Raw genomic sequence first — 56259 nt, 5'->3', positions numbered from 1 at the left:
GCTCTAGCACAGTACGGTGGCCGCAGCGTCGTGTTGGCCCCGGCGTGTCCTTCGCGTGGGCATTTGTTTTGACCGGAGCCGACGCTGTGGGTACGCTCTGACCTTGTGCCTGGGGTATCCCCTGCGCTCCCGCAAGTGTTCTGACACTCGGGAAGCGGAGATGGCGACACCGAAATCTGCATGCTTCCCGGAAGCTCCTTGCCTCCGCCCAGGGGTCTGCAGTCTTCGACACACCCGACCTCGTGGGTCGGTGGCGTGGCCCAGGTTAGCTTTACCGAGACGGCACACAGAAACCGGAGAAACGGTGCCAACGATCCAGCAGCTGGTCCGGAAGGGCCGGCAGGACAAGGTCGAGAAGAACAAGACGCCCGCACTCGAGGGTTCCCCTCAGCGTCGCGGCGTCTGCACGCGTGTGTTCACGACCACCCCGAAGAAGCCGAACTCGGCACTGCGTAAGGTCGCACGTGTGCGCCTCACCAGCGGCATCGAGGTCACCGCTTACATTCCGGGTGAGGGCCACAACCTCCAGGAGCACTCCATCGTGCTCGTGCGTGGTGGCCGTGTGAAGGACCTGCCGGGTGTTCGATACAAGATCATCCGCGGCTCCCTCGACACGCAGGGCGTCAAGAACCGCAAGCAGGCTCGCAGCCGCTACGGCGCCAAGAAGGAGAAGTAAAGATGCCTCGTAAGGGCCCCGCCCCGAAGCGCCCGGTCATCATCGACCCGGTCTACAACTCTCCTCTGGTGACGTCCCTCATCAACAAGGTGCTGCTGAACGGCAAGCGCTCCACCGCCGAGCGCATCGTCTACGGCGCCATGGAGGGCCTGCGCGAGAAGACCGGCAACGACCCGGTCATCACGCTGAAGCGCGCGCTCGAGAACATCAAGCCGACCCTCGAGGTCAAGTCCCGCCGCGTCGGCGGTGCGACGTACCAGGTTCCGATCGAGGTCAAGCCGGGCCGCGCCTCCACACTGGCGCTGCGCTGGCTCGTGGGTTACTCCCGCGCCCGCCGCGAGAAGACCATGACCGAACGCCTTATGAACGAGCTGCTGGACGCTTCGAACGGTCTCGGCGCCTCCGTGAAGAAGCGTGAGGACACCCACAAGATGGCCGAGTCCAACAAGGCCTTCGCGCACTACCGCTGGTAGTCGCAGACCCCATCGAGAGACCGAGAGAAGACTGAAGCCTTATGGCTACCACTTCACTTGACCTGGCCAAGGTCCGCAACATCGGGATCATGGCTCACATCGACGCGGGCAAGACGACGACCACCGAGCGGATCCTGTACTACACCGGTGTCAGCTACAAGATCGGTGAGGTCCACGACGGCGCTGCCACGATGGACTGGATGGAGCAGGAGCAGGAGCGCGGCATCACCATCACGTCTGCCGCGACGACCTGCCACTGGCCGCTCAACGACGTCGATCACACGATCAACATCATCGACACTCCGGGCCACGTCGACTTCACCGTCGAGGTGGAGCGTTCGCTGCGTGTCCTCGATGGTGCCGTGACCGTGTTCGACGGTGTGGCCGGCGTCGAGCCCCAGTCCGAGACCGTATGGCGGCAGGCGGACCGCTACGGCGTGCCGCGCATCTGCTTCGTCAACAAGCTGGACCGTACGGGCGCCGAGTTCCACCGCTGCGTTGACATGATCGAGGACCGCCTGGGCGCGGTGCCGCTGGTCATGCAGCTGCCGATCGGCACCGAGATGGACTTCAGGGGCGTGGTCGACCTCGTCCGTATGAAGGCGCTGGTCTGGTCCGCCGAGGCCAAGCTGGGCGAGATGTACGACACCGTCGACATCCCGGACACCCACGCCGAGGCCGCCGACGAGTGGCGCGGCAAGCTGCTCGAGGCCGTGGCGGAGAACGACGAGGAGATGATGGAGCTGTACCTCGAGGGCCAGGAGCCCACCGAGGACCAGCTCATGGCGGCGATCCGCCGTATCACCCTCGCCTCCACGGGCGTTGAGGGCACCACCACCGTCACCCCGGTGTTCTGTGGCACCGCGTTCAAGAACAAGGGCGTGCAGCCGCTGCTCGACGCCGTCGTGCGGTACCTTCCGTCGCCGCTCGACGTCGAGGCCGTCGAGGGCCACTCCGTGAAGGACTCCGAGGAGATCCTGAAGCGGAAGCCCTCGGAGGACGAGCCGCTGGCCGCCCTGGCGTTCAAGATCGCGAGCGACCCGCACCTCGGCAAGCTCACCTTCATCCGGGTCTACTCGGGCAAGCTCCTCACCGGCACCCAGGTGCTGAACTCGGTGAAGGGCAAGAAGGAGCGCATCGGCAAGATCTACCGCATGCACTCGAACAAGCGTGAGGAGATCGAGTCGGTGGGTGCCGGCGACATCGTCGCCGTCATGGGTCTCAAGCAGACCACCACCGGCGAGACGCTCTGCGACGCGTCGAACCCGGTGATCCTCGAGTCCATGGAGTTCCCGGCCCCGGTGATCGAGGTCGCCATCGAGCCGAAGTCCAAGGGCGACCAGGAGAAGCTGGGTGTCGCGATCCAGCGGCTGGCCGAGGAGGACCCGTCCTTCCAGGTCAAGACGAACGAGGAGACCGGCCAGACCATCATCGCGGGTATGGGCGAGCTGCACCTCGACGTGCTGGTCGACCGTATGAAGCGCGAGTTCAAGGTCGAGGCGAACGTCGGCAAGCCGCAGGTGGCTTACCGCGAGACGCTGCGCAAGAAGGTCGACAAGGTCGACTACACGCACAAGAAGCAGACCGGCGGTTCGGGTCAGTTCGCGAAGGTGCAGATCGAGGTCGAGCCGCTCGAAGGCGACGGCTACGAGTTCGTCAACAAGGTCACGGGTGGCCGCATCCCGCGGGAGTACATCCCGTCCGTGGACGCGGGCTGCCAGGACGCCATGGAGTTCGGCGTGCTGGCGGGCTACCCGCTCACCGGCGTACGGGTGACGCTGCTGGACGGCGCTTTCCACGACGTGGACTCGTCCGAGATGGCGTTCAAGATCGCCGGTTCGATGGCCTTCAAGGAGGCCGCGCGGAGGGCCAGTCCGGCACTCCTCGAGCCGATGATGGCCGTCGACGTCACCACGCCCGAGGACTACATGGGCGAAGTGATCGGCGACATCAACTCCCGTCGTGGCCAGGTACAGGCCATGGAGGACCGGGGAGCCGCCAAGCTCGTCAAGGGTCTGGTGCCGCTCTCGGAGATGTTCGGTTACGTCGGTGACCTGCGCAGCAAGACCTCTGGTCGCGCAAGCTACTCGATGCAGTTCGACTCCTACGCCGAGGTTCCCCGGAGCGTCGCCGAGGAGATCATCGCGAAGGCCAAGGGCGAGTAACACCGGATTCACGGGCGTTGCGCACCCATTAGGCTGGAGCAACGGCATTCGGGGCATCCGGCACAGATCACCCAGCGATCTGTGCCGGTGCCCTGGCCGCCGCCCCACAAGACGAAACGGTCAAGGGAGTCCCCTCGGGGTCCTGACCGGTTCTACGACCATCTGAACACCCCCCGCAGTCAGCGGCGGGCGTACAGCACCAGTCCACAGGAGGACCCCAGTGGCGAAGGCGAAGTTCGAGCGGACTAAGCCGCACGTCAACATCGGCACCATCGGTCACATCGACCACGGTAAGACCACTCTTACCGCGGCGATCACCAAGGTGCTGCACGACGCGTACCCCGACCTGAACGAGGCTTCGGCCTTCGAGAACATCGACAAGGCGCCGGAAGAGCGCCAGCGCGGTATCACCATCTCCATCGCGCACGTCGAGTACCAGACGGAGAACCGTCACTACGCCCACGTCGACTGCCCGGGTCACGCGGACTACATCAAGAACATGATCACCGGTGCTGCCCAGATGGACGGCGCCATCCTCGTGGTCGCCGCCACCGACGGCCCGATGCCGCAGACCAAGGAGCACGTGCTCCTGGCCCGCCAGGTCGGCGTCCCGTACATCGTCGTCGCGCTGAACAAGGCCGACATGGTGGACGACGAGGAGATCATGGAGCTCGTCGAGCTCGAGGTCCGTGAGCTTCTCTCGGAGTACGAGTTCCCGGGCGACGATGTCCCCGTCGTGAAGGTCTCCGCGCTCAAGGCGCTGGAGGGCGACAAGGAGTGGGGCGACCAGATCGTCAAGCTCATGTCCGCCGTCGACGAGGCCATCCCGCAGCCGGAGCGCGACGTCGAGAAGCCGTTCCTGATGCCGATCGAGGACGTCTTCACGATCACCGGTCGCGGTACGGTCGTCACCGGCCGTATCGAGCGCGGCGTGCTCAAGGTCAACGAGAACGTCGACATCATCGGGATCAAGGACACCAAGACGTCCACCACGGTCACCGGTATCGAGATGTTCCGGAAGCTGCTGGACGAGGGCCAGGCCGGTGAGAACGTCGGTCTGCTGCTCCGCGGCATCAAGCGCGAGGACGTCGAGCGCGGCCAGGTCATCATCAAGCCGGGCTCGGTCACCCCGCACACGGAGTTCGAGGCGCAGGCGTACATCCTGTCGAAGGACGAGGGTGGCCGTCACACCCCCTTCTTCAACAACTACCGCCCGCAGTTCTACTTCCGTACGACGGACGTGACCGGCGTCGTGACCCTCCCCGAGGGCACCGAGATGGTCATGCCGGGCGACAACACCGAGATGAGCGTGCAGCTCATCCAGCCCGTCGCGATGGAAGAGGGCCTGAAGTTCGCCATCCGCGAGGGTGGCCGGACCGTGGGCGCCGGCCAGGTCACCAAGATCAACAAGTGACTGGCGGTACCTGACGAGCGCACTCCGCTCAGCTGTCCGGAAGGGCCCGTACGACCTCGGTCGTACGGGCCCTTCCGCGCGCCGCGGGCGGGCCCGTACGGGGTCTGTGCGGGGCTCGTGCTCCGGTGCCGTGCGGTGCCCGTGGCGGGGCCGTCAGAGCGCGGGACGGATGCGCCTGCCGACGTACGAGCGGATCTCCCGCGCCAGCGGCTCCGGCTGGTCCAGCGGCACGAGGGCGTAGCTGTCCGCGATCGGCCGTACGCGCGCGTCCGGCATGGCGGCGGCGAGCCGGTGCGCGTGCGCGACCGGGAAGATCCGGGTCGTGTCGGCCCACGGGAAGAGCGTGGGCTGCTTGAACTCGCGCAGCTCGCGGGCCGTCTGCCGGGTGTAGCGCTTGGACACCCCGCGCAGGAACTTCCCCAGGTCGCGGCGGACCCCGGCGTCGCCGCGGGCGGGCTCCAGGAACGACTGCCGCAGCTCGGGCGCCAGCGGGTGCTTCGTCAGCCAGCCGCAGGCGAGGGGCAGTCGGCGCAGGGCGCGCAGCCGGAGCGCCTGCACCATGAGCCACACGCCGCCCGGTACGCGCGCCGCGAGCTGCGCGTGGCGCAGGGCACGGGGGAGGTAGTTGTCGTACGTCTCGCAGGAGGTCAGTACGAGGCCCCGGAGCAGGTCGGGCGAGCTGGTGGCGACCAGCTGCGCGAACACCCCGCCGGCGTCGTTCCCGACCAGTACGCAGCCCTCGGGGGCGCGGTCCCGCAGGGCCTCCGTCACGGCGGCCGCTATGCCGTCCGGCGTCAGATCGGCCTCAGGCGGCGCGGGCGTGGTGTGCGCGCCCAGCGGGAGTTCCAGCGTGACGCAGCGGTGCGTGTCGGCGAGCAGGGGCACGGTCCTGGTCCACAGGTCCGCGTTGACGAGGACTCCGTGCAGGAAGACGAGGGTCGGCCCCGCCCCGCGCTCGTAGCAGCCCAGCTCGCCGATCGACGTCTGGACGGTACGGCGTGCTCCCAGCAAGTCCTCGGTGTTGGTCCCGGTGTTCGGCTGCGCATTGGTCACGTTGCGGCACATCTCTCCACTGGGGGGCGGCAGTTGGCAGCGAGCGCCGGGCGCGCGAGACGCGCGCGCGACGGCGGGCCGTCCGCCAACATAGGGAGAAATACGGGGTGGTGCGAGCGTCCCGGCGGATTTCTGCCGTGGCGCCGCGGCAAAAAGACCGAGATGCGCGGTCATTCGGTGGGAGCGCCGCAGCTTCCGCCCCGCTGTCGGCTCTTCAGTCGAACGTCGTTGGCGCTGGTCCGCCAGTTCAAGACAGGAACGCACTGAGGTCGCCCGCGATGGTCGGGACGAGCAGTGCTCGGTCCAGGAAGTGATTCCCCCGTTCGCACGAAGTCTCGGCAGCGAACAGACAGGCATGGCAGGCCGCGCCGTGCAGACGCCCGTGGACGCGTGGCTCATGCTCGGCGCACATCGGATCAGAGCTGCACAACCGGGCCTCGTCGACCGCTTGAGTGACAGCAGGGCCCAGCCGGGCCTTACGACCGAGCGAAACCAGGCCACCGAGGGTGCCTTCGCTGTCCGGCGCCGCAGTGTAGAGAAGCACGCCTGCCATGGGCTCCTTTCCGGAGCGGGCATAGATGCGTTCCGCAATACCAGAGGCGCCGTACCCGCATTCCAGAGCGAACTGGCGGATGAGCGCGTGGGCGAACGTGTGGAGCAGCACGTACCGAATGCCGGGCCACTGCGGATCGGTGCCGCGTGCCTGACACCAGCGTCGGTGTGCCTGATTCAACACCCGCTCGCGGCTCACCACGTCGGTGCGTTTCTCCCACTCCGCGATCTTGTCCTCCCGGAAGGCGAGGAAGACGCCCTCCCCGCGCAGTTCGGCACACGGCACCCAGGCGGGTGGTTCTCTGGTCAGAGATGCTGCTTGGACAGCCGGGTCTTCCTCCTGTGGCATCCATTCCGGTGCATCAATGCGAGTGAACCCCGTGAGTGCGGACACTTCGCGGAGCCGGTGGACCAGCACCACCCGCTCCAGCCAGCTCGAAGCCGTCCCGGGGACCCCTCCGTGCTCTGTGGTGAAGTCGGGCAGCTCGTACCTGCGCGGTGCGGTGAAAGCCCGCCACTCGGGCGTCGCCAGGTCGAACTCTTCATCTTCCGTGGCCTGGTCGTCGGGGCTTGCCGCGTTCGCCGGCAGTTGGGCAGCGGCTTCGTCGGCGATCGCTTCCCACACCGGGTCGACGCCGAACTGCTCCAGGTCCGGCCAGCAGGCCTGCGTCGGCAGCAGCATCTTTGCAGCTTCGGCGGGGACGGCGGCAAGCGGCTCCAGCGAGCGCCAGTGCTCCCGTACGGCCTGACTGAGCGGCTCCTCGGCGCGGGGGAGACTGAAGACGCGCAGTTGTGAGGCGAACCAACTGTTGGTGGCGCCGAGAGCGATCGTACGGACCTGTTGGTCGCAGCGCGCGAAGGTGCCCAGGTGCGGATGGTGACCCCGGCACGCGGGCAACTCCTCCTCACCGCGTTTCCCCATGGCCTCGACCATGGAACGCGCGCTGACGTTGTCGCAGGAGCACCGTACGAACACGTTGGCGGCCTCGCCGGTGGTGCCTCGTTCAGCCAGCGTGAGGGTGCAATCGTCCTGCGGCTGGGCGCCGCGGTGGACGAAGTACTGCCAGGGAAAGTCGTCCATGTGCCCATCGCGGCAGGCGAGGAGAAAACGGGCGGGGACGGCAGTGGGCCTGCGGCGTCCCACTCCGAAACAGTTGTGTACGTAGCGGATCCGTTCGGGCCGGAAGAAGTGCTCCTCCAGCTCGAACAAGCCCGAAGAGGCGGGAGCGAGCTGGTTGCACTGCTCGCGCGAGCAGCGAAGCCAGCGGGGGAAGAGTGCGACCGGCACGCCGACCCGCGACCAGTCCCCGAACGGGTCCGTGGTCTCCAGCAGATACGGCGGCGTGCGCAAGGTGCTGACTTGACTACCGAGCCGCCTGCGAACAGCTGCCAGCAACCGGTCCTCGGCCAGCGGAGTCGCCCGTTCCAGCTCCCAGTGATCGAGGCCGAGAACCATGGTGGAGAGATTCGGCAGGTCGATGACGGACCCGACACCATAGGTGTGCAGAAGCTGGCTCGGGCGGAGTTCGCCCACGCGCAGTGGTCCATTGGCCGGGGTGGTCACGACTGCTCCTGAGCGGCATCGTCGGGAGAGTCGGACTGCGGGCGGGGCACGAACGACGGCTCATCGGACACGTCTTGTCCGTTGTCACCGACGAACATCAAGCGGACGGGCGGCTCGACTTCACGGAGCGAAGTGGGACAGGTCATGAGTTGCCAGCGGGTACCGTCCGGGTCCTTCAGCAAGGGAGTGACGTCTCCCTGTCGCCGGGCAGTCCGGTAGCCGAGGATCGTTCCCGGAGCCTTGCGCCGCTGCTCCCAGTAATCGAGACGTTGCCCGAGCAATCTGCCGATCTCCTGACTGACCTTGGAGTCTTCGGTGACGGACCCCGCACGACGCTGGAGATATCGCACGACGTGGTCGGCGAGCTCTCCACGGGTGTCGAAGAACTGGGCCCCTCGGTTGGCGTTGAACTCCTGTTTGAGGTCGCGGACGAGCGCTGCCAGCACGCCCGTCAGCCCTCGGTCGACGGCTCGTTCAGCGAACGGAGTGACGGACAGGGCTTCCACATGCTGGTAAATCGTGGCGTGGAACGACTCGAACGTCTCGTAGTGCGAGAGGTCGCGGGGGCGAGCCCAGTTGAGCACGGTGAAGACCAGCCCCGGAGCCTGCCGGCCGACCCGGCTCGTGGCCTGGATGTACTCGGCGGTGGACTTGGGCTGGTTGCTGACGACCATCGCCCCGAGCCGAGAGACGTCCACTCCCACGGCGATCATGTTCGTGGCCAGCAGTACGTCGATCGGTCGAGGTGATCCCTTCTTCCGCCCGGCGAACTTCAGGTCGAGTTTCTCCAGGATGTCAGGGATGGCATCCGAGGACATACGGGAGGTCAGCTCGGCGGGCTCCCCCAGGAACCGGGTGGCCAGTCCCCGCCGGTCCACCCGGGCAAGCCTGGTGGAGACGTCGTCCTCCACCAGCCTGCGCATGCCGCCCAGGTCCCGCAGGCTATTGAAGTAGCCGACGAGGGTCATGTACGGATCGGTGAGCTCACCCTGTCCGTACCGCTCGTGGAGGAGTTTGGCGGCGGCGAGCTGCGCCACGTAGACCCGGATGGCCACCGACTTGGTGCGCACCCCCTGGGCGCAGATGCCCACGTACCGGCGGCCTGGCTTGACACCCGTACTTCTGCGCCGCGCGAAGAAGTTGTCGTCCATGGTCAGACCAGGTGGTGGAAACACGGCAGTCCGGCGGCCGAACAGGTCCTTGATCTGCCGCTCCGCACGGCGCACCGTGGCGGTGGACGCGATGACCTTTGGCCGGACGGCCTGGCCGGGCTGGATGTCCCACGTCGAGAGCCGGTCGACAGCCGCTTCGTACAGCCCGGTGAGAGAGCCGAGCGGCCCTGAGATGAGATGCAGCTCGTCCTGCACGATGAGGTCCGGTGGCCGTACCCTCTGCACGTCGAGTGTGCGGGCCGCAGGGTGGCCGTGCTGTGCGGGGTGGCTCGGCCGTTCCCACTCGCTGTCCACAGCATCCGCCGTGACGTAGCCGTGCCTGGTGCAGCACTTGGCCACTCTGCCGAAGAGCGTCTGCGTCTCGCCCTTCCAGGGCAGCTGGGCGAATTTGTCGACTGTGGCGATGACCAGGCTGGGCGGCAGCCGGTAGATCTCCTCATCGACCACCAGAACAGGCAGTCCACGCTCGTCCGAAGCGGCCTCGAGTGCGCCCATTCCGAAGGGGCACGAGAACACGTCCGGACAGACGATGAATGTCCGGCGCGCTGTGGTGTCCACACTGATGTCCCGTCCGGCGTCGAGCTTGGTGCCGCACCATGGGCAACTCGTCAGCTGATGCGGGGAACCCGAGCGACCGCGCCGTCTGCCGCGGCCCCTGTCCTTGCGGAGGTCCTTCAGCCAGCCGTGTGCCTGGTCGGTGGAGTTCGGCGTGACACTGCCGCCGACCCACAGACCGATACGGAAGGGCACCTCGCCCCACCGGATCGGGTCGGACCGGCGAATCGTCTCGCAGGCGCAGATCAGCGCTGCCGCGCGTTGGAACTGCTGAATCGTCAGCAGCCGCAGCGTGTAGCGCATCAGCACGGCGACCCCGGACTCGCTGTTGAGCCCGCCAAGTCCGCGTAGACGGCGCCGGATGGCCAATGTGAAGGCGGTGAGACCGAGATACGCCTCCGTCTTGCCGCCACCGGTGGGAAACCACAGCAGGTCAGCGAGCGCTGCTGCGTCATCGGACCGCTCGGGGTGCGAGGGATCGGCCAGGGAAGGGAGGTTGAGGAGCAGGAAGGCGAGCTGGAACGGCCGCCAGCTACGGTTGCGGGGCAGGTCTACTGCCTCCACCGCCGCAGCAAGCGAAAGTTCCTGATCGCTGCGGCGGTGGGCACTGGCGAGAGTGTGGACTCGCTGCTGCCACATGGCCTCATTGGCGAACCGGAATGCCTCCAGGGCCGCCTCTTCCGTCAGCAGCTCAACACCCGCCTGGATGCGGTCGGCGGTTTCGCCCGCTCGCCGCAGATTGTCGCGCGCCTCCGCTTCGTACCCGTCCAGGCGGGTGCCCGGCTCGTCAATCGACTGTGCCGTGCGCTCGATCCACGCACGGTAGCCCTCGACGAGCGGCAGCAGCGCCGTGCGCAGAGCCGTCGGCTCCAGACTGGCGAGCTCCCGCATGTCGAGCACCAGGTCACGCAACTCCGCGAGATCCGCGTCGTGCTCGCCGAGCGGATCGGGCACGTCGGTGTGCGGGATCTCGTACGACGGCGCGGCCGTGGTCGTGATCTGTGCGGCGCGCAACGGATCGCCGGGACTTGGCTCCGAGCGCACCCCGGTGCCGTGCCCGACGGCGAATTCCGGATGGAAGCGGTGGGCCATCGCCAGGGACCGCCGTTCGGTGCGCTCGGCGGCGTCGCCACCAGCCGTGTCCGGCGCTCTTCGGGGCAGGAACGGGGCGGTGCCGTCTGGACCGCTAGCAGTGAGGACGGTCTGGAACAGCCAGTTATGCGCACTCCGCCGCTCTCCCTGGGCCTGGCCGTTCACCAGGAACAGGGACACCAGCCAGTCGCCGTCATGCCGACGGGCCCGGCCGCGCACGACGACGTCGGGAAACTCGTGTGGCAGGACCGGCTCGGGGGCGATCTCTCCCTCTTGAAGGCAGACAGTGACCGTGTCAGCGAACGCCGACCGGTGCCAGACGCGGTCGGTGCGCTCCCGGTCGCTGGAATGTCCCGCCAGATACCGTGCCCAGGAGCAGTGCAGCCGCAGCTCGTCCACCGAGCCGTCCACCCGGGCGGTGAAGCCGAGTGAAGACGGCTGGAGGCTGGGGATGTTCGGTGCATCTGTGTCGCGATCACCCTCCTCTGCGTCGGGCACTCCGGCGATCGTCTTCTCGTCGAAGGTGCCAGGATCGACGGGCATGCCGCCGAGCTTGAGCATGCCGTCGACGGTAATCCCGGCCGGGGCGAGCCTGCCGATGAGGTAGTGGTCGATGGGATTGCCGTCGAGCTCCTCGTCCTGGCCACCGATTGGTCCGAGCAGGTCTGTGACGACGAGCTCGGCCAGCTCGTCGCGGATCTGCTGCGGGGTCGCCGCGTCGAGGGCCGGCGGCGCCTGCTGGTCTTCCGGGCCGCCGTCCGGGCTGTCGCCCGCTGTCGCGGGAAGGCTCTCCTGAGTCACGACGTTCACCCTAGATCCGCGCACTGACATCGGTCAGGCGTTCCCTGTCGATGGCGTCCGCCGCTTTGTCGGGCCGGTCCGCGGAAGGTGGCCGCCCTAGGCAGCAGAAGCTCCGGGAAAGGGGCCAACGGGGCTTCCGTGTCAGAGATCTTGTGACTACCCTGTGCCATCGAACGGACACAGGTGCGAAGTGGGGGAGAGCGCGTGGCGGACGGTGCGGCGGGTGACATCCCCCATCAAAGTCACCACGCGGGTGGGACAGTTGACGCCCTGGACATGGGTGACAACGGCCACAAAGGGGACTTCGGCGAGCAGTTCGTGAGGGCGCTCGCCGCCGTCGCGAACCTCGACGCCAGTCGCCGGGACCGCGACCGCGTCGGCGTCGACTGGCAGTTGGGCTATCCGGGCCGCCACGGGACCCGCCGGTACCCCTCCATCGACGTCCAGGTGAAGTGCTGGGCGCCGTCTCACGCGCAGCCCCCGGACACGTGGCACTATCCGCTCCGGGGTAAGAACTACAACTGGCTCGCGGGCCGCGACTATCAGCTCCCCCGGTTCCTCTTCCTGGTGGTTGTGCCGGACAAAGCGGAGGAATGGGTTCACGTCAGCGCCGAGAATTTGCTGCTGCGGCACGCGGCTTACTGGGCGTGCTTCCACGACAAGGAGCCGGACTGCCCGGACAAGAGTTCCCGCATGGTGTACGTCCCGCGGACGAATCTCCTCACCGTCGGCGCCCTGCACGACCTGTTCACGGATGATTTCCGGGAAATGCTGGTGGCGTCATGACACCGGTCACGGACGCCGACTTCGAGCGGGCAGGCGGGCTGTCGCCACGGGCGGTCCTGCGTTACCTGCGGTCACGCGGCTGGAGTTACGACCGTGACTACGGTCGCGGTGAGCTCTGGACACTCGCTGTCCCCCAGACCCCGGGCGGCCCGTTCGCGGGCGGCCCTCCGTACGAGGTGCTGGTGCCGCTGGACCGGACCCGGGACTATGCCGCCCGCATCGCCGACGTGCTGGAGACGTTGTCCACGGTGGAGGCCCGCAGCCCAGGCCAATTGCTGCGGGAGATGGCCCTCCCATCCGCCGATTGGCAGTTCCTGCGCCTGGCCCCGCCTGGCCCGTCCGGCACGGCCCCGCTGGTGGATCTGGTGCCCGCACTCGCGGGCCTGAAGGACGTGATGACCGCTGCGGCCGCCGCCGCGTTCGCTGCCGAGCCCCAGTCCGTCCAGCCCGCCCAGAAGCCCCAGCGGGTCAAAGACCACGTCGCCACCGTACGGCTGGACCAGACGCGTGTGGGCAGTTACGTGATCGCCGCGCACACACCGCTTTCGGAGCCGCCTCCGCCAGCTTTCCTCCCCTTGGACGGCCGTCCGGACAGCGTGTCCGAGCCCGCCGAGCGGCTCGTCTCCCGCCGCCTGTGGGCGGGCGTGTACTGCGCCCGCCAGGCGGCAGAGCAGGCCGTACGCGACGACACCCTGGACCACTTCGCAGAGTTCGCACCGGCCGGCCTGTCCGCGAATCTCTGCGAGGCGCTGGTACGCATCGCAGGGGACGAACGGCGGCCCTACGACTTCACGTTCGCCTGGTCCGGCGATCTCCCCATGGACCAGAAGACCCCTCCGGTCGATTTGAACCGCCGGCTGTTCGTCGCGCTGGAGGCGGGCGCGAAGGATCTGCGGGAACGGCTGGGCCACCGGAACGTCCTGGTGCACGGCAACGTCGTCCGCCTGGACCGCGCGCTGACCCACGGTCCCGGTGAGGCCACCGTGCTGGGCAACCTGGAGGGTGAGGGGGACCGCCGCCCGCGCCGCTACCGCATGGTCCTGGAGGAACAGGACTACTCCCGGGCCAGCGTCGCGCACGACCGCGGCCACGAGGTGGCGGTACGCGGCGACGTGGTGGCACGGGGCGGTCACGCCCGTGTGGAGCCCGTCACCGAGTTCGCCGTCACGCAGGCCACTGACTGAGGGGCGGCTCCTGCCGCGACACTACGGGGCGTAACGGGGCAGATCCTCCGTGGAGATCGTCCACTCGCCGATGGTGATGTCCTCGCCGTACACGAAGTCCTTCCGGGTCGCGTACCGGGGGCCCGACGGCGTCGGGTGGATGTCGGTCAGTACGGTGCCTTCGGCGGTACGCGGGTCGAAGATCACGTAGACCGGGATGCCGAGCAGCGGATAGTCCCGCGTCTTCCCCGCCCAGTCGTTGTCCGGATTGGACCGGGAGACCACCTCGACGACAGCGATGACGGTCCGGGGATCGAAGGCTCCCTCCACCTCCATGTCCGCCTCGGAGATGACCATGACGTCCGGGTGCCGCAGCACGCCTTCCTTCGGGTCCTCCACATCGGGAGTTCCCGTGTGCGCCAGTAGGCCGTCGGGCATCACCTTTTCCAGCCGACGGCTGACGCGCGCCGCCGTCAGTTCGTGCGGGCCCCCCGGGGACATCATGTCGTGCGCGATTCCTTCCTTGGTGATCTCCAGCTTGCCGGGAACGCTGTCCTGTATCCGCTCGACGATGTCCCGCATCGCCTGATACTGAAGCGCGTCATGCGCGGTGTGGTCGGGGGCGACCGTCATGGCGCTCGCTCCTTCCGTCGGCAGCTGTGACGTGGGGCCGGATGTCCCGTTCCTCACTCTAAGGGCTGTCCGGGGAGGCAGGCGCGGGTACGGACGCGAGGTCGAGTTCCGCCCATACGGTCTTGCCCGGCACCGGACCCGGGATGACGCCCCAGCGATCGGCGAGGGCGCCGACGAGGAGGAGACCGCGGCCGGACTCGTCGTCCGGGTGCGGGGCATGTCGGCGGGTGCCGGGCAGGCGCTCGGCGCGCGCGTCAGTCACCTCGATACGCAGGGTGGAGTCACCGGCAGAGCCGTCGCCCGGGGTCAGGGCCAGGGCCAGACGGAAGCCCCGGCCGGGCACGCGGCCGTGCTGTACGGCGTTCGCGGCCAGTTCCGCTACGACGTAGGCCGCGGTCTCGAACGGCGCGTCCCAGGAACGGAGTTGTGCCACCGCGAGCTGACGGGCGACCTAGGCGCCCCGGCGAGTGGGGGAGAGCAGCGTGCTGAAGCGGCGTGCCATTGCGGAATTTTCGGTTCGAGTGATTTCTTCTTTCATGCTGCTCACGTTGGCCGGAACGTTACTAGGCTGACCAGTGATGACTCCCGTACGCACGGTGACTGTCAGGTGCGTGTCCGGGCTGGTCCGGGCCGTACGCCGTGACCCGCCGACGTGGACGCGAGGCACGTGTCGGGGCAGCACGTCGGAGGTGGGCGCACGGTGGGTGTGAACGGCGAGAGCGGCAGCACGGACTACACGACGGACGGCGCGGACGCGCCGGGCTGGGATCTCGATCCGGGGGACGACTCGGGCGCGGTGATCGAGATGGTCGGCCGCCAGGTGAAGCTGTGGCGGACGGAGGCGGGGCTGAGCCAGTCGGAGTTCGGCTCGCAGATCGGGTACAGCGAGAACCTGGTCTACAAGGTCGAGGCGGGCAAGCGCATCCCGCAACCGGACTTCCTGGACAGCGCGGACGACGTGCTGGGCGCGGGCGGGAAGTTGTCCGCGATGAAGAAGGACGTGGCGGAGGCGCGGTACCCGAAGAAGGTACGGGATCTGGCCAAGCTGGAGGGGGAGGCGGTTGAGCTTGGTGCTTACGGCAACCACAACATGCACGGGTTGTTGCAGACGGAGGAGCACACCCGTGCGCTGTTTGAGATGCGGCGCCCGGCATACCCGGAGGATGAGGTCGAACGGCAGGTAGCGGCACGCATGGCGCGGCAAGAGGTTTTCGAGCGACGCCCGTCACCCACGCTGACGTTCGTTCAGGAGGAGGCGACACTTCGACGTCCGATCGGTGGCCAAGTGGTGCACCGCAGACAGTTGGAACGTCTGCTGGAAGTCGGCCAGTTGCGACACGTCGAGATCCAGGTGATGCCGCACGACCGTGACGATCATGCGGGGATGGCGGGTGAGATCCGCCTGTTGAAGCTCAGCGACGGAACGACGGTGGGACACTCCGAGGTGCAGCTGACCAGCCGGCTGATCTCCAAGCCCCAGGAAGTGCAGATCCTTGAGTTGCGGTATGGAATCATCCGATCGCAAGCTCTTACGCCGCGCGAGTCGTTGGCGTACATCGAGAAACTGCTGGGAGAGATATGACGCTCAAGCCTTCCCCCGGAGACGGCTCGGCGCTGGAGTGGGTCAAAAGCAGCTTCAGCAGTAACGACGGACCTGACTGCGTAGAGGTCGCGGCAACGCCCGGCACGATACACGTGCGTGACTCCAAGGCTGAGCATGGGCCGCAGCTGGCCGTCACGCCGGAGGCGTGGGCGGGGTTCGTGTCGCACGTGGCCGTGAACTGACCGCTCAGCAGCAGACGCTCCGCTCCCAGCCGTCACCAGAGCGGAGCCTGATGCGATCAGGAGTTGGTGCCGGGCGAACTGAACAGCTCGCCCTGGATGCCTTCTTCCGGGTCGGCCTCGGCCCTCGCCTTCTGTTGCGGGACAGCCTTCTTCCGTGCCTTCGGCGTGCGCGAACCGGCTTCCTGCTCCTCCTTGTAGCGCACGTGGTTCAGTAGCAACAGCCGGTCCAAGACCTCGGTTTGAATGCTGGGTTCGATGGTGAACCGCTCGCCCTGACGGGTCGGATGGAACCCGTGCCCCATGTCGAGGTCGCCCCAGCCGTACGCCTCGGCAACTGCCTCGTCCACTTCGACGTGCGCCGCGCGTACGGCTGCCACGTCTGCGGCCTGCTCGGACTTGTCGTGGACGGCGTTGTAGAGCTTGGTCAGTCCGATATTTCGGGCTGCCATGGCATTGCGCTGGGCTCTCTCCAGTGTGTTCCCGGCTGCCATGAGGCGATCGTTTTCCGGAGGAAGTGGGAACGTCTCGAAGACGTCGGACGGTGAGTAGTTGAGGTCGGCCTTCATCGTTGAGGAGTACCTCCATGCCCACGCTGAGTGCACTGCGCTTGACAGCAATGCCAACTGGCTGGCTTGCTGAGCCGTGAAAGCGCATAGCTTATGGGCGAGGACCTGATTCGCAGGTACTCGTGCGGGCATGACAGTGCGGCTCACCAAGGCGATCACGATGACCTGGTCAAGGTCGGCAATGGCCTCATAGAGATCGAGCGTCGGACGAGTGAATCGCCACCAAAACTCTCTGCGCTGGCGATTCGGGTTCGTCGCCCGTACCGGCTTGACCTCCCGCTCCACGATCGCGAACACGTCCTCGTACGTCGTCGCCTTCTCCAGCGGCCAGTCGTGGAAATTGATCACCCACCGGCTCGCGGAGCAGTCCGGCCGCGAGTTGAGGTCCTCCCCGTTGAGGTACGGGAACAGCACGTCCTTGTTGCGCGGGTCCTTCTCGATCAGCGCCCGTGCCTGCTCCGGCGGGAGGATGAAGCCCTTGCCTAGGACGTACGACCCGATGAACGACTCCTCAGCGTTCGCCGCAAGCCGGTACGGCTTGCCGCTCACCCGCGACTGCGGGTCGAGGCCGGGCGTGATCCCCCGTACCTCCCGCTCGTCCAGCACCAGCCGCTCCTGCTCGCCCGCGTGACCGCCCAGCCACACCAGCGAGACCTCCAACGCGGCCGTGCCCGGCCACTTCTGGGACTTGATCGCCCGGTAGATCCGCCACTCCGCCGAGGTCGCCTGGTCGAGGCCGACCTCGCGGGTGTCGCCCTGCGCAATGGTGTTCGTCGCGATGATGCCCGTACGGCGTCCCGGAGCCAGCGACAGGTTCCGCAGCAGGAAGTACGCGCACAGGTCCGCGCTGCCGCGCGTGCCGCCGCCGAGCCGGTTGACCAGGTACTCGCGGTAGTCCCGGCCCAGGTTTCCGGTGAGCTTCTGGCCCCCGCTGAACGGCGGGTTGCCCACCACCGCGTCGAAGCCCCGCGTGGTCCCGCCCACACCCATGATCTCCGGGAACTCCAGCGGCCAGTGCAACGGCCGTACCGGCTCGGCCCGGGGGCCCGTCAGCCACCTGTCCACCATGCCCCGGGCCTGCTCCGCAGCCTCCGGATCGTCGTCCTCCAGCGCACGCACCACCAGACCCGCGACCGCCGCCAGCCGGTTCTCGTACGCCTCCGCCTTCGCATCTTCCTTCACCGAACGGAACACCGCCGCTCCGCGCTTGCCGCCCGTGTTCTCCTCTCCGGAAAGCTCCGCCGCCTCCTCGTCGTCGATGCCCTCGGCCGCCAGCGCTGCGCCCACCACCGCGTCCGCCGCGAGCCGGAGTCGTCCCGACAACGACTCGGCTTCCCGCAGGAGTTCGGCCTTGTCCTGTACCACCCGAATATCCACGACCGGCGTCGCCTCGATCCGCTGCCTCAGCTCGGCCGCCTGCGACAGCAGCGACTCAGTGACGTCCAGTGCACGCGACACGTCGTCGCTGAGCTGCCGGGCACCCGCGTCCAGGTGCAGGGCTTTGATCTGCTCCACGTCCAGGACGCCCACCAGCGAATCCCCACTGCGCAGTGCGTGGTCGAGGAAGGAGAACGGGCGGCCCTTGGCCAAGGTGACCAGCCACAGCGACAGTTTGGCCAGTTCGACAGCCATCGGGTCCCGGTCCACGCCGTACAGGCACTGGTCGGCGACCAGGCGGCGGGCCACGCGCAGCAGTTCGTCCCGGTCGTCTCGCCCCACGTCCTGTCCTACGGCTTCGGGCAGGCCGTCGCGCAGCCAGGCATCGACGACACGATCGGCGAGGTACCGGCAGGTGGAGACCAGGAAGGCGCCGGAGCCCATCGCGGGGTCCAGTACCCGGAGCCGGAGCAGCTCGTCCGCCCCCTTCGCGCGCCACACCCCCGGTTCCGCTCCCTCCGCCGGCCCTGGGGAGAAGCAGAGCGGGGCGAGGGTGTGGCTGACGACTTCCTCGGCCAGCTCCTTGGGCGTGTAGTGGGTTCCAGTGTTTCGGCGGTCGCCCGCTCGGACCAGTACGACAGAACCCGCGGGAAATACCTTCGGCATGCCCCGCAGGTCGTCATCGAGGAGACCGGTGAACGGGGCCACCCGGGTGGCGAGTTGCTCATCGTTGCCGCAGGCGGCGTCCAGTTCACCCGTTACGGCGAGGACCGTACCGGCCCCAGAGCCCTTGTCCGCGCCCGCGCCCATCGCCAGCGCGCGCCGGATCTGCCCGACGGCGGTGACTCCGGTGGCCTCCTTCAGCTCTCGCTCCAGTGTGTCCGGCCCCGCGGCCTTCCACGCCTCCAGTTCGGCGAGTGGCAGCACCGCCTCGTACCGGCCGTCCCTGCCCAGTGCGACGCCCACATGCGGATCGAGGGCGCGCTCACAGGCGTACTCCAGCAGGCCCTCGTAGACATGACCGATCTGCTCGACGTCCAGGCCCTTGTACGAGAGGGCTTCGTCGCCGCCCGCGCGCGTACGGCGGAGGACCAGCAACGCGTCGAGGATCTCGTAAACCACGCGGTCCGTGACCTTCCCGTCGGCCAGCCACGGGAATCGGGCCGGGTCGAAGAGCGAACCGCCGTACGCGGGGATGCGCAGCTGGTCGTGGCGGCAGCCGCCGTGGATCGCGGCGAACAGCGCGAGCAGACGCGGCCACGCGGCGGCGCGGCGGTCGCCCAGCTCATCGCCGTACAGGTGGCGGGCGGCGTCCAGGTCGGCGTACAGCGTGCTCACCGCGTACGAGTCCGCGTACAGGCGGTCCTCAGCGGGCAGCAGCCGCTGCTCCTCCGCGTACAGCAGGAAGACGAGCCGCATCATCACCGTGACCGTGCTCTCGTACACGTGCTTGCCGCGGACTCCGTTGAGCAGCGCGCCGTCCGACTCGCGGTCCAGGCGGGACAGTTCGGCGACGAGCAGGGCGACCGCCTCGCGGACCTGCCGTCCGAGGGTGTCGGTGACCTCGGATTGAAGCTCGGCGCTCCGGGCGAAGAGGGCGGCGAGGGAGCTGGAGTGCTGTCCGGCGGCGTCCTTCGGCGGCAGTGCGGCACGGCGGGCGTGCAGCAGGCTCGCGAATGACCGCAGCAGCAGCGGCTCCTCCGACCACAGGTCGGCGTCGAAGACAGCGACGGTGGTGGCCTCCTTCGGACGCGCGTGCACCAGCGCCCACTCACGGCCGTTGCTCAGCAGCGCAATCGGCACCTCGCGCCAGCGGGCGAGGTCGGCGGCGCGGTCCACCAGGGAGGGAGTGTCACCCTTCGCGCGTGTCAGCGACTCGCCCCAGCCGATACGGAAGAACAGCACGCGCGGGCACGGCCCGTCCTGTCCGGGGGCGGCGGGGCCGAAGAGCACGGCGTGCGGGGTGTGCGCGCCCGCGCGCAGAGACTCGGGCAGTGTGGCGCCCTCGCGCAACCCGGGCTTCCAGCCCAGCAGTTCGCTGAGTACCAACCGCTCCCAGCCGTGGCCGAGCAGCGCGGGGTCCTCCTGAACTTCCGCCCACGCCTGCCGGATGCGGGCGCGCGTGGTGTCCGGCACGGTGTCCAGGCCTTGCGGGAAGGTCTCAGTGAGCACCGGGAGGGCGATGAACGGGCCGTCCGGGCGCAGCAGCCGCAGCCACTCCTCGTGCTGCTCCGCCGGGGCGGGCACGTGACCCCTCGACTTCGCCGACCGCGGGGGCATCCCCGGTGCGGCCGGACGGTGAGTGCGGTCGGCAGACGGCATCAGCGGTGGTCTCCCCGGGCGAGGGCGGACGGGACGAGGAAAGTGACAGCGGCGGGAAACCAGCGCGGTGTCGGGTCGGCCCAGCGGCGGCGCAGCGCGGTGGTCTCGGATTCCATCAGGCCGGGCAGGTTCCGTAGCCGCTCGTGCAGCGCTTCACGGTCAGCGCGCAGCTGACGGCGTTCGTCGTCCACGTCGAAGAGCGAGCCCTGTTCCCAATAGCCGTGGTCGTCCAGGCGGGCGCGGATGGCTTTCTCCAGCTCGTCCAGAACCTTCCGTACGCCTTCGACTTCCTCCTCGCAACGCTTGCCGAGCACGGTCGTCAAAGCGCGGAACCTGGTGTGCGCTCGATTGCGCAGAGCACGCGAGAGCCGATCCTCCAGGCCAGGCCACAGGGCCGCGAGCTGGTCACGCATCGTCTCCCCTGGCAGCTCCTCGGTGGCGGCGGCAAGCCAGGCGTCCAGGTCGGCCTGGCGGGCCTGTTCCAGCGCTCCGCCGGTGATCACGCCTCCGGCGGTGATGATCTCCTCGTGCAGCCGGGCGCCGCCACTCCCGGAAATGATCACCCGGCCGTGCGCCACCACCGCTGGAGCAGGCAGCACGTCACCGGGGACCACGCGCGCGGTGACGCGGGAGAGCCGTGCCTCACGGGCACCGGACCACAGCTCGGCGCGGAGCAGCCGCAGACACATCTGCACGAGCCGGTGCCCGAGGTGCAGGAGCACGACATCCGTACGCCCGCGTGCCTCGGTCTCGTCGAAGACGACCGGGCGCTCCGTGCCGGTGAGCGGGTGCCGCAAGCCTTCATTACGGGCCTGCGCCCAGGCGCCGGGCAGTTCGGGCAGCCTGAAGCAGCGGGCGGTACGGGACATGCAGTCGGCCGTACGCGCGCTGGCTTCCGGCGCGGTGCCGGGAGCGGGGACAGGGGTGAGGTCCTTGCGGTGCGCGAGCTGCAACGCTGTACGCACCACTCGTTCGAGGGTCTCTGGGGTGAGATGCAACGCCGCGCGGCTGCCCGCCAAGTCGCCGACCAGCTTCTCCAGTTCCCGTGCCAGATCCCGTTCGATCTTGAGCACCTCGCGGCTGGAACGCTTGGCGATCTCCGTATCGGCGGCGGTCCAGTCCGATCGGCGACCCAGCATCTTCTGCTCCACCTGGGCGGCGATGACCTCGCCGGCACTGCCCAGATCCTCCCGGATCTGTTCGGTCTTGCGTGCGGCGATGGCGAGGAAGTGCAGCTCGTCCTCCAGAGTGCCGTCCGCGTGCGCGGAGTCCGTGCCGGAAGCGGCGAAGCCCTGCCATCCCTGGGGTACGAAGTGGTGCACGTCCACGCGCGCCGCTCGCTGCCCGTGCCGGTCGATTCGGCCGTTACGCTGCTCGAGCCGGTTGGGATTCCAGGGGATTTCCCAGTGCAGCAGCCGGTGGCAGTGGGCCTGGAGGTTGATGCCCTCGCTGGCGGCGTCGGTGGCCAGCAGGATACGTACGTCGGAGAGTTCCGGGTCTTCCTGAAAGACGGTCTTGATGTGCTCACGCTCGTCCGGCCGCTGACCGCCGTAGAGCTGGGCGATGCGTTCCTTCGGGTATCCGGCGGCGATCAGCCGGCCGTAGAGCCAGCGCTGAGTGTCCCGGTACTCGGTGAAAACGATCACGCGCTCGCGTGTCCAGTCGCGCGCCGGCCCGTCCGGGCAGGCGACCCCGTCCAACCAGCCGCGGAAGGCCGTGAACTTCGCGTCCGGACGTTTGCCCGCCTCCCGTGCCCAGGCCGACAGCTCTCGCAGCAGCGCCCTTTCCTCGCCAGTCAGTGGGCGCGAAGTCTGCCGTACGGCGGTGAGCGCCCGTTCGGCCGCTTCCCCGTACTCCTCGTCGCTGTCCGATGCCTCCTCGGCCTGCTGGATCAGCGGAAGCAGGACTCGTTCGCTGGGGGTGGCCGCTGACGCCGAATCGTCCGGCTCGTGGTCCCGCGCGGTCATCGTCTTTAGATGGACCTCGATGGTTTCCGCGAACGCCATCGGAGAGGACAGGAAGCGCTTTTTCAGCAGCGATGTCACGAAGTCGGAAGCCGTCCGCTCGGCCTTGCCCCCGCCGCTCCGCCGGGAACCCGCGTACGCGCACAACTTCCCGTACGCCGCCCGCGCCGAGTCGGAATGCTGGACCTCCAGGGCGTGCGGGACCCTTTCGGGGAAGCGCCGCGAGCCATCCCAGGCCGACGGCAGCTCCGACTTCAGACGGCGCACCATCACCCGCCGCAGCTGCTCTTCCGAAGGCTTCACACCACGGGCGAACCGGTGGTCGTCCAAGAGCTCCAGCAGGGCTGTGAAGGACTCCAGGTATCCATTGTGCGGTGTGGCGGAGAGGAAGAGTCGGTGTTCGCAGTGCGGCGCCAGGGCGCGCACGGCCTTGGTGCGCTGAGAGTCGACCGCATACTTACCGGTGCCGGTAGGGGCGCAAGTGTGCACCTCGTCCACCACCAGCAGATCGAACGCACGGGGATACTCGGGTACTTGCGGCAGCATCTCGCGGAGCGTGCGCATTGGTCGTTCCCGCTTCAGCCAGTCCACCGACACGATCAGGCGGGGGAAGTGCGTCCACGGATTGGCGTACCGGCCGCTCGAGCGCCGCAGCTCACGCAGCAGCGTGCTGTTGACGATCCGGAAGTCCAAGCCGAATTTGTCCCGCATCTCCTCCTGCCACTGGAGAGTAAGGCCAGCAGGGCAGACGATCAGCATGGTGCGCGCGCGGTGCCGGAGCATGAGTTCCTGCATGACAAGGCCGGCTTCGACGGTCTTGCCGAGCCCGACATCGTCGGCGATCAACAGGTTCGTACGGGGCATCGACAGGGCACGTACGACCGGGGCCAGCTGGTACTCGTGGATCTCCACACCTGAGCGGAAGGGTGACTGGAGTGCCGTGCGGTCGGCGGAAGCCACCGCCCCCCAGCGCACGGCGTCCAGGAAGGCGTCGAGGCGGTCCGGGGAGTCGAACCCGCTCGTGGGTGAGGGGAGTTCGTGAGGGTCATGTACTACCGCCGACTGCTCCAGTTCCCATACCACCCGCAGCTCCTCGTCACGGGCGTCGTCATCGACTGAGACCAGCGTGACCATATGGGAAGCTGCACCGCCGGCCGCGCGGGCAGGGTCGTCCGCGGCGATTGACGAGCGGGCTATCTCGGTGACCATCCACTGGCGGTTGCGTACGGTGACAAGTTGTCCCAGGGCGGGCAGGCGGGCATCGGATGGTGACTGGGGCTGCCGTACGTCATCGGCTTCCGTATCCGCGCGCACGTTCACGACTGCCATGCTGCGTACCCCTCGTCACTTCGGGTTGCGGTTGCGTGTCCCACCGTCACGCCACCGAAAGCTTACGTCCGGGCGTACTTGTGCTGTGACCCGCAGGCGGATGGCGCCCGTCATTCGGTGGGAGCGCCGCCGATCAGGTAGTTGAGGCGCCGGCGCAGCCCGTTCCAGCGGCGGTCGTGCCGGGCCGCGCGGAGGGTCGCGCGGGCGCGGGCGCGGGGGCGTTCGCGGTACGCGCGCTTCGCCCACGGCGACGCCGGGCGCGCCAGCCGCAGGGCGCCGACGAAGGCGACGGGCGGTACGAGCACGCCGAGGACGGCCATCCGCACCTTCCCCTTGAGCAGCGTGACCAGCACGAACGCGAGGTTCACGGTGACGGTGGAGACGGCGTTGAGTCTGTTCTGCTCCTCGTCCGCGCTCATCGAGTCGACGCCGAACGGCAGGAACCCGCCGAGGAGGAGCCCGGTGAGGGCGACGGTGACGATCACGACCTCGACGCTCTGCGAGCCCTCCTTGCTCCAGTAGACGTCGTGGAGGTGCAGGACGAGCGCGAACTCGTCCAGTACGAGGCCGGTCCCGACGCCGAACAGCACCGCCGCGATGCCCGAGCCCCAGCCGTGCCGGCCGCCCGCGAGGGCCGTGAAGCCGCCGACCGTCATCAGCAGGATGCCGGGGACGACGTGGTGGACGTGTACGCCGCCGGGCGTGACGTTGCGGAACGGGCCCCTGCCCGCGCGGATCATGCGCGTGACGAGGCGGGTGACCGCGAAGGTGACGACGAACGCGCTCAGCGCGAGCAGCAGCGGGAACTTGCCCGGCTCGATGATGTTCCGCGCCCACCAGTCGCCCATCAACCGCACGATACGGGACGTATCGACTAATACAGGCAAAGCACTCAAAGCAGTAGAACAAGTCAAATCGGCCGATGCTGCCGAAGGGTCGCGCGGCCGCGGCGGTCCCGCCCGCGTACGGGCACGCGTACGAGCCCCCACCCCGTACGAGGGGCACGGACCCGCGCGGTGTAGTGTGCCCCGCCGGCGGAGCGCCCCGCCGTGCCACGGGGGAGCGGGTGCGTATCCTCGTACGAGGGTCCGTACGCCCGTCACGCCGCCCCGCGCGCAGGCCCCGAGGCCCGATTGGCCTTGGGCAATCGGGCTATGGCACACTGTGCAGGTTGCTCGGTTGAGTGCCGATGCTGCGCGCCTCCCGCCGGGAGGACCGGAAGCGAGTCCCAACGTATTCGTCGCCCCTCATCAGGGGCGGAAGTACGGGAATCTTCCGGGAAGTGCAGGAGGGGCTTCAGCCAGGCACCGGTGGGTTTCTTCCCCCGTCTCCTTCCAAAGGAAATCTCCCTCGGAGAACTCCGGGAAGGGATGCGACACGCCCGACCGCGTGGGTCGGAGCGAGTCAGTGCGGAGGTCCGTACGGAGAAGCCGCCCGCGGGTTCCAGGGCGTTTACGAGAGACAGGACTACGAAGTAGCCATGGCGGGACAGAAGATCCGCATCCGGCTCAAGGCCTACGACCACGAGGTCATCGACAACTCGGCGAAGAAGATCGTCGAGACGGTGACCCGCACTGGTGCGTCGGTCGCGGGCCCGGTGCCGCTGCCCACAGAGAAGAACGTGTACTGCGTCATCAAGTCGCCGCACAAGTACAAGGACGCGCGCGAGCACTTCGAGATGCGCACCCACAAGCGGCTGATCGACATCCTCGACCCGACCCCCAAGACCGTTGACTCGTTGATGCGCCTGGACCTTCCGGCCGGCGTCGACATCGAGATCAAGCTCTGAGAGGCGCGGTAGAGATGGCTAAGCAGATCAAGGGTGTCCTGGGCGAGAAGCTCGGCATGACCCAGGTCTGGGACGAGAACAACCGTGTCGTCCCCGTGACCGTAGTCAAAGCCGGGCCCTGTGTCGTGACCCAGGTGCGCACCAATGACAAGGACGGCTACGACGCCGTTCAGATCGCCTTCGGCGAGATCGACCCGCGCAAGGTGAACAAGCCCCTCAAGGGCCACTTCGCCAAGGCCGACGTCACCCCGCGCCGCCACCTCGTGGAGCTCCGTACGCCGGACGCCAGCGAGTACACGCTCGGCCAGGAAGTCACCGCCGAGGTCTTCGACTCCGGCATCAAGGTCGACGTGACCGGCAAGAGCAAGGGCAAGGGCTTCGCCGGCGGCATGAAGCGCCACGGCTTCAAGGGCGGCAAGGCTTCGCACGGTGCCCACCGCATCCACCGCAAGCCCGGCTCGATCGGCGGCTGCGCGACCCCGGGTCGTGTCTTCAAGGGCACCCGGATGGCCGGCCGCATGGGCAACGAGCGGGTCACCACCCAGAACCTGACCGTCCACGCCGTTGACGCGGAGAAGGGCCTGCTGCTCATCAAGGGCGCGGTGCCTGGTCCGAACGGCGGCCTCGTCCTGGTCCGCAGTGCGGCCAAGGGGGCTTGAGGGAACCATGAGCACGATTGACATCCTTTCGCCGGCAGGCGACAAGGCCGGGACCGTCGAGCTCCCCGCGGAGATCTTCGACGTGCAGGTCAGCGTTCCGCTGATCCACCAGGTCGTTGTCGCGCAGCTGGCCGCGGCCCGCCAGGGCACGCACAAGACGAAGACGCGCGGCGAGGTCCGCGGCGGCGGCAAGAAGCCGTACCGCCAGAAGGGCACCGGCCGCGCCCGCCAGGGTTCGACCCGCGCGCCCCAGTTCGCCGGTGGTGGCGTCGTGCACGGTCCCGTGCCGCGTGACTACTCGCAGCGGACGCCGAAGAAGATGAAGGCCGCCGCCCTGCGCGGTGCCCTCTCGGACCGGGCGCGCCACGACCGTGTCCACGTCGTCTCCGGCGTGGTCGAGGGCGAGGTCTCCACGAAGGCCGCGCGTGAGTTCCTCGGCAAGGTCAGCGAGCGCAAGAACGTGCTCCTGGTCGCCGAGCGCTCCGACGAGGCCGCGTGGCTGTCCGCCCGCAACCTGCCCCAGGTGCACCTCCTGGAGCCGGGCCAGCTGAACACGTACGACGTGCTCGTCTCCGACGACGTGGTCTTCACCAAGGCCGCCTACGACTCGTTCGTGGCCGGTCCGGTGAAGGCGGGCAAGGCTGTCGCGACCGAGGCCGAGCTCGAAGGGAGCGACGCCTGATGAGCGACACCGCAGCCGAGAGCACCGCGACCACCGCGACCGTCACCAGCAAGACGTTCACGGACCCGCGCGACGTGCTGATCAAGCCGGTCGTCTCGGAGAAGAGCTACGCACTGCTGGACGAGAACAAGTACACGTTCATCGTCGACCCCCGTGCCAACAAGACCCAGATCAAGCAGGCCGTCGAGGCCATCTTCTCGGTCAAGGTCTCCGGGGTGAACACGATCAACCGGCAGGGCAAGCGCAAGCGCACCCGCACCGGGTACGGGAAGCGCGCCGACACCAAGCGCGCCATCGTGACCCTCGCCGAGGGCGACCGAATCGACATCTTCGGCGGCCCGACCTCCTGACGGAGGTCTGGTCGTCCGGAATCGGACGAGGACTGAGAAATGGGTATCCGCAAGTACAAGCCGACGACCCCGGGCCGTCGTGGCTCCAGCGTCGCCGACTTCGTCGAGGTCACGCGGTCCACGCCGGAGAAGTCGCTGGTCCGCCCGCTGCACAGCAAGGGTGGCCGTAACAACGCCGGTCGTGTGACCGTCCGTCACCAGGGCGGCGGCCACAAGCGCGCCTACCGTGTCATCGACTTCCGTCGGCACGACAAGGACGGCGTGCCCGCCAAGGTCGCGCACATCGAGTACGACCCCAACCGCACCGCGCGCATCGCGCTCCTGCACTACGTCGACGGCGAGAAGCGCTACATCCTCGCGCCGGCCGGCCTGAAGCAGGGCGACCGGGTGGAGAACGGCCCCGACGCCGACATCAAGCCCGGCAACAACCTGGCGCTGCGCAACATCCCGGTCGGTACGACACTGCACGCCATCGAGCTGAAGCCCGGTGGCGGCGCGAAGTTCGCGCGCAGCGCGGGCGCTTCCGTGCAGCTGCTGGCGAAGGAGGGCCGCATGGCCCACCTGCGCATGCCGTCCGGCGAGATCCGGCTGGTCGACGTCCGCTGCCGCGCCACCGTAGGCGAGGTCGGCAACGCCGAGCAGTCGAACATCAACTGGGGCAAGGCCGGCCGTATGCGCTGGAAGGGCGTACGGCCGACCGTCCGCGGCGTGGTCATGAACCCGATCGACCACCCGCACGGTGGTGGCGAAGGGCGCACCTCCGGCGGCCGGCACCCGGTGTCGCCGTGGGGTCAGAAAGAGGGACGTACTCGCTCGCCGAAGAAGGCCAGCAACAAGTACATCGTCCGTCGCCGCAAGACGAACAAGAAGCGCTAGGAGACGGTTCAGATGCCGCGCAGTCTCAAGAAGGGGCCCTTCGTAGACGACCACCTGATCAAGAAGGTGGACGTGCAGAACGAAGCAGGCACCAAGAACGTCATCAAGACCTGGTCCCGCCGCTCCATGATCGTCCCGGCCATGCTCGGACACACGATCGCGGTGCACGACGGCCGCAAGCACATCCCGGTGTTCATCAACGAGTCGATGGTCGGCCACAAGCTCGGCGAGTTCGCGCCGACCCGCACCTTCCGCGGCCACGTCAAGGACGACCGCAAGTCGCGGCGTCGCTGATCGGGTGTGAAGACCATGACTGACACCGAAGGGACAACCATGGAAGCCAGGGCCCAGGCGCGCTTCGTGCGCGTCACGCCCATGAAGGCCCGCCGCGTGGTGGACCTTGTCCGTGGCATGGATGCCACGGAGGCCCAAGCGGTCCTGCGCTTCGCCCCGCAGGCCGCCAGCGTGACCGTAGGCAAGGTGCTGGACAGCGCCATTGCCAACGCCGCGCACAACTACGACCACACCGACGCCGACAGCCTCTTCATCTCGGAGGCGTACGTCGACGAAGGCCCGACCCTGAAGCGGTTCCGGCCGCGTGCCCAGGGACGTGCCTACCGGATCCGTAAGCGGACCAGCCACATCACGGTGGTCGTCAGCAGCAAGGAAGGAACCCGGTAATGGGCCAGAAAGTAAACCCGCACGGGTTCCGGCTCGGCATCACCACGGACTTCAAGTCCCGGTGGTACGCCGACAAGCTGTACAAGGACTACGTCAAGGAAGATGTGGCGATCCGCCGCATGCTCACGCAGGGCATGGAGCGGGCCGGCATCTCCAAGGTGGAGATCGAGCGCACCCGTGACCGGGTCCGTGTCGACGTCCACACCGCCCGGCCGGGCATCGTCATCGGCCGCCGCGGCGCGGAGGCCGACCGGCTGCGCGGGAACCTCGAGAAGCTGACCGGCAAGCAGATCCAGTTCAACATCCTCGAGGTCAAGAACCCCGAGACGGATGCCCAGCTGGTGGCCCAGGCCGTCGCCGAGCAGCTGTCCTCCCGCGTCTCCTTCCGCCGTGCGATGCGCAAGAGCATGCAGACCACGATGAAGGCCGGCGCCAAGGGCATCAAGATCCAGTGCGGTGGCCGTCTCGGCGGCGCCGAGATGTCCCGCTCGGAGTTCTACCGCGAGGGCCGGGTGCCGCTGCACACGCTGCGCGCGAACGTCGACTACGGCTTCTTCGAGGCCAAGACGACCTTCGGTCGCATCGGCGTGAAGGTGTGGATCTACAAGGGCGACGTCAAGAACATCGCCGAGGTCCGTGCCGAGAACGCCGCGGCCCGCGCGGGCAACCGCCCGTCGCGCGGTGGCGGCGGTGGCGGTGGCGGCGGCAGCGAGCGTCCCCGTCGTGGTGGCGAGCGCGGTGGCCGCGGCCGTAAGCCTCAGCAGGCGCAGGCCGACGCGGCCCCCAAGGCCGAGGCTCCCGCCGCGGCCGCTCCGGCCGCCGATGCCGCTGGTTCGTCCGGCTCTGCCGGAAAGGAGTCCTGACCAATGCTGATCCCGCGCAGGGTAAAGCACCGCAAGCAGCACCACCCGAAGCGCAAGGGCATGGCCAAGGGCGGCACCGAGCTTGCGTTCGGCGAGTACGGAATCCAGGCCGTCACCCCGGCTTATGTGACGAACCGGCAGATCGAGGCCGCTCGTATCTCGATGACCCGGCACATCAAGCGTGGCGGCAAGGTCTGGATCAACATCTACCCGGACCGTCCGCTGACCAAGAAGCCCGCCGAGACCCGTATGGGTTCCGGTAAGGGTTCGCCGGAGTGGTGGGTCGCGAACGTCAAGCCGGGCCGGGTGATGTTCGAGCTGTCCTACCCGAACGAGAAGATTGCCAAGGAGGCGCTCATCCGCGCCGCCCACAAGCTTCCGATGAAGTGCCGGATCGTGCGGCGCGAGGCAGGTGAGTCGTGATGGCGGCCGGAACCAAGGCGGCCGAGCTGCGTGAGCTCGGCGACGAGGAACTCGTCGGCAAGCTTCGCGAGGCCAAGGAGGAGCTGTTCAACCTCCGCTTCCAGGCGGCGACCGGACAGCTCGAAAACCACGGCCGGCTGAAGGCCGTCCGCAAGGACATCGCGCGGATCTACACCCTGATGCGCGAGCGCGAGCTGGGCATCGAAACGGTGGAGAGCGCCTGATGAGCGAGACGAATGTGACTGAGACGACAAAGCAGCAGGACCGCGGCTTCCGCAAGACCCGCGAGGGTCTCGTCGTCAGCGACAAGATGGACAAGACCGTCGTCGTCGCTGTCGAGGACCGCGTCAAGCACGCGCTGTACGGCAAGGTCATCCGCCGTACCAACAAGCTCAAGGCGCACGACGAGCAGAACGCTGCCGGCATCGGCGACCGCGTCCTCCTGATGGAGACCCGGCCGCTGTCCGCCACCAAGCGCTGGCGCATCGTCGAGATCCTCGAGAAGGCCAAGTAGGCAATTCCCGCGAGGGGATTCCGACACATTCATCCTGGAGTTCTCCAGGAGAGGTTCCGCCAGGCTCGGCGGGGTCCGAGTACCCCGCCGGGAACCGGCAGACGATCAGGAGATAGACGTGATCCAGCAGGAGTCGCGACTGCGTGTCGCCGACAACACGGGTGCGAAGGAGATTCTCACCATCCGTGTTCTCGGTGGTTCCGGCCGCCGCTACGCGGGCATCGGTGACGTCATTGTCGCTACCGTCAAGGACGCGATCCCCGGCGGGAACGTGAAAAAGGGCGACATCGTCAAGGCCGTCATCGTGCGCACCGTCAAGGAGCGCCGCCGTCCCGACGGCTCGTACATCCGCTTCGACGAGAACGCCGCCGTCATCCTCAAGGGCGACGGCGACCCCCGCGGCACCCGTATCTTCGGCCTGGTGGGCCGTGAGCTGCGCGAGAAGAAGTTCATGAGGATCATCTCGCTCGCGCCGGAGGTGCTGTGATGAAGATCAAGAAGGGCGACCTGGTCCAGGTCATCACCGGCAAGGACCGCGGCAAGCAGGGCAAGGTCATCGTGGCCTACCCCCGCGAGAACCGCGTCCTGGTCGAGGGTGTCAACCGGGTCAAGAAGCACACCAAGGCCGGCCAGACCGCTCGTGGTTCGAAGACCGGCGGCATCGTGACGACCGAGGCCCCGGTCCACGTGAGCAACGTTCAGCTCGTCGTGGAGAAGGACGGCAAGAAGGTCGTGACCCGCGTCGGGTACCGCTTCGATGACGACGGCAACAAGATCCGCGTTGCCAAGCGGACCGGTGAGGACATCTGATGACTGCCACCACCACTGCCAACAGCACGGTCCCGCGTCTGAAGACGCGCTACCGCGAGGAGATCGCGGGCAAGCTGCGTGACGAGTTCAAGTACGAGAACGTCATGCAGACCCCGGGTCTCACGAAGATCGTGGTCAACATGGGTGTGGGCGACGCCGCCCGCGACTCCAAGTTGATGGACGGGGCCGTCAAGGACCTCGCCACGATCACCGGCCAGAAGCCGGCTGTGACCAAGGCCCGCAAGTCCATCGCGCAGTTCAAGCTGCGCGAGGGCCAGCCGATCGGTGCGCACGTGACGCTGCGCGGCGACCGTATGTGGGAGTTCCTGGACCGTCTGCTGTCGCTCGCGCTGCCGCGCATCCGCGACTTCCGCGGTCTGTCGCCGAAGCAGTTCGACGGCAGGGGCAACTACACCTTCGGTCTCACCGAGCAGGTCATGTTCCACGAGATCGACCAGGACAAGATCGACCGGGTCCGGGGCATGGACATCACCGTGGTGACCACGGCGACCAACGACGACGAGGGTCGTGCCCTCCTCCGTCACCTCGGCTTCCCGTTCAAGGAGAACTGATCATGGCGAAGAAGGCTCTGATCTCCAAGGCCAGCCGCAAGCCGAAGTTCGCGGTGCGTGGCTACACGCGCTGCCAGCGTTGCGGCCGTCCGCACTCCGTCTACCGTAAGTTCGGCCTTTGCCGTGTGTGCCTCCGTGAGATGGCGCACCGCGGTGAACTGCCGGGCGTGACCAAGAGCTCCTGGTAATCCTTCTGCCGCACCCCGGCAGCAGGACCAGCCAGGACTCTCGGTAAGCAGCACAACAACGCTTACTACGCCGTAGGTCCCCGCACCGCACCCGTCCCGACCGAGCTCGGGGAGAGGGATGGCGCATACAGGAAACCCCGGCGAGAGAGGCCGAAGGCCAACACATGACCATGACCGATCCGATCGCAGACATGTTGACTCGTCTGCGAAACGCGAACTCGGCGTACCACGACTCCGTCGTGATGCCCCACAGCAAGATCAAGTCGCATATCGCGGAGATCCTCCAGCAGGAGGGCTACATCACCGGCTGGAAGACCGAGGACGCCCCGGTGGGCAAGAACCTCGTTCTCGAGCTGAAGTTCGGCCCGAACCGCGAGCGCTCGATCGCAGGCATCAAGCGGATTTCGAAGCCGGGTCTGCGGGTCTACGCGAAGTCCACCAATCTGCCGAAGGTCCTCGGCGGCCTGGGCGTGGCGATCATCTCCACGTCCCACGGTCTCCTGACCGGTCAGCAGGCTCAGAAGAAGGGCGTGGGCGGGGAAGTCCTCGCCTACGTCTGGTAGTCGGGAACGGAGGTACAGCAATGTCGCGAATCGGCAAGCTCCCCATCCAGGTTCCCGCCGGTGTGGACGTCACCATCGATGGCCAGACGGTCGCGGTGAAGGGCCCCAAGGGCTCCCTCTCGCACACCGTTGTCGCTCCCATCGAGATCGCCAGGGGTGAGGACGGTGCTCTCGCCGTCACCCGCCCCAACGATGAGAGCCGGAACAAGGCCCTGCACGGCCTGTCCCGCACGCTGGTGGCGAACATGATCACTGGCGTGACCCAGGGATTCAGCAAGAACCTCGAGATCAGCGGTGTCGGCTACCGCGTCCAGGCGAAGGGCTCCAACCTGGAGTTCTCGCTGGGCTACAGCCACCCGATCCTCGTCGAGGCGCCCGAAGGCATCACCTTCGCGGTCGAGTCCCCGACCAAGTTCAGCGTCGAGGGGATCGACAAGCAGAAGGTCGGCGAGGTCGCCGCGAACATCCGCAAGCTGCGGAAGCCCGATCCGTACAAGGCCAAGGGCGTGAAGTACGCGGGCGAGGTCATCCGCCGCAAGGTCGGAAAGGCTGGTAAGTAAGCCATGGCATACGGCGTGAAGATCGCTAAGGGTGACGCGTACAAGCGTGCCGCCGCCAAGCGCCGTCACATCCGCATCCGCAAGAAGGTCTCGGGCACGCCCGAGCGCCCGCGGCTGGTGGTGACGCGTTCCAACCGGCACATGGTGGCCCAGGTCGTGGACGACATCGCGGGTCACACCGTGGCGTCCGCGTCGACCCTCGACGCCTCCATCCGGGGTGCCGACGGCGCCAAGAGCGACCAGGCCAAGCAGGTCGGTGCGCTCGTCGCGGAACGTGCGAAGGCAGCCGGCGTGGAAGCGGTCGTGTTCGACCGGGGCGGCAACAAGTACGCGGGGCGGATCGCCGCGCTGGCTGACGCCGCCCGCGAGGCCGGGCTCAAGTTCTGAGCGCGTTCCGTAGCTAAACGAGAGAGGTAATTCCAATGGCTGGACCCCAGCGCCGCGGAGGCGGCGCCGGTGGCGGCGAGCGACGGGACCGCAAGGGCCGGGACGGCGGCGGTGCCGCCGAGAAGACCGCCTATGTCGAGCGGGTCGTCGCGATCAATCGCGTCGCCAAGGTTGTGAAGGGTGGTCGTCGCTTCAGCTTCACCGCGCTGGTCGTGGTGGGCGACGGTGACGGCACCGTGGGTGTCGGTTACGGCAAGGCCAAGGAGGTGCCGGCCGCCATCGCCAAGGGTGTCGAGGAGGCCAAGAAGCACTTCTTCAAGGTCCCCCGTATCCAGGGCACCATTCCGCACCCGATCCAGGGTGAGGAAGCCGCGGGTGTCGTGCTGCTCAAGCCGGCTTCGCCCGGTACCGGTGTGATCGCCGGTGGCCCGGTGCGTGCCGTGCTGGAGTGCGCGGGCATCCACGACGTGCTGAGCAAGTCGCTCGGCTCGTCGAACCCGATCAACATCGTGCACGCCACGAGGGCTGCTCTGCAGGGGCTTCAGCGCCCCGAGGAGATCGCCGCCCGCCGTGGCCTGCCGCTGGAGGACGTGGCTCCCGCCGCTCTGCTGCGGGCGCGTGCCGGGGTGAGCGCGTAATGGCTCGCCTCAAGATCACGCAGACGCGTTCCGTCATCGGGACCAAGCAGAACCACCGCGACACGCTGCGGACGCTCGGTCTGAAGCGTGTGAACGATGTCTCCGTACGGGAGGCCCGTCCCGAGGTGATCGGCATGGTGCACACCGTGCGGCACCTCATCACGGTCGAGGAGGTCGACTGACATGGCTGAGCCGCAGGGCAGCAAGCCGCTGAAGGTCCACAACCTCCGGCCGGCCCCCGGCGCCAAGACCGCCAAGACCCGTGTGGGTCGCGGCGAGGGGTCGAAGGGCAAGACCGCAGGTCGTGGCACGAAGGGCACCAAGGCCCGTTACCAGGTGCCGGAGCGCTTCGAGGGCGGGCAGATGCCGCTGCACATGCGGCTGCCCAAGCTCAGGGGCTTCCGGAACCCCGCGCACAAGCAGTTCCAGGTGGTCAACCTGGAGAAGCTGGCCGAGCTGTTCCCGAAGGGCGGCGAGGTCACCAAGGACGACCTGGTCGCCAAGGGCGCGGTACGCAAGAACGAGCTCGTGAAGGTGCTCGGCAACGGCGACATCTCCGTCGCGCTGCAGGTGACCGTCGACAAGGTCTCCGGCTCCGCCAAGGAGAAGATCACCGCTGCGGGCGGCACCGTCACCGAGCTTGGCTGAGTTCGTTGGCTGACCGGCCGGGGATGTCCTGTGAGGGCGTCCCCGGTTGGTCGTTCCAAGGGGGGCACGGTCGCCGGTAAGGTGGCGTGCACTGTCGTATCCGTCGATCCTCAAGACCGTCACCTCTCGCGTAGTTGAGCGCGGGGGGCGCAGGAGGCACCGTGCTCACCGCGTTCGCCCGGGCGTTCCAGACGCCCGACCTGCGCAAGAAGCTGCTTTTTACGCTCGGTATCATCGTCCTCTTTCGGCTTGGGGCTCATGTCCCGGTGCCGGGCGTCAGCTTTGAGAACGTCAACCAGTGCATGGATGAGGCCGAGTCGAACAGTGGCCTCTTCGGCCTGGTGAACATGTTCAGCGGTGGCGCACTGCTGCAGTTGACCATTTTCGCGCTCGGGATCATGCCGTACATCACGGCGAGCATCATCCTGCAGCTGCTGGTTGTCGTGATCCCGCGGTTGGAAGCCCTCAAGAAAGAGGGCTCCGCCGGGCAGGCCAAGATCACCCAGTACACCCGCTATCTGACCGTGGCGCTCGGCATCCTCCAGGCCACCGGCCTGGTGGCCACCGCCCGCAGCGGCACCCTCTTCCCGCAGTGCCAGGTCAGGGACGAGATCGTCCCCAACGACAGCATCTTCACCACCGTCACGATGGTGATCTGCATGACCGCGGGCACAGCGCTGATCATGTGGCTCGGTGAGCTCATCACCGACCGCGGCATCGGGAACGGCATGTCCATCCTGATGTTCATCTCGATCGCGGCCGGGTTCCCCGGAGCGCTCTGGGCCATCAAGGAGCAGGGCAAGCTGGCCGACGGCTGGATCGAGTTCGGCGCCGTCATCGTCTGCGGCCTGGCCATGGTCGCGCTGGTGGTCTTCGTCGAGCAGGCGCAGCGGCGGATTCCCGTGCAGTACGCGAAGCGGATGATCGGGCGCCGTTCCTACGGCGGTACGTCCACGTACATCCCGCTGAAGGTCAACCAGGCCGGTGTGATTCCGGTCATCTTCGCGTCGTCGCTGCTCTACATCCCGGCGCTGATCGTGCAGTTCAGCAACTCCAAGGCAGGGTGGGCGACCTGGATTCAGGAGAACATGGTCGCTGGTGACAGCCCCACGTACATCATCACGTACTTCCTGCTCATCGTCTTCTTCGCCTTCTTCTACGTCGCCATCTCCTTCAACCCCGAAGAAGTTGCTGACAACATGAAGAAGTATGGTGGCTTCATCCCGGGCATCCGGGCAGGACGCCCCACCGCGGAGTACCTGAGCTACGTGCTGAACCGCATCACGTGGCCCGGCTCGCTCTACCTGGGTCTGATCGCCCTGGTCCCCACCGTCGCGCTGATCACCCTCAACGCCAACCAGAACTTCCCGTTCGGAGGGACGAGCATCCTCATCATCGTGGGTGTCGGGCTTGAGACGGTGAAGCAGATCGAGAGCCAGCTTCAGCAGCGCCATTACGAAGGGTTCCTCCGCTGATGCGTATCGTCCTCGTCGGACCGCCAGGGGCGGGCAAGGGCACGCAAGCCGCGTACCTCGCCGAGAACCTGGCGATCCCGCACATCTCCACGGGTGACCTCTTCCGGGCCAACATCAGCCAGGGCACACCGCTCGGGCGTCAGGCCAAGGAATACATGAACGCGGGCCACTTGGTGCCCGACGAGGTCACCATCGGGATGGCCGAGGACCGCATGATGCAGGAGGACGCCGCCGGCGGCTTCCTGTTGGACGGCTTTCCGCGGAACATCGGCCAGGCCGAGGCGCTCGACGGCTTCCTGCGTGCGCACGATCTGAAGCTGGACGCGGTGCTGGACCTGGAGGTCCCGGAGGACGAGGTCGTGAAGCGGATCGCCGGGAGGCGCATCTGCCGCAACGACAGCAGTCACGTCTACCACGCCGAGTACAGCACGCCGGAGCAGCCGGGAGTCTGCGACGAGTGCGGCGGCGAGCTGTACCAGCGCGAGGATGACAGTGAGGAAACGGTCCGCAAGCGGCTGGCCGTCTATCACAGCGAGACCGAGCCGATCATCGACTACTACAAGGCCCAGGGCCTGGTGACCACGATCTCCGCGCTCGGCGCGGTGAACGAGGTCACGGCCCGGGCCATGCAGGCGCTCGGCCGGGACTAGGTCCGCAGCCCTCGCGACTGAGCCCCGCCGCGACCGCCGGACTCCGCCCGTCGCGGCGGGGCTCAGTCGCGGGCGGGGACAGGACACCGGAAAGAGAAAGGCAGCCGTCATGGTGGAGATCAAGACCCCGGAGCAGATCGCCAAGATGCGGGCGGCGGGGCTGGTCGTCGCCGCCATGCACAAGGCGTGCCGTGAGGCGGCGGTGCCGGGCGCCACGACCAAGGATCTGGACCAGGTCGCGGCCAAGGTGCTCGCCGAGCACGACGCCAAGCCGAACTTCCTTGGCTACGGCGGCTTTCCGGGCAACATCTGCACCTCCGTCAACGACGTCGTGGTGCACGGCATCCCCGACACCCAGACCGTGCTCGCGTCCGGCGACATCATCTCCATCGACGCCGGGGCGATCATCGACGGCTGGCACGGCGACGCGGCGATCACCGTGTTCGTGGGGGAGGGGCACGCGGCCGAGCTGCACGAGCTGAGCCGCGTCACCGAGGAGTCCATGTGGGCGGGCGTCGCCGCCATGCGCAAGGGCAACCGGCTGGTGGACATCTCCAAGGCGGTGGAGGGCTACGTACGGCGGCAGCCCCGCCCCTCGTCCGGCAAGTACGGGATCATCGAGGACTACGGCGGCCACGGCATCGGCTCCCAGATGCACATGGACCCGCACCTGCTGAACTACGTCGACCGGCGGCGCGGCCGCGGTCCCAAGCTGGTGCCCGGAGTGTGCCTGGCGATCGAGCCGATGCTGAGCCTGGGCACGCCGAAGACACACGTGCTGGCCGACGAGTGGACGGTCAAGACGGACGACGGCACCTGGTCGTCGCACTGGGAACACTCGGTGGCGATCACGGAGCAGGGCCCGCTGGTGCTGACCGCGCCGGACGGCGGCAAGGCGAAGCTCGCGGAGTACGGCATCACCGCGGCGCCCGACCCGCTGGGCTGAGGGGCCCGGCGCTGACGGCCCGCCGTTGAGGGGCCGTCCCGCTTAAGGATCTTGGTTCCGGGGGAGGCTACCCGAATTCGTCTTTCGGGATGCCCTGACGTAGACTGGCTCGTCGGTCCCGGGCATGTTCGTGCCCTGGTCCACCCCAGGTAGCCGATCCCGGAAGGTGAAGCGCTCAAGCATGGCCAAAAAACAAGGGGCCATCGAGATCGAGGGCACGGTCGTCGAGTCTCTCCCGAACGCTATGTTCAAGGTGGAGCTCCAGAACGGCCACCAGGTCCTCGCGCACATCAGCGGCAAGATGCGGATGCACTATATCCGTATCCTTCCCGACGACCGGGTCGTGGTGGAGCTCTCTCCCTACGACCTGACTCGCGGGCGGATCGTCTACCGCTACAAGTAGATCTTGTCCGCATCCCGCTTCCCGTGGGGTGACGGGCACTGACCCGGAGAACCTCGATTTCATGAAGGTCAAGCCGAGCGTCAAGAAGATCTGCGACAAGTGCAAGGTGATCCGCCGCCACGGCCGGGTCATGGTCATCTGCGACAACCTGCGCCACAAGCAGCGCCAGGGCTGAAGCAGCCGACCCCCGGCCTTACGCACTTCTCGCACATCGCGCGACGCAAGTGAAAAGTACATACGCAGACACCCGACCCCCCGCCGTGATCCGTCACTGCCGGTGGGGACGACACCCCCGGTCGGAGGCCGGGGACCCGGCTCGTAATGCTGCAGAGTCTTACGGGAACGGTGCTGCGGAAGACCTCCGAAAACCCATCAGGAGCCACATCCATGGCACGCCTCGCAGGCGTTGACCTCCCGCGTGAGAAGCGCGTAGAGGTCGCCCTCACCTACGTCTTCGGCATCGGTCGCACCCTTGCCCAGCGGACCCTGAGCGAGACCGGGGTCGACCCGGACACCCGCGTACGGGACCTGGCCGAGGAAGACCTGGTCAAGATCCGTGACTACGTGGACAACAACCTCCGGACCGAGGGTGACCTCCGCCGGGAGATTCAGGCCGACATCCGCCGCAAGGTGGAGATCGGCTGCTACGAGGGTCTGCGGCACCGCCGCGGTCTCCCCGTCCACGGTCAGCGCACGAAGACCAATGCCCGTACCCGCAAGGGTCCGCGTCGCGCGATCGCCGGCAAGAAGAAGCCGGGCAAGAAGTAGTCCGCAGCGGACACGCTGACAAGCGGTCCCAGCTGTTGGACCGATCACCTCCACAGGAGTAAACGTATATGCCTCCGAAGGGCCGTACCGCTGGCGCCAAGAAGGTGCGCCGCAAGGAAAAGAAGAACGTCGCTCACGGGCACGCCCACATCAAGAGCACGTTCAACAACACCATCGTTTCGATCACTGACCCGACCGGCAATGTGATCTCCTGGGCCTCCGCCGGCCACGTCGGTTTCAAGGGCTCGCGCAAGTCGACGCCGTTCGCGGCGCAGATGGCTGCGGAGAACGCCGCACGCCGTGCGCAGGAGCACGGCATGCGCAAGGTCGACGTCTTCGTGAAGGGCCCCGGCTCCGGCCGGGAGACCGCGATCCGTTCGCTCCAGGCGACCGGGCTCGAGGTCGGCTCGATCCAGGACGTCACCCCGACCCCGCACAACGGCTGCCGCCCGCCGAAGCGCCGCCGAGTCTGAGACCAGCGAAACAGGAGAAAATAGACAATGGCGCGTTACACCGGGGCCGACTGCAAGCGATGCCGTCGGGAAAAGCAGAAGCTCTTCCTCAAGGGAGCTAAGTGCGAGAGCGCAAAGTGCCCGATCGAGATCCGTCCTTACCCCCCGGGTGAGCACGGGCGCGGGCGCACCAAGGACTCCGAGTACCTGCTGCAGAAGCGCGAGAAGCAGAAGGCAGCGCGTATCTACGGCGTCCTGGAGAAGCAGTTCCGCGGGTACTTCAACGAGGCCAACCGCCAGCAGGGCAAGACAGGCGAGAACCTGCTGCGGATCCTCGAGACCCGCCTCGACAACGTGGTCTACCGGGCCGGCTTCGCCAAGTCCCGCGACCACGCACGTCAGTTGGTCAAGCACGGCCACATCACGCTGAACGGCCGGAAGAACGACATCCCGTCGGCCCGCGTCGTACCGAGCGACATCGTCGCGGTGCGGGAGTCCTCCCGTAACCTGACCCCCTTCCAGGTGGCTCAGGCGGAGGCCGGCGACAGGACCGTTCCGGCGTGGCTGGAAGCCGTTCCGTCGCAGCTGCGGATTCTCGTGCACTCGATGCCCGAGCGTCAGGTGATCGACACGCAGGTGCAGGAGCAGCTGATCGTCGAGCTCTACTCGAAGTAGCAGTTCGTATACGGGTCCGGGCGGTACGGCTGCCATTACGGCCGTATCGCCCGTACCCTTGCAGTACGGCATCAAATAGCGGTTGCCGAAGACTGGAGGCACATCTCTCATGCTGATCGCTCAGCGCCCCTCTCTGACCGAAGAGGTCGTCGACGAATTCCGTTCCCGGTTCGTGATCGAGCCGCTGGAGCCGGGCTTCGGCTACACCCTCGGAAACTCCCTGCGTCGTACGCTCCTCTCCTCGATCCCCGGTGCTGCCGTGACCAGCATCCGGATCGACGGGGTCCTGCACGAGTTCACCACCGTGCCGGGCGTCAAGGAGGACGTCACCGACCTCATCCTCAACATCAAGAGCCTGGTCGTCTCCTCGGAGCACGACGAGCCGGTCGTGATGTACCTGCGCAAGCAGGGCCCCGGCCTGGTGACGGCCGCGGACATCGCCCCGCCCGCCGGTGTCGAGGTGCACAACCCCGACCTGGTCCTGGCCACGCTGAACGGCAAGGGCAAGCTCGAGATGGAGCTGACCGTCGAGCGCGGTCGCGGCTACGTCTCCGCCGTGCAGAACAAGCAGGTCGGCCAGGAGATCGGCCGGATCCCGGTCGACTCGATCTACTCGCCGGTCCTCAAGGTCACGTACAAGGTCGAGGCCACCCGAGTCGAGCAGCGCACCGACTTCGACAAGCTGATCGTCGACGTCGAGACCAAGCAGGCCATGCGGCCGCGTGACGCCATGGCGTCGGCCGGCAAGACCCTGGTCGAGCTGTTCGGCCTGGCGCGCGAGCTGAACGTCGACGCCGAGGGCATCGACATGGGCCCGTCCCCGACGGACGCCGCGCTCGCCGCCGATCTGGCGCTGCCGATCGAGGAGCTCGAGCTCACGGTGCGCTCGTACAACTGCCTCAAGCGCGAGGGCATCCACTCCGTTGGCGAGCTCGTGGCCCGCTCGGAGGCGGACCTGCTCGACATCCGCAACTTCGGTGCGAAGTCGATCGACGAGGTCAAGGCGAAGCTGGCCGGCATGGGCCTGGCCCTCAAGGACAGCCCGCCCGGATTCGACCCGACGGCCGCCGCCGACGCCTTCGGCGCGGACGACGACGCGGACCAGGGCTTCGTGGAGACCGAGCAGTACTGAGCCTGAACGGCGGCCTGCCGGACCGTACGCGGCGCTCGCGCCCGTCGGTACGGACCCGCCGGACCTCGCCGCCGTGGCTGACCGCCGCGGCGGCGGGGGCCTGTCCGGGGCCGCTCGCCCCGGGCCCCCGAGTTTCGGCTGGGCGACCGCTCAGCCGACCTGACACCGGTACCTGATACGGCCGGTGCAGAGATCAAGGAGAAGGAACATGCCGAAGCCCACCAAGGGCGCCCGTCTGGGCGGCAGCGCCGCGCACCAGAAGGCGATGCTGGGGAACCTGGCCACCAGCCTTTTCGAGCACGGCCGCATCACCACGACCGAGGCGAAGGCCCGCCGCCTGCGCCCGTTCGCGGAGCGTCTGATCACCAAGGCCAAGAAGGGCGACCTGCACAACCGTCGCCAGGTCATGCAGACGGTCCTGGACAAGAGCGTCGTGCACACGCTGTTCACCGAGATCGGCCCGCGCTACGAGAACCGCCCGGGTGGCTACACCCGTATCACCAAGATCGGTCCGCGCCGCGGGGACAACGCCCCCATGGCCGTGATCGAGCTGGTGGAGGCCCTGACCGTGCAGCAGCAGGCCGTCGGTGAGGCCGAGGCCGCGACGAAGCGTACGGCGAAGGACGCGGCGGGTGACCAGGCCGCGGCGGACCTGAAGAAGGGCTCCGAGGCCACCGAGGCCGAGGACGCGGCGGAGGACGCCGCGGTCGAGGCCGAGGACACCTCGGACGAGTCGAAGGACGAGAAGAACGAGAAGGACGCCTGAGCGTTCGCTCCGTTCGTACGGTTCGTTCCGTGCCGTCGGCGGGCCCGCTCCCCACGGGGGGCGGGCCCGTTCGCGTGCGGCGGTGCAGGGGGGCGGCTCAGCGCCGGGCGCGCGCCAGCCGCCGGAACGCCCGTGGCTTCCGCGTCGGCTCCGGCAGCGCCCCCGCCACGGCGTCGGCGAGGAGTGTGCCGACGGTCTCCGCCGCGCAGCGGCGGTTCGCGCCGATCCCGCCGGAGGGGCCGCGCTTGATCCAGCCCACCACGTACGTCCCGGGGCGTCCGGGCACCCGGCCGCCCTCGTTCGGGACGGTGCCGGTCGTCTCGTCGAACGGCAGCCCCGGCACCGGCGCTCCGCGGTGGCCCACCGCGCGCAGCGCCATGCCGGCCGGCAGGTCCAGTTCGCCGTCGTGGCCCGTGACCCGCAGGGCGGCGACGTGCCCGTCGCCGGTGGCCGCGACCGGTGCGGAGCGGAAGCGGAACACGATGCGCCGCCCGGTCCGCGGCGCCGCCGCCCAGTCCACCCGCTCCCGTGCCACGTCCCGCAGCGCGCCTGCCTTGTCCCGCGGGGAGGCCTCGTCGATCGCCGCGGCGATGCGCGGGTCGTGGTCGTCGACGACCAGGCTGACGCCGTCCATGTGCTTGAGCGCGATCAGTTCGGACCTGGTGTACGCGGCGTCCTCCGGGCCGCGCCGTCCGAGCAGCACCACCTCCCGTACGTTGCTGCGGCGCAGCGCCGCAAGCGCGTGGCCGGCGATCTCGGTGCCGGCCAGGGTGTCCGGGTCGGATACGAGGATGCGTGCCACATCGAGTGCGACGTTGCCGTTGCCGACCACGACCACCCGCTCGCCCGACAGGTCAACGGCGTCGGGCGCGACCTCCGGATGCGCGTTGTACCAGGCGACGAACGTGGTCGCGGAGATGCTGCCGGGCAGGTCCTCGCCGGGGATGCCGAGGCGGCGGTCGGTGGACGCCCCGACGGCGTAGATCACCGCGTCGTGGTGCGCGGCCAGTTCGCCGGCGGTGACGTGCCTGCCGACTTCGAGGCCCAGGTGCATCCGTACGCGCGGATGCGAGTGGAAGCGGGCGAACGTCTCGCCGGCCTTCTTGGTGGCGGTGTGGTCCGGCGCCACCCCGTACCGTACGAGGCCGCCGGCCGTCGGCAGCCGGTCGACGAGGGTCACCTCGGCCTTGGTGTGCAGCAGCAGGTCCTCGGCGGCGTACATGCCGGCGGGGCCGGTGCCGACGATCGCGACCCGGAGCGGGCCGAAGTCGGACGGCAGGCTGCGTTCGAAGGACGGCTCGCCCCAGGTGTGGAAGTTCGGGCTGCCGGGAGCGGGTTCGGGCGGTGCGACGTCGGCGAAGTACGCCGCGTTGATCCCCGCGTACTCGCGCCGGCCGCCGGTCAGGCTGTCCACGGGGAAGATCGCGTCCACCGGGCAGGCGTCGGCGCAGGCGCCGCAGTCGATGCAGGTCTTCGGGTCGATGTGCAGCATCTCGGTGCTGCCGAACTCCCGCTCCTGCGGCGTCGGATGGATGCAGTTGACCGGGCAGACGGAGACGCAGGTGGCGTCGTTGCAGCAGGTCTGGGTGATCGCGTAGGCCATGTGGTCCGCCCGGTCAGATCAGGTGGGCGCGCTTGTAGAACGCCAGCGCGGGCTTGGTGAGCAGACCGGCGGAGGCCAGGAAGTCCATCAGGCCCGAACAGCTGGACCGCATCATCGACTTGTGGTGCTCGTTGTTCTTCGCCGCCTCGATCGCGCGCTTCTCGTCGAGTCCCGCGTTCGCGTAGACCTTCTTGTTCACCATGCTGGTGACGATGACGTAGGCGGCGACCGCGATCACGAAGGAGTGGATCTGGCGGCGTATCCGGCCGGCGCGCGCGAGGTGTTTGCGCGTCTCGTCGCGGGCGAACTTCATGTGCCGCGACTCCTCGACGACGTGGATGTTGTTGATGGTGCGTACGAACGGCACGACCCGCTCGTCGCGCATCCAGTCGCGCTGCATGACGTCGAGGACCTCTTCGGCGACCAGGATCGCCGCGTACGCGGCCTCGCCGAAGGCGAGCGTCTTGAAGGCGCGGCCGAGTTCGACCGCGACCCGGTGCGGCCGGTAGGCGGGGGCGCCCAGCTTCCTGGCGCCGCGGGCGAACATGATCGAGTGCCGGCACTCGTCGGCGATCTCGGTGAGCGCCCACTGCACCTGGTCGGTGGTCGGGTCCTTGGCGTAGACGTCGCGCAGCACCATCTGCTGGAGGATCATCTCGAACCAGATGCCGGTGCTGGCCACGGACGCGGCCTCCTGCCGCGTCAGCTCCTTGCGCTGGGCCTCGGTCAGCTCGTGCCAGTACGCGGTGCCGTAGAGGGTGCTCCACTCCGGGCTGGCGCCGTGGAAGTCCTTGTCCAGCGGCGTCTCCCAGTCGACCTCGGTGAGCGGGTCGTACGAGAGCTGCGCCGACGAGTCGAGCAGCCGGCTCGCGACGTCGTTCTCGGGGGTCCGGTCGTCGGTCGCCGGACGCGCGGCGCTGCTTGCCATGCTGGGGCTCCTCGAGTCGAGTCGGGAAGGTCCTCGTCCGTTGCTGCACTGGGTTACCGGCGGAAACCCCGCCCGCTGTTGACGGACTGTATAGCAAGAGCCCGAGTCGGGCCTACCCCCGAGTAAACAAAGACCCGACACTCTTCACCGCGCCCCCGCACCGGCCACGCCCGCCCGTGCGGGCCCGGAGCCGGGCGGTGAGAGGATCGGGCTGTGAGTGACGAGGTGGAGCCCGGTTCCGTACGGGTGCGGCTGGATCTTTCGTACGACGGCAGCGGCTTCTCCGGCTGGGCGCGCCAGCGCGGGCGCCGCACCGTACAGGAGGAGCTGGAGGACGCGCTGCGCGTCGTGCTGCGGCTGGACGGGCCCGCGGAGCTGACGGTGGCGGGCCGTACGGACGCGGGCGTGCACGCGCGCGGCCAGGTGGCGCACGTGGACCTGCCGGAGCAGGTGTGGGCGGACCAGGGCGGGCAGCTGCTGCGCAGGCTGGCCGGACGGCTGCCGATGGATGTACGGGTCCACCGGGTCGCCGAGGCGCCCCCGCACTTCAACGCGCGTTTCTCCGCGGTCTGGCGGCGCTACGCGTACCGCGTCGGCGACCACCCCGGCGGCGTCGACCCGCTGCTGCGGGGCCATGTGCTGTGGCACAACTGGCCGCTGGATCTCGACGCGATGAACGCCGCCGCCGAACGGCTGCTGGGCGAGCACGACTTCGCGGCGTTCTGCAAGAAGCGCGAGGGCGCCACCACCATCCGTACGCTGCGGACGCTGCGCTGGGAACGCCGGCCCGACGGGGTGCTGGAGGCCACCGTGCGGGCCGACGCGTTCTGCCACAACATGGTCCGCGCGCTCGTCGGCGCCATGCTCTTCGTCGGAGACGGGCACCGCCCGCCGTCCTGGCCGGGCGAGGTCCTGGCGGCCGGCGTACGGGACTCGGCGGTGCAGGTCGTACGTCCGCACGGGCTGACCCTGGAGGAGGTCGGCTACCCGCCGGACGACGCCCTGGCCGCGCGCAACGCCGAGTCGCGCAACAAGCGGGTGCTGCCGGGCGCGGGCGCCGGCGCCGCGAGCACGGCCGCGGGCATGGGCTGCTGCTGAGCCCGCGGCTCCGCTACGGGCCGTAGTACGGCGGTGGCGGCTGCTGCCCGTACGGCGGGCTCCCCGGGTACTGCTGCCCGTACGGAGCGCCGCCGCCCTGGTACGCGGCGGGCGCCGGGGGCTGCTGGGGCAGCTGCTGCGGGGGCTGCGGCTGGCCGTACGGGGGCTGGCCGTACGGCTGCTGCGGCTGCTGCCCGTACGGCTGCTGCCCGTACGGTCCCGGTGCCCCCGTCGTCCCCCGCTGCCCGTTCGCGCCGTTCGCCGTCTTGATCAGCGCGCAGGCGAGCAGCACGTACCCCGCGACGACGACGCCGAGCAGGAAGCCCGCCACCGTGAGGCCGAAGTCGTCGGAGTCCGGGTCGAGGAAGTCGCCGTAGAGCTGGACGTCGTCGGCGACGAAGTACACGAGGTAGGCGGCGGGGAAGGCCAGCCAGGTGAGCGGGTGCCACCACTTCACGGCTGCCTGGTTGCGGCCGACCGCCAGCCAGTCGACCAGGACGACGAGTGGCGTGATCGCGTGCTCGAACAGGGACCAGGTCTCGTCGAGATCGCCCTCCATGAGCGTCATGAAGGTGACGGAGACCAGGATCAGCAGTACGGCGAGCGCGCCGCGCAGCCAGGGCGACCGCGGCTCGTGCCGCTGCCCGCCGGTGACGAGCGGATAGCACAGCAGGCCGAGGTAGCAGATGCCGGTCAGCAGGCTGGCCTGCTGACTCAGGCCCGGCATGACGCTGTCGAGGTCCGCCTGGCCGACCGCCGCGCCGAACCCGGTGAACGCGCACACCACGATGACCAGCCGCCAGACCGTCACCCCGGCGAGCACGCCGGGGTCCACGCGCTGCGGCTGGGGCGGATACGGCCCGGGTGCGTACGCATGCTGCTGACTGCCGCCGATCGCCATGAGGTCCCCCAAGATCAAGCCAGATTCCAGCCCTCCATGAGATCACATGCGATACGGCCCCCGTGTCCCCCGAAAGACCCTCACCGATCAGCCGCGGAGCAGCGGCCCCGTGTCGAGAGCCGGATACGGCTCGGGCAACTGCAGCTTGCCGCCCAGCTCGACGGAGGACACGGCGCGGTAGTGGCTCCTGGAGGAGTCCTCGGGGTCCGAGAGCGGCTCCGAGTATGCGTACGCCGTGCCGTGCTGCCGGTGGACCAGCACGTACACGGGGATCTCGGCCGTCGCGCAGGCGCGCAGCTTGGGGCCGCTGTCGGTCTCGTGGTTGGTGGAGGTGACCTCGCCCGCCAAGGCGACCAGGTCGATCGGGTACCAGCCCTTGTGCGCTTTGCGGTACGCCTCGTCGAGGTCGGTGGGCTCCCGGTGCAGCACGTAGAAGTCGGGGATGACGAGCGCCAGGGTGGCGCCGCTTCTCTGCCCTACCCGGTAGCCGTTGCCCATGCCCGCCAAGCCGAATCCGGCTGCGTCGAGCTGAACGCTCAGCTTGAAGGCGCCCTTGCTGTGCTGGTAGTCGGGCTGTGGCGGCACGAGAATCAACCCCTCGACATACTCGGGCCGGATCGGCTCCGCGGATGCCTTTTCGATCGCGATCAGCAGGTCAGCGGGGTCCTGGTGGGCCACTGGCTCAACAGCGGGATCGACGCTCATCGCGGTCCTCCTCAGCACCGTCGTCGACGGCTCGTCGTCACTGCCAGGCTACGCCGGTGTCGGGTGCCCCGGCAGTGATCATCGGCCGTGGGCGTTCGGGCCGCCGGAGAACGCCCGGGCTTCACCCGTCCGGGTGGCCGGGGGCGGTGTTCGAGGCGTGCCGGAGGCAGGTGCTGAGCTGGGTGCGGGAGCGGACGCCGAGTTTGCGGTAGATGCGCGTCAGCGAGGCCTCGATGGTCTTGACACTCAGGAACATGCGGGAGGCCACCTCCTGGTTGGTGGCGCCCTCGCCGACCAGGACCGCGATGCGTTCCTCGCTGGCCGTGAGGGCCGGGAACACCCGTACCTCTCCGGGCTGTTCGAGGCCGGCGAGGCCGCGGCCCGCCTGGTCCGCCCAGGCGCGTGCGCCGCAGCGCGTGAACAGGGCCAGCGCCTCGTCGGCCGCCGCGCGGGCGGGGGCGTGGCGCCGGCGGCGGCGTTCGACGCGGGCCGCCTCCAGCAGGCAGTGCCCGACCTCCAGCGGCTGCCCCAGCTCGGTGAAGCGGCGTCCCGCGCCGCGCAGCAGCTCCAGTGCGGCGTCCGGTTCGCCGCGTGCGGCGTGTACGGCGGCCTCCGCGCGGTCCAGTTGGGCGGTGACGGCGCCGCCCCGGGCGGGGTCGCCGACGGCCGCGCGGGCCGCGCGGATGACCTCCTCGGCGCGGTCCGGTGCGCCGAACGCGGCCAGGGCGGAGGCGAGATCGCCGTGCCAGCGGTACGTCTTGGGTGAGCACACGCCCTGCGCACGCTCCGTGTCCCGCACCCGTTCCAGCGCCTCGACCGCGCCCCGTACGTCGCCGGAGCGCAGCCGTGCCTGCCCCAGCACGTGCAGGTGGCGGCAGCGGAAGATGGCGTCGTGCTCCTGCTCGGAGGCGCGCAGGCCGCGTTCCGCGTACGTGGTGGCGCGGGCGATGGTGCCGCCGGCGAGCTCCGCGACGGCGGCGTTGTACCAGCCGGGCCCGGGGCTCAGAGACGCCTCCTCCGCGATACGGACCGCGCGGTCCGCGAAGTCCAGCGCCTCCCGGCAGCGGCCCATCCGCACCGAGACCTCCGAGAGGCCGCGCAGCACGTGGACGACCTCCTCGCCGGAGCCGCGTTCCACCAGGGCCAGCATGCGCAGCAGCTCCTCGCGGGCGTCCTCGAGGCGGTCGTCGAACACGGCGAAGCGCGCGGCGAAGAACCGGGGCGCCATGTGCAGCCAGCCGCTGAGCGGCGGGTCGGGCAGCCGCAGCGCCTGCTCCAGGAACCGGCCGTGGTCGTCGCGGCCCCGCATCCGCGCCGTCATGGCCCGGTTGGTGAGCGCCATCGCCTCGGTCGCGGTGTCACCGACGGCCCGCGCGTACCGCTGGGCGCGTTCCGCTTCCCGGTCGCTGTCCTCCGGGCGGCCCGCAACCAGGGCGAACCACGCCGCCCGCAGCCGTACGAGCGCCGTCAGCCCGGTGTCGCCCTCGGCGTCGACGAGGGCGGCGGCGAGGATCTCGTCCATTTCCGCGAGCCCCTGCCCGGACAGGTCGATCAGCGCCAGCCGGACCCGTACGCGCTGGGCCTTGGGCGAGTCGGCGGCGAGCACGGCGTCGGCGGCGCGGTGCACGAGGCCGGGCAGCGCGGCGGAGGCGCCCGCCTCGGCGGCGGCGACGAGCCATTCGAGGCGCTGCGCGTCGGGTTCGGCGGGGGTGCGGTCGGCCGCCAGCAGATACAGCTCGGCGGCCATGCGGTGCGAGCCCTGCCGGGAGGCGGCCTCGGCGGCGGTCACCAGGGAGCGGGCGAGTTCGGCGTCCGGGCCGGACTGGGCGAGGGCGCGGTGCCGGATGCGCCCGGCCGCGTCCGGTACGACGGCGGCGAGCGCCGTGTGGACGCGGGACCGGTGGGCGGCGTCGGCGTGTTCGGCGAGGACGGTGCCGACGGCGGGCGGGGTGAAGCGGAGCTGGCTGCCCTCGGTGACGAGGAGTCCGGCCGCGGCTGCCTGCCGTACGTCGTGCTCGGCCTCCGTACGGCCCGCGCGCACCAGCAGTCCCGCGGTGGGGCGGGTGGCGAGGGCGGCCATCAGCAGGGTCTCGCGGGTGCCGGCGGTGAGGGTGCTCAGACGTTCGCTGATGAGCGCGTGTACGCGCTGCGGGACGGGCGCGGGGCGCCAGTGCCGGGGAATGCGGTCGGTGAAGGCGCCGCCGAGCGCCAGCGCGAGATACGGGTTGCCGCCGGAGTCCGCGTGCAGCTTGTTGGCGATACGGGCGGGGAGGCCGTAGCGCTCCAGGAGTTCGGCGAGCGCGTCGGGCGCCAGGGGCGGCACGGCCAGTTCGACCGCCGTCGGCGTCGGCGACCAGGAGGGCCCGGCGCTCTCGCGCGCGCCGGGGCAGGGGGGCCAGCGGCCCGCCACCACGACGCGTACGCCGCGGGCGGCGAGCCGCCGGGCGGCGTAGCGGGTGGCGTCCACGGTGGCGGTGTCCAGCCACTGCGCGTCGTCGACGAGGATCAGCACGGGCGCGGTCGCCGCGCACTCGGCGAGCAGGCCGCGCCAGGCCAGCCGGCACACGGAGCGGCCCTGCCCGGTCGCGGTTGTCTCGCGGTCGCGCAGCAGGACGCCGTGCAGCGCGGTGCGTTGCGGCTCGGGGAGCGCGGCGAGCGGGGCGGCGGGGATCTGGTCGAGGAGGTCGGCCAGCCCGGAGTACGGAATCCAGCGGTCCGTCTCGGCGCCGGCGACGCGCAGGACGAGTTCGCCGCGCGCGGAGGCCGCCGCGCCGGCGGCCTCCAGGACGGCGGTCTTGCCGATGCCGCTGGGGCCGGTCAGGACGACGCTGCCGTACGCCGCGAGGCGCGACTCGACGGTCGCGAGCAGCGCCGACCGGCCCACCAGGGATGGCGCCGGTGGGACGGTCGGCGCGGCCGGTGCGGTGAACGCGCCCACCCGCGCGGTGAACGCGTGCGGCGGTGCGGCGTTGTCGGCGATGGCTCCCCCTCCAGCATGAGCGGGATATCGTGCCGACCTTAGCCATCCGGAATGCGGAGCTCAATGGTCGCTCAGCAGTAATTTCCGCCGCGGGAGCCGTACGTCCCGCCGCCGGGGGCCGTACGTGCGCCGCGCCCCGTACGGCCCCAAGATCCGTCAGGCGCCCCCGAGTTGCCACACGGTGTGCGCGATGGCGTTGGCGCTGTGCCCGACGACGTCGGCGCCGACGTTGCTCACGGTGTCGCACGGGCTGTGGTAGCACGGGTCGTCGCCGGAGCCGATGCCGCCGACGGTCACGCCGTACTGCGCGAACGACGAGTGGTCCGAACTGCCGTCCCAGCGGATGCCGTACGTGGGGATGCCCTGCGCCTCGTAGTACGCCTCGAACATGCCGCTGATCGCGGCGTCGTGGGTGTAGACGCCCATGTCGGTGAGGGCCTTCTGGCCGACCATGTCGAAGTTCAGATACGCGTCGAGCTTCGCGCGCCCGGACTGGCCCAGCTCGCCGGCGTAGTGGTCGGAGCCGATCAGCCCGTTCTCCTCGGCGCCCCACCAGCCGAACCGCAGCCGCTGCTCCGGCCGCAGGTCGGCGCGGGACACGGCGAGGGCGACCTCGAGGACGGCGGCGCTGCCGGAGCCGTTGTCGTTGAGGCCGGGGCCGCGGGTGACGCTGTCGAGGTGGGCGCCGGCCATCACGACGTTCTCGGTGTCGCCGTGCGGCCACTCGGCTATGACGTTCCAGCCGGTGCGGCCGTTGTACGTGAACGCCTGGCGCTCCGTCTCGAACCCGGCGGCGTCCAGGACCGACTGGACGTAGTCGGCCGACGCCTCGTAGCCGGGGGTGCCGTGCGCGCGGGTGTCGCCGTTGGCGTCCGCGATCTTCTGGAACTCGTCAAGGTGGGCCATCACGTTCTCCGCCGGGATCTGCGGCGGCGCCTGCCGCGCGGTGGCGGAGGCGGGTGCGACGGCGGTGTCGGCGGAGGCGGTGCTGACGCCGAGGAGGGCGAGCAGCAGGGCGGCGAGTGCCGGCAGGAGTCGTCTCTTCACGGTGATTCCTCTGGGGGGTTGGGTGCAGGTCGGGTGCCGGGGGGCGGGCCGTACGTGCGGAGGGCCGGGCCCAGGGCCGGGGCCGGGTTGGAGCCCTGGGCCCGGACGAGGGTGCCGGGGCGTGTGCCCGGTGCCTGCGGGGCGGGGGCGCCGGCGTACAGGGGAGTGCACGCCGGCGCCCCGGTGTGGGGGGTTGTGAACGGGGGTTGCGAACTGCGGTTACGACACGTCCACCGCCGTGTCATCGACCACGAACGACGTCTGCAGCGAGGCGTCCTCCTGGCCGGTGAAGCGGATCTGGATGTCCCGTCCCGCGTACTTGGCGAGGTCCAGCGACTGCTGGCGGTAGCCGCTTGCCGAGTCCAGGTTGGAGTACGACTTCAGCGTCTCCAGCGTCGAGCCGCTCTCGTTGAGCACCTGCACCGCGAAGGTGTCGTACGCGGTGCCCGGCCCCTCGTCCGTGTCGATGTGCAGGTGGTAGCTCAGCTTGTACGTGGTGCAGCCCGCCGGAAGCGCCACGCTCTGCTGCGCGTTGTCGGTGTGCGTGCTGCCGTGCCCGTTCAGCCACGCGCTCCAGGTGCCGCTGTGCGCGGCCTGGCCGGTCCACTGCCCGATCACGTTCGCGGACGCCCGCCAGCCCGTCGTACCGGACTCGAAGCCCGGGTTGACGAGCTTCTGGCCCGGGGAAGTGCACGTGCCGCCCCCGCCGTCGGTCACCGTCAGGGTGAAGGTGACGCTGTGCTCGGCGGACGGCGACGTGCCCTTGACGGTCACCTCGTGGGTGCCGGACGGCGTGCTCGCGGAGGTGGTGAGGGTGAGCGACGAGGACTCGCCCGCCCGTACCGAAGCCGGGGTGAAGCTCGCCTGGACGCCGCCGGGCAGCCCGGAGGCGGTGAGGCTGATGTTCTCGGCGGTGCCCTTCGCCACCGCGGTGGTGAGCTTGGTGCCGGCCTGCTCGCCCGCCTTGACCGTGGCCGAGGCCGGGCTGGCCGAGAGGGTGAAGTCGTTGTCCGGGTCCGGGTTTCCGCCGCCGTCGTTCACGACGCGCAGCAGCTTGTTGGGGGAGCCGGGGCGCGGGTCCTGTACGGCGCCGTCGGTGGCGTTCGCCACCAGGTGGTCGCGGATCTGCCGCGGCGTCCAGTCCGGGTGCGCGCCCTGCACCAGCGCGGCGGCGCCGGCGACGTGCGGCGACGCCATCGACGTACCGCTGATGGTCCGGCTCGCGGTGTCGCTGCTCATCCAGGCGGAGGTGATGTCGCTGCCCGGCGCGAACAGGTCGAGGCAGTTCCCGAAGTCCGAGAAGCCGGAACGGCTGTCGGTACGGGTCGTGGCGCCCACCGTGATCGCTTCCGGTACGCGGGAGGGGGAGCCGGTGCAGGAGTTCTCGTTCTCGTTGCCCGCGGCCACCGCGTACGTGATGCCGGTGCCGATGGAGTTCGCCACGGCGCGGTCCAGGCTGGTGGAGGCGCCGCCGCCGAGGCTCATGTTGGCGACGGCGGGCTTGGCCGCGTTCCGGGTCACCCAGTCGACGCCCTCGATGACGCCGGCGGTGGTGCCGCTGCCCTGGCAGTTGAGCACCTTCACGGCGACGAGCCGGGGCTGCTTGGCGACGCCGTAGTCGGTGCCGCCGGTGGTGCCCGCCACATGCGTGCCGTGGCCGTTGCAGTCGGTGTTGTTGCTGTCGACGGTGTTGGTGCCCCAGCTCGCGCGGCCGCCGAAGTCCTCGTGCGTGACGCGGATTCCGGTGTCGATGACGTACGCGGTCACGCCGGACGACGTGTCGGGGTAGGTGTAGCTGCCGTCCAGCGGCAGCCGCTCCTGGTCGACCCGGTCCAGGCCCCAGGACGGCGGGTTCGGCTGGGTGCCGGTGGCGCGTACGCGCTGGTCTGCCTCGACCCGCAGGACGGCCGGGTCGGCGGCCAGTTCGCGGGCGGACCGCTCGTCCGTACGGACCGAGAAGCCGTTCAGCGCGGTGGTGTAGACGCGCGTGACGTCGCCGCCGTGTTCGGCGGCCAGCTGCCGGGACGCGTGCGCCACCGACGGGTTCCCCCTGAGTTCGACGATGTAGCTGCCGTCGACGCGGTCGGCGCTCGTGGCGGCCGCGATGGCGCCCTCGCCGCCGGCGTCCGCGGCGTGTGCGGGGCCGGCCGTCGCGCCCGCGAACATCGCGACCACGGTGGCGGTCACGAGCGCGCACGTGGCGGCGAGCCGTCTTCGGGCGGGCGTTCTCTCGTACGTCTCGTACATCTCGTACATGGAGACCTCACTTCGGGACTGTCACTGCGATGTGGGGGGTGCATCGGTGCCGGCCGGACGAGGCAGGGTGCGCGGCGTGTGCCGGGGCCGCGTCCGGCCGGTCATGACGTCCGGGTCAGGGGGTGTCGTACGCGAGGGTGTAGCCGCCGCTGCCGGAGTACGCGTGCACGCGGTAGCGGTACTGGCCCGCGGTGCCCGTGTAGCTGAGCTCCTCGTCGGCCTCGGGTGTGGTGGCCGAGGCGACGTCCGCCCAGCGGCTGCCGTTCCACTTCTGCAGGTAGAGGTCGTAGTCGGTGCCCGTGGGCCCGTCGAGGCACGCCTTGTGGGTGCCGTAGGCGCCGGTGCGGTACGAGCCGCCGTCGGGCTCGAGGGCCGAACCGCCGCTCTGCAGCGTGCCGTTGCGCTGCTGCTGGAAGCCGGAGCAGCTGGAGGCGCCGTTGACCTGGAGCGTGTACGCGGCCGCGTTCGTCGCCGCGGCGCCCTTGCCGGTGATCCGCAGCGGGTAACTGCCGGACGGCGCGTCACCGGCCGCGGTGAGGGTCATGGTGGCGGTGCCGCCCGTGGTGACGGCGGACGGCTCGAAGGCGGCGGTGACGCCGTCCGGCAGTCCGGTGGCGGCGAGTTCGACCCGCTGCGGGTCGCCGCGCGTGGTCTGGGTGGCCACCTTGGCGGTGACGCTGCCGCCCGCCTCCACCGTGCCGGCGGACGGGTCGACCGACACCGTGAAGTCCTGCGCGGACTGCGTCCCGCCGAGCGTCCACATGGCGTACGCGATGGCGTCCGAATTGCGGTCCAGGGCGGGGTCGTTGATGTTGGCGGTGGTGTCGCACGAGGCGTGGTAGCACCGGTCGTACGGCTGCCCCGCGGTGCCGCCCCAGAGCTGCGCCTCCTGCGCCGTCTTCCGGCCCTCCGCGCCCGTGAACGTGCCGCCCGCGGCGATGCCCACCCGGATGAACGGGCCGTAGTCGCTGCGGCCGTTGAAGTCGGTGCCGCGCGTGGGGACGCCGACCGAGGCGAAGTAGTCCTCCAGCACGCTCTCCATCTCGGCCGAGCCGTCGGGTCCGGGGCCGGAGCCGGTGCCGTCGGAGTCGTCACCGTCGTAGAGGAAGTAGCCGGGGTTGGGGGAGCCGATCATGTCGAAGTTGTAGTAGCCGTCGATCTGCGCGCGTTCCGCCGGCGAGAGCTGGCCGACGTAGTGCGTCGAGCCGATCAGGCCCAGCTCCTCCGCGCCCCACCAGGCGAACCGCAGGTGCTTCTCCGGCTGGTGGCCCTGCCGCGCCACCTCGAGCGCGACCTCGAGGATGCCGGCCGAGCCGCTGCCGTTGTCGTTGATGCCCGCGCCCGCGCTCACGCTGTCCAGGTGCGCGCCCGCCATCAGTACGCGCTGAGGGTCGCCGCCCGGCCAGTCGGCGATCAGGTTGTAGCCGGTGCGGCCGGAGTACGTGAACTGCTGCACCCGGGTCTGGAAGCCCGCGGCGTCCAGCTTGCCCTTGGCGTAGTCGATGGAGGCGCGGTAACCGGCGCTGCCGTGCGCGCGGTTGCCGCCGTTCTGGTTGGCGATCTGCTGTAACCGATCGAGGTGCCCCTTCACGTTCGCCAGCGAGATGTCCGGCGCCGCCGCGGTGGCGGTGCGGGCCGCCGTACCGGACGAGGGTGCCGCGCCGGCGCTGCCGCTCGCGAGCGCGGCGCCCGGTATGGACAGTGCGAGGACCGCGGCTGCCGCGGTGACACGTCTCAGCATCCGTCCTCCCTTCCTCCTGGCCCCCCACTCGGCCAGAAGCGGGGGGAGGGGCCGCCGTGGCCCATGCGAAGGCTAGGAAGGGAGCCGTCGCCCGGAATCGGGGAAAACCCTTGCGCTCCCCCGGGAGCGGCCCGTCAGCGCGCCGAAGCCTCAGCCGCGGACTGGTCCTTGCCGCGCTGGAGGATGCGCCCGTAGCCGAACTCGGAGCCGTCCAGGGCGACTTGCTTGGCCTGCTCGTCGGAGGCGCCGGCCGGCTTGCCGTCGGTGTGGCCCGCGATGGTGAAGAACGCGTACCGGCCGAGCGCGTTGACCGTCGTACGGCACGTCACGCTGCGGCAGTACGTCGGCACGCCGCCGCCGGACAGGGAGGCGACGTTGGGCTTGTAGCCGGCCTTCACGGCGGACGCGGCCGCCTTCGAGTCGAATACGGCGATGCCGAGCGTGAACGCCAGCCCGCCCCGCTCGTACGTGGCGCGGAAGAACCGGCCGCAGCCGTTCTTCTCCAGCACCGGACCGAGCCCCGCCTGCGCGCCGGACGTGCACTTCTTGGCGCTGTCGGTGGCGGCGCGCGCGTACTTCCGGCCGTTGACGGTCACCGTCTCGTCCGGGAACAGCGTCTCCGTGCTGAGCGGCGCCGTGTCCTTCTGCGGGTCCCCGATGAAGTCCTCCGGCGGCGCCGGCGGCCGGTCCTCCTTGAACGACGGCTCCGGCTGGCCCGGGCTGGACGGGATGTCCTCCGGGGTGGGCAGCGAACTCGACGGGTCGGCGGAACTCTTGCCGCCGCCCTCGTTGACCACCGCCACCGCGACGATGCCCGCGACCGCGACCGTGGCCAGCGCCCCGCCGCCGACCAGCAGCCAGCGCTTACGGCGTGCGCGCCGGCGCTCCGTCTCCTCGGCGAGCGCCGCCCAGTCGGGGGTGGGTCCGCCCCCGGCCCCCCACTGGGGACCCCCCTGCCCAAAGCTCATGGGCGGCATCTTAGTCCGCCCGCGCGGCCGTACGGCGGGCCCGTCACCGTACGGACCGGCCGTACGCGGGCGGCCCCGTGGCCGTGCCGCGGGGAACCCCTTGCGCCCGGCCACAAATCG

General features: G+C 69.1%; 56 protein-coding genes and 1 pseudogene. 40 read left to right on the top strand and 17 right to left on the bottom strand.

Features of this window, described 5'->3' with window-relative positions; translation table 11 throughout:
• Positions 1-304 precede the first annotated feature (304 nt).
• The 4 genes from rpsL (at position 305) to tuf (ending at position 4728) form a co-directional block, all read left to right on the top strand.
• The gene (rpsL, locus tag DVA86_RS05075; protein ID WP_003948652.1) at positions 305-676 is read left to right on the top strand and encodes a 30S ribosomal protein S12; all 372 of its coding nucleotides are present in this window, start codon (positions 305-307) and stop codon (positions 674-676) included.
• 2 nt (positions 677-678) lie between these two features.
• Positions 679-1149, top strand: a complete 471-nt coding sequence (gene rpsG / locus DVA86_RS05070) for a 30S ribosomal protein S7 (RefSeq protein ID WP_027749253.1) — start codon at positions 679-681, stop codon at positions 1147-1149.
• A gap of 41 nt (positions 1150-1190) precedes the next feature.
• A complete protein-coding gene (gene fusA, locus DVA86_RS05065) occupies positions 1191-3314 on the top strand; it encodes an elongation factor G (RefSeq protein WP_208876131.1) in 2124 nt (707 codons plus the stop codon).
• 220 nt (positions 3315-3534) lie between these two features.
• Positions 3535-4728: an elongation factor Tu gene (gene tuf / locus DVA86_RS05060; protein WP_208876130.1), complete on the top strand. Its 1194-nt coding sequence runs from the start codon at positions 3535-3537 to the stop codon at positions 4726-4728.
• Positions 4729-4881: 153 nt separating this feature from the next.
• Here the strand turns inward: tuf and DVA86_RS35910 are convergent, their stop codons facing one another.
• The 3 genes from DVA86_RS35910 to drmA form a co-directional block, all read right to left on the bottom strand.
• A complete protein-coding gene (locus DVA86_RS35910; protein WP_208876128.1) occupies positions 4882-5781 on the bottom strand; it encodes an alpha/beta fold hydrolase in 900 nt (299 codons plus the stop codon).
• 247 nt (positions 5782-6028) lie between these two features.
• The gene (gene drmB / locus DVA86_RS05050) at positions 6029-7897 is read right to left on the bottom strand and encodes a DUF1998 domain-containing protein (protein ID WP_222623289.1); all 1869 of its coding nucleotides are present in this window, start codon (positions 7895-7897) and stop codon (positions 6029-6031) included.
• Entirely contained in the window at positions 7894-11517 is a 3624-nt protein-coding gene (gene drmA, locus DVA86_RS05045; RefSeq protein WP_208876126.1) for a DISARM system helicase DrmA, read from the bottom strand. The genes drmB and drmA overlap by 4 nt, the downstream gene beginning before the upstream one ends.
• Before the next feature lie 204 nt (positions 11518-11721).
• Here drmA and DVA86_RS05040 point away from each other — a divergent pair, with 204 nt between their 5' ends.
• Together DVA86_RS05040 and DVA86_RS05035 are read left to right on the top strand one after the other, a co-directional pair.
• Entirely contained in the window at positions 11722-12303 is a 582-nt protein-coding gene (locus DVA86_RS05040) for a DUF4365 domain-containing protein (RefSeq protein ID WP_245996347.1), read from the top strand.
• On the top strand, positions 12300-13487 hold the full coding sequence (locus DVA86_RS05035) for a hypothetical protein (protein WP_208876124.1): 1188 nt from the start codon (positions 12300-12302) through the stop codon (positions 13485-13487). Before DVA86_RS05040 ends, DVA86_RS05035 begins: the two co-directional genes overlap by 4 nt.
• Before the next feature lie 21 nt (positions 13488-13508).
• On the opposite strand, the gene DVA86_RS05030 is transcribed toward DVA86_RS05035, so the two are convergent.
• Both DVA86_RS05030 and DVA86_RS05025 read right to left on the bottom strand, forming a co-directional pair.
• Positions 13509-14099 carry a Uma2 family endonuclease gene (locus tag DVA86_RS05030; RefSeq protein WP_208876122.1) on the bottom strand — a complete coding sequence of 197 codons (591 nt, stop codon included), beginning with the start codon at positions 14097-14099 and terminating at the stop codon, positions 13509-13511.
• Positions 14100-14157: 58 nt separating this feature from the next.
• A complete protein-coding gene (locus tag DVA86_RS05025; protein WP_245996346.1) occupies positions 14158-14532 on the bottom strand; it encodes an ATP-binding protein in 375 nt (124 codons plus the stop codon).
• Positions 14533-14904: 372 nt separating this feature from the next.
• On the opposite strand from DVA86_RS05025, the gene DVA86_RS05020 reads away from it, so the two are divergent.
• Both DVA86_RS05020 and DVA86_RS05015 read left to right on the top strand, forming a co-directional pair.
• Complete coding sequence (locus DVA86_RS05020; RefSeq protein ID WP_208884396.1) at positions 14905-15681, top strand: helix-turn-helix domain-containing protein; 777 nt, start codon at positions 14905-14907, stop codon at positions 15679-15681.
• Positions 15678-15884, top strand: coding sequence for a DUF397 domain-containing protein (locus tag DVA86_RS05015; RefSeq protein WP_208876120.1), 207 nt, complete (start codon positions 15678-15680; stop codon positions 15882-15884). Before DVA86_RS05020 ends, DVA86_RS05015 begins: the two co-directional genes overlap by 4 nt.
• Positions 15885-15940: 56 nt before the next feature.
• Here the strand turns inward: DVA86_RS05015 and DVA86_RS05010 are convergent, their stop codons facing one another.
• The 3 genes from DVA86_RS05010 to DVA86_RS05000 all read right to left on the bottom strand — a co-directional run bounded on the left by DVA86_RS05010 (position 15941) and on the right by DVA86_RS05000 (position 24290).
• Positions 15941-20074, bottom strand: a complete 4134-nt coding sequence (locus DVA86_RS05010; RefSeq protein WP_208876118.1) for an Eco57I restriction-modification methylase domain-containing protein — start codon at positions 20072-20074, stop codon at positions 15941-15943.
• Positions 20075-20148: 74 nt separating this feature from the next.
• Complete coding sequence (gene drmD / locus DVA86_RS05005) at positions 20149-23442, bottom strand: DISARM system SNF2-like helicase DrmD (protein ID WP_208876116.1); 3294 nt, start codon at positions 23440-23442, stop codon at positions 20149-20151.
• Positions 23443-23552: 110 nt separating this feature from the next.
• Positions 23553-24290, bottom strand: coding sequence for a hypothetical protein (locus DVA86_RS05000; RefSeq protein WP_208876115.1), 738 nt, complete (start codon positions 24288-24290; stop codon positions 23553-23555).
• A 632-nt stretch (positions 24291-24922) separates the two neighbouring features.
• On the opposite strand from DVA86_RS05000, the gene rpsJ reads away from it, so the two are divergent.
• The 31 genes from rpsJ to rplQ all read left to right on the top strand — a co-directional run bounded on the left by rpsJ (position 24923) and on the right by rplQ (position 41912).
• Positions 24923-25231 carry a 30S ribosomal protein S10 gene (rpsJ, locus tag DVA86_RS04995; protein ID WP_016909683.1) on the top strand — a complete coding sequence of 103 codons (309 nt, stop codon included), beginning with the start codon at positions 24923-24925 and terminating at the stop codon, positions 25229-25231.
• A gap of 14 nt (positions 25232-25245) precedes the next feature.
• Entirely contained in the window at positions 25246-25890 is a 645-nt protein-coding gene (gene rplC / locus DVA86_RS04990) for a 50S ribosomal protein L3 (RefSeq protein WP_208876113.1), read from the top strand.
• Between the two features lie 7 nt (positions 25891-25897).
• Entirely contained in the window at positions 25898-26572 is a 675-nt protein-coding gene (rplD, locus tag DVA86_RS04985) for a 50S ribosomal protein L4 (protein WP_208876108.1), read from the top strand.
• A complete protein-coding gene (gene rplW / locus DVA86_RS04980) occupies positions 26572-26922 on the top strand; it encodes a 50S ribosomal protein L23 (RefSeq protein ID WP_208876106.1) in 351 nt (116 codons plus the stop codon). The genes rplD and rplW overlap by 1 nt, the downstream gene beginning before the upstream one ends.
• A gap of 39 nt (positions 26923-26961) precedes the next feature.
• Positions 26962-27798, top strand: coding sequence for a 50S ribosomal protein L2 (rplB, locus tag DVA86_RS04975; protein WP_208876104.1), 837 nt, complete (start codon positions 26962-26964; stop codon positions 27796-27798).
• Positions 27799-27810: 12 nt separating this feature from the next.
• On the top strand, positions 27811-28092 hold the full coding sequence (gene rpsS / locus DVA86_RS04970) for a 30S ribosomal protein S19 (protein WP_208876103.1): 282 nt from the start codon (positions 27811-27813) through the stop codon (positions 28090-28092).
• A gap of 39 nt (positions 28093-28131) precedes the next feature.
• On the top strand, positions 28132-28479 hold the full coding sequence (rplV, locus tag DVA86_RS04965; protein ID WP_121518475.1) for a 50S ribosomal protein L22: 348 nt from the start codon (positions 28132-28134) through the stop codon (positions 28477-28479).
• The gene (rpsC, locus tag DVA86_RS04960; RefSeq protein ID WP_208876102.1) at positions 28479-29342 is read left to right on the top strand and encodes a 30S ribosomal protein S3; all 864 of its coding nucleotides are present in this window, start codon (positions 28479-28481) and stop codon (positions 29340-29342) included. The genes rplV and rpsC overlap by 1 nt, the downstream gene beginning before the upstream one ends.
• 3 nt (positions 29343-29345) lie before the next feature.
• Positions 29346-29765 (top strand): 50S ribosomal protein L16, encoded by a 420-nt coding sequence (gene rplP, locus DVA86_RS04955; RefSeq protein ID WP_027749266.1) that lies wholly within the window; start codon positions 29346-29348, stop codon positions 29763-29765.
• Entirely contained in the window at positions 29765-29989 is a 225-nt protein-coding gene (gene rpmC / locus DVA86_RS04950; protein ID WP_208876101.1) for a 50S ribosomal protein L29, read from the top strand. The genes rplP and rpmC overlap by 1 nt, the downstream gene beginning before the upstream one ends.
• On the top strand, positions 29989-30279 hold the full coding sequence (gene rpsQ / locus DVA86_RS04945; protein ID WP_208876100.1) for a 30S ribosomal protein S17: 291 nt from the start codon (positions 29989-29991) through the stop codon (positions 30277-30279). The genes rpmC and rpsQ overlap by 1 nt, the downstream gene beginning before the upstream one ends.
• A 118-nt stretch (positions 30280-30397) precedes the next feature.
• Positions 30398-30766: a 50S ribosomal protein L14 gene (gene rplN, locus DVA86_RS04940; RefSeq protein WP_208876099.1), complete on the top strand. Its 369-nt coding sequence runs from the start codon at positions 30398-30400 to the stop codon at positions 30764-30766.
• Positions 30766-31089: a 50S ribosomal protein L24 gene (gene rplX, locus DVA86_RS04935; RefSeq protein WP_208876098.1), complete on the top strand. Its 324-nt coding sequence runs from the start codon at positions 30766-30768 to the stop codon at positions 31087-31089. The genes rplN and rplX overlap by 1 nt, the downstream gene beginning before the upstream one ends.
• On the top strand, positions 31089-31661 hold the full coding sequence (gene rplE, locus DVA86_RS04930) for a 50S ribosomal protein L5 (RefSeq protein WP_208876097.1): 573 nt from the start codon (positions 31089-31091) through the stop codon (positions 31659-31661). The genes rplX and rplE overlap by 1 nt, the downstream gene beginning before the upstream one ends.
• A 2-nt stretch (positions 31662-31663) precedes the next feature.
• Positions 31664-31849 (top strand): type Z 30S ribosomal protein S14, encoded by a 186-nt coding sequence (locus DVA86_RS04925; RefSeq protein WP_208876095.1) that lies wholly within the window; start codon positions 31664-31666, stop codon positions 31847-31849.
• 164 nt (positions 31850-32013) lie between these two features.
• Positions 32014-32412 (top strand): 30S ribosomal protein S8, encoded by a 399-nt coding sequence (gene rpsH / locus DVA86_RS04920; RefSeq protein WP_208876093.1) that lies wholly within the window; start codon positions 32014-32016, stop codon positions 32410-32412.
• Positions 32413-32432: 20 nt separating this feature from the next.
• A complete protein-coding gene (gene rplF / locus DVA86_RS04915; RefSeq protein WP_208876091.1) occupies positions 32433-32972 on the top strand; it encodes a 50S ribosomal protein L6 in 540 nt (179 codons plus the stop codon).
• A gap of 3 nt (positions 32973-32975) precedes the next feature.
• Positions 32976-33359: a 50S ribosomal protein L18 gene (rplR, locus tag DVA86_RS04910; protein WP_208876090.1), complete on the top strand. Its 384-nt coding sequence runs from the start codon at positions 32976-32978 to the stop codon at positions 33357-33359.
• Between the two features lie 35 nt (positions 33360-33394).
• Complete coding sequence (rpsE, locus tag DVA86_RS04905; RefSeq protein ID WP_121518485.1) at positions 33395-33997, top strand: 30S ribosomal protein S5; 603 nt, start codon at positions 33395-33397, stop codon at positions 33995-33997.
• Positions 33997-34179, top strand: coding sequence for a 50S ribosomal protein L30 (gene rpmD / locus DVA86_RS04900; protein WP_208876089.1), 183 nt, complete (start codon positions 33997-33999; stop codon positions 34177-34179). The genes rpsE and rpmD overlap by 1 nt, the downstream gene beginning before the upstream one ends.
• 1 nt (position 34180) lies before the next feature.
• The gene (gene rplO / locus DVA86_RS04895; protein ID WP_208876088.1) at positions 34181-34645 is read left to right on the top strand and encodes a 50S ribosomal protein L15; all 465 of its coding nucleotides are present in this window, start codon (positions 34181-34183) and stop codon (positions 34643-34645) included.
• Positions 34646-34806: 161 nt separating this feature from the next.
• Positions 34807-36120, top strand: coding sequence for a preprotein translocase subunit SecY (gene secY / locus DVA86_RS04890; protein ID WP_208876086.1), 1314 nt, complete (start codon positions 34807-34809; stop codon positions 36118-36120).
• A complete protein-coding gene (locus tag DVA86_RS04885; protein ID WP_208876085.1) occupies positions 36120-36770 on the top strand; it encodes an adenylate kinase in 651 nt (216 codons plus the stop codon). The genes secY and DVA86_RS04885 overlap by 1 nt, the downstream gene beginning before the upstream one ends.
• 109 nt (positions 36771-36879) lie before the next feature.
• Positions 36880-37716, top strand: coding sequence for a type I methionyl aminopeptidase (map, locus tag DVA86_RS04880; RefSeq protein ID WP_208876083.1), 837 nt, complete (start codon positions 36880-36882; stop codon positions 37714-37716).
• A 181-nt stretch (positions 37717-37897) separates the two neighbouring features.
• Complete coding sequence (gene infA / locus DVA86_RS04875; RefSeq protein WP_003948620.1) at positions 37898-38119, top strand: translation initiation factor IF-1; 222 nt, start codon at positions 37898-37900, stop codon at positions 38117-38119.
• A gap of 61 nt (positions 38120-38180) precedes the next feature.
• Positions 38181-38294 carry a 50S ribosomal protein L36 gene (gene rpmJ, locus DVA86_RS04870; RefSeq protein ID WP_003956441.1) on the top strand — a complete coding sequence of 38 codons (114 nt, stop codon included), beginning with the start codon at positions 38181-38183 and terminating at the stop codon, positions 38292-38294.
• A gap of 212 nt (positions 38295-38506) precedes the next feature.
• Entirely contained in the window at positions 38507-38887 is a 381-nt protein-coding gene (rpsM, locus tag DVA86_RS04865; protein ID WP_208876082.1) for a 30S ribosomal protein S13, read from the top strand.
• A gap of 68 nt (positions 38888-38955) precedes the next feature.
• Positions 38956-39360 (top strand): 30S ribosomal protein S11, encoded by a 405-nt coding sequence (gene rpsK / locus DVA86_RS04860; RefSeq protein ID WP_016473404.1) that lies wholly within the window; start codon positions 38956-38958, stop codon positions 39358-39360.
• 27 nt (positions 39361-39387) lie between these two features.
• Positions 39388-40014, top strand: coding sequence for a 30S ribosomal protein S4 (gene rpsD, locus DVA86_RS04855; protein WP_208876081.1), 627 nt, complete (start codon positions 39388-39390; stop codon positions 40012-40014).
• A gap of 109 nt (positions 40015-40123) precedes the next feature.
• A complete protein-coding gene (locus tag DVA86_RS04850; protein ID WP_208876076.1) occupies positions 40124-41146 on the top strand; it encodes a DNA-directed RNA polymerase subunit alpha in 1023 nt (340 codons plus the stop codon).
• 208 nt (positions 41147-41354) lie between these two features.
• Entirely contained in the window at positions 41355-41912 is a 558-nt protein-coding gene (gene rplQ / locus DVA86_RS04845; protein ID WP_208876075.1) for a 50S ribosomal protein L17, read from the top strand.
• A gap of 97 nt (positions 41913-42009) precedes the next feature.
• Here the strand turns inward: rplQ and DVA86_RS04840 are convergent, their stop codons facing one another.
• Together DVA86_RS04840 and DVA86_RS04835 are read right to left on the bottom strand one after the other, a co-directional pair.
• The gene (locus DVA86_RS04840) at positions 42010-43515 is read right to left on the bottom strand and encodes an FAD-dependent oxidoreductase (protein ID WP_208876073.1); all 1506 of its coding nucleotides are present in this window, start codon (positions 43513-43515) and stop codon (positions 42010-42012) included.
• A 13-nt stretch (positions 43516-43528) separates the two neighbouring features.
• Entirely contained in the window at positions 43529-44443 is a 915-nt protein-coding gene (locus DVA86_RS04835) for an AurF N-oxygenase family protein (protein WP_208876072.1), read from the bottom strand.
• 213 nt (positions 44444-44656) lie between these two features.
• Here DVA86_RS04835 and truA point away from each other — a divergent pair, with 213 nt between their 5' ends.
• Entirely contained in the window at positions 44657-45541 is an 885-nt protein-coding gene (gene truA / locus DVA86_RS04830; RefSeq protein WP_208876071.1) for a tRNA pseudouridine(38-40) synthase TruA, read from the top strand.
• A 13-nt stretch (positions 45542-45554) separates the two neighbouring features.
• Here the strand turns inward: truA and DVA86_RS35905 are convergent, their stop codons facing one another.
• The 7 genes and pseudogenes from DVA86_RS35905 to DVA86_RS04795 form a co-directional block, all read right to left on the bottom strand.
• Positions 45555-46460, bottom strand: a complete 906-nt coding sequence (locus DVA86_RS35905; RefSeq protein ID WP_281279268.1) for a hypothetical protein — start codon at positions 46458-46460, stop codon at positions 45555-45557.
• A gap of 69 nt (positions 46461-46529) precedes the next feature.
• The gene (locus tag DVA86_RS04820; RefSeq protein ID WP_208876070.1) at positions 46530-47147 is read right to left on the bottom strand and encodes a Uma2 family endonuclease; all 618 of its coding nucleotides are present in this window, start codon (positions 47145-47147) and stop codon (positions 46530-46532) included.
• 121 nt (positions 47148-47268) lie between these two features.
• Entirely contained in the window at positions 47269-50085 is a 2817-nt protein-coding gene (locus tag DVA86_RS04815) for a helix-turn-helix transcriptional regulator (protein ID WP_208876068.1), read from the bottom strand.
• Between the two features lie 198 nt (positions 50086-50283).
• Entirely contained in the window at positions 50284-51174 is an 891-nt protein-coding gene (locus DVA86_RS04810; protein ID WP_245996345.1) for a M28 family peptidase, read from the bottom strand.
• 219 nt (positions 51175-51393) lie between these two features.
• Positions 51394-53430, bottom strand: a complete 2037-nt coding sequence (locus DVA86_RS35900) for a S8 family serine peptidase (RefSeq protein WP_281279267.1) — start codon at positions 53428-53430, stop codon at positions 51394-51396.
• Positions 53431-53920: 490 nt separating this feature from the next.
• Positions 53921-55171, bottom strand: a pseudogene (locus tag DVA86_RS34950) (M28 family peptidase); the annotation flags it as partial.
• 134 nt (positions 55172-55305) lie between these two features.
• Positions 55306-56139 (bottom strand): hypothetical protein, encoded by an 834-nt coding sequence (locus DVA86_RS04795; RefSeq protein WP_208876066.1) that lies wholly within the window; start codon positions 56137-56139, stop codon positions 55306-55308.
• Between the last annotated feature and the right edge of the window lie 120 nt (positions 56140-56259).

The organism is Streptomyces armeniacus (assembly GCF_003355155.1).
Lineage (GTDB): Bacteria > Actinomycetota > Actinomycetes > Streptomycetales > Streptomycetaceae > Streptomyces > Streptomyces armeniacus.
The sequence above is the reverse complement of the archived record's forward strand: the minus strand, read 5'-3'. Positions and strand labels throughout refer to the sequence as shown.

Coding starts and splice junctions, on each gene's coding strand:
- rpsG (WP_027749253.1), top strand. CDS start 679: ATGCCTCGTAAGGGCCCCGCCCCGAAGCGCCCGGTCATCATCGACCCG.
- fusA (WP_208876131.1), top strand. CDS start 1,191: ATGGCTACCACTTCACTTGACCTGGCCAAGGTCCGCAACATCGGGATC.
- DVA86_RS05035 (WP_208876124.1), top strand. CDS start 12,300: ATGACACCGGTCACGGACGCCGACTTCGAGCGGGCAGGCGGGCTGTCG.
- DVA86_RS05030 (WP_208876122.1), bottom strand. CDS start 14,099: ATGACGGTCGCCCCCGACCACACCGCGCATGACGCGCTTCAGTATCAG.
- DVA86_RS05020 (WP_208884396.1), top strand. CDS start 14,905: ATGGTCGGCCGCCAGGTGAAGCTGTGGCGGACGGAGGCGGGGCTGAGC.
- DVA86_RS05015 (WP_208876120.1), top strand. CDS start 15,678: ATGACGCTCAAGCCTTCCCCCGGAGACGGCTCGGCGCTGGAGTGGGTC.
- drmD (WP_208876116.1), bottom strand. CDS start 23,442: ATGGCAGTCGTGAACGTGCGCGCGGATACGGAAGCCGATGACGTACGG.
- DVA86_RS05000 (WP_208876115.1), bottom strand. CDS start 24,290: ATGGGCGACTGGTGGGCGCGGAACATCATCGAGCCGGGCAAGTTCCCG.
- rpsJ (WP_016909683.1), top strand. CDS start 24,923: ATGGCGGGACAGAAGATCCGCATCCGGCTCAAGGCCTACGACCACGAG.
- rplC (WP_208876113.1), top strand. CDS start 25,246: ATGGCTAAGCAGATCAAGGGTGTCCTGGGCGAGAAGCTCGGCATGACC.
- rplD (WP_208876108.1), top strand. CDS start 25,898: ATGAGCACGATTGACATCCTTTCGCCGGCAGGCGACAAGGCCGGGACC.
- rplW (WP_208876106.1), top strand. CDS start 26,572: ATGAGCGACACCGCAGCCGAGAGCACCGCGACCACCGCGACCGTCACC.
- rplB (WP_208876104.1), top strand. CDS start 26,962: ATGGGTATCCGCAAGTACAAGCCGACGACCCCGGGCCGTCGTGGCTCC.
- rpsS (WP_208876103.1), top strand. CDS start 27,811: ATGCCGCGCAGTCTCAAGAAGGGGCCCTTCGTAGACGACCACCTGATC.
- rplV (WP_121518475.1), top strand. CDS start 28,132: ATGGAAGCCAGGGCCCAGGCGCGCTTCGTGCGCGTCACGCCCATGAAG.
- rpsC (WP_208876102.1), top strand. CDS start 28,479: ATGGGCCAGAAAGTAAACCCGCACGGGTTCCGGCTCGGCATCACCACG.
- rplP (WP_027749266.1), top strand. CDS start 29,346: ATGCTGATCCCGCGCAGGGTAAAGCACCGCAAGCAGCACCACCCGAAG.
- rpmC (WP_208876101.1), top strand. CDS start 29,765: ATGGCGGCCGGAACCAAGGCGGCCGAGCTGCGTGAGCTCGGCGACGAG.
- rpsQ (WP_208876100.1), top strand. CDS start 29,989: ATGAGCGAGACGAATGTGACTGAGACGACAAAGCAGCAGGACCGCGGC.
- rplX (WP_208876098.1), top strand. CDS start 30,766: ATGAAGATCAAGAAGGGCGACCTGGTCCAGGTCATCACCGGCAAGGAC.
- rplE (WP_208876097.1), top strand. CDS start 31,089: ATGACTGCCACCACCACTGCCAACAGCACGGTCCCGCGTCTGAAGACG.
- DVA86_RS04925 (WP_208876095.1), top strand. CDS start 31,664: ATGGCGAAGAAGGCTCTGATCTCCAAGGCCAGCCGCAAGCCGAAGTTC.
- rpsH (WP_208876093.1), top strand. CDS start 32,014: ATGACCATGACCGATCCGATCGCAGACATGTTGACTCGTCTGCGAAAC.
- rplF (WP_208876091.1), top strand. CDS start 32,433: ATGTCGCGAATCGGCAAGCTCCCCATCCAGGTTCCCGCCGGTGTGGAC.
- rplR (WP_208876090.1), top strand. CDS start 32,976: ATGGCATACGGCGTGAAGATCGCTAAGGGTGACGCGTACAAGCGTGCC.
- rpsE (WP_121518485.1), top strand. CDS start 33,395: ATGGCTGGACCCCAGCGCCGCGGAGGCGGCGCCGGTGGCGGCGAGCGA.
- rpmD (WP_208876089.1), top strand. CDS start 33,997: ATGGCTCGCCTCAAGATCACGCAGACGCGTTCCGTCATCGGGACCAAG.
- rplO (WP_208876088.1), top strand. CDS start 34,181: ATGGCTGAGCCGCAGGGCAGCAAGCCGCTGAAGGTCCACAACCTCCGG.
- DVA86_RS04885 (WP_208876085.1), top strand. CDS start 36,120: ATGCGTATCGTCCTCGTCGGACCGCCAGGGGCGGGCAAGGGCACGCAA.
- map (WP_208876083.1), top strand. CDS start 36,880: ATGGTGGAGATCAAGACCCCGGAGCAGATCGCCAAGATGCGGGCGGCG.
- infA (WP_003948620.1), top strand. CDS start 37,898: ATGGCCAAAAAACAAGGGGCCATCGAGATCGAGGGCACGGTCGTCGAG.
- rpmJ (WP_003956441.1), top strand. CDS start 38,181: ATGAAGGTCAAGCCGAGCGTCAAGAAGATCTGCGACAAGTGCAAGGTG.
- rpsM (WP_208876082.1), top strand. CDS start 38,507: ATGGCACGCCTCGCAGGCGTTGACCTCCCGCGTGAGAAGCGCGTAGAG.
- rpsK (WP_016473404.1), top strand. CDS start 38,956: ATGCCTCCGAAGGGCCGTACCGCTGGCGCCAAGAAGGTGCGCCGCAAG.
- rpsD (WP_208876081.1), top strand. CDS start 39,388: ATGGCGCGTTACACCGGGGCCGACTGCAAGCGATGCCGTCGGGAAAAG.
- DVA86_RS04850 (WP_208876076.1), top strand. CDS start 40,124: ATGCTGATCGCTCAGCGCCCCTCTCTGACCGAAGAGGTCGTCGACGAA.
- rplQ (WP_208876075.1), top strand. CDS start 41,355: ATGCCGAAGCCCACCAAGGGCGCCCGTCTGGGCGGCAGCGCCGCGCAC.
- DVA86_RS04840 (WP_208876073.1), bottom strand. CDS start 43,515: ATGGCCTACGCGATCACCCAGACCTGCTGCAACGACGCCACCTGCGTC.
- DVA86_RS04835 (WP_208876072.1), bottom strand. CDS start 44,443: ATGGCAAGCAGCGCCGCGCGTCCGGCGACCGACGACCGGACCCCCGAG.
- DVA86_RS04820 (WP_208876070.1), bottom strand. CDS start 47,147: ATGAGCGTCGATCCCGCTGTTGAGCCAGTGGCCCACCAGGACCCCGCT.
- DVA86_RS35900 (WP_281279267.1), bottom strand. CDS start 53,430: ATGTACGAGATGTACGAGACGTACGAGAGAACGCCCGCCCGAAGACGG.
- DVA86_RS04795 (WP_208876066.1), bottom strand. CDS start 56,139: ATGAGCTTTGGGCAGGGGGGTCCCCAGTGGGGGGCCGGGGGCGGACCC.